Origin of the sequence: Streptomyces sp. CB02366 (assembly GCF_001905905.1) — a bacterium.
GTDB lineage: Bacteria > Actinomycetota > Actinomycetes > Streptomycetales > Streptomycetaceae > Streptomyces.
Genome location: NZ_LIVT01000006.1, coordinates 286,411 through 344,081 on the forward strand (window position 1 = coordinate 286,411; position 57,671 = coordinate 344,081).

A 57,671-nucleotide genomic window follows, 5' to 3' on the forward strand; every position below is an offset into this window, starting at 1 on the left:
GAGGTAGACCTCCTCGGGCAGGGCCGCCCGCAGCCGCCGCGCCTCCTCCAGATGGGCCTCGAACCCCACCACCCCCACGCTGTGGCGGACGCCGAGTGCGGACAGCTCCCGGCACTTCCCGAGGAACCGCTCGTACGGCGTCTGCCCCGGGTGGTACGTGCACCAGAGCGCGATCCGCTCCGGATCGGCCTCCGCCAGCCACGCCGTACGGCCGCTCAGATTCGTCTGGATCGCGACCCGCCCGATGTGCGGCAGCCGCGACAGCTCGGTCAGCGCCCGCCGGTACCAGGAGCGCACCAGCCCCTCGCCCCACGGGGTGAACAGCACGGACAGCCGGTCGCCGGTCTGCTCCGCGGCCCAGCCGGTGAACCGCTCCAGCGCCTCCCGGTCCGACGTCAGCTGCGCACGGCTGTCCCGCCGCTTGGCGAACGGGCAGTAAGGGCAGTCGTAGTCGCACGAGGCGAGCGGACCCCGGTAGAGGATCGTCAGGTCCACGGCCCGCTCACTTCCGCTCGTAGGCGGCCATCGCGGCCCGCACACCGGGGGAGAACAGCGCGGGGCCCAGCGCGTCGGAGTGGGCGAGGCCAGACGCGGACAGCCGCAGCAGGCCGTCCGGCGCCGAGGCGTCCAGCCACCCCCGCGCCGCGAACCCGGCCAGCTCGGCCGGGAAGTCCGCGCCCGGCTCCGTACCGAACCGGGCCCGGTACTCCGCCACCGGCAGCCCCGACGCCTGGAGCAGCGACTGCAGCAGATGCCTCCGCCGGGCCTCGTCCGCGTCGACGTACCGGCCGACCTCGGCCCGGGAGAAGTCCTCCGCGGCGGTGAAGCGGTCGATGATCGACCGGATCTCCCGCATGTCCACCGCGTAGTCGAAGGAGTAGTGCAGGGCCGAGGTGTACGAACGGGCCCCGCAGCCCAGGCCGATCATGCCGTCGGTCTGGCAGGCGTAGTCCTCGGGCCCCTCCTGCTCCCGGGGGGCGTCGAGGCGTCGGAACATCCGCATCGACACCTGCTCGTAGCCGTGTGCCAGCAGGTGGTCGCGTCCCACCGCGTACAGCCGCAGCCGCTGCTCGTCCCACGCGGCCTCCTCCCCGTCCCCGGCCGGAGCACCGGCCGCCGCGCCGCCCAGGCGGTGCAGCCCCGTGAGGGGACGGACGTAGAGCGGATACAGGTACAGCTCCTCCGGCCGCCAGGCCAGCGCGGCGTCCAGCGAGGTGAGCCAGGTGCGCTCGGTCTGCCCGTCGATGCCGTAGATGAGGTCGATGTTCAGCACCGGTATCCGGGCCTCGCGGATCCGGCCGAGCGCCGCTTCCACCTCGGCGCGGCGCTGCGGCCGGACGGCCGCCCGCGCCTCCTCGTCCACGAAGCTCTGCACGCCGATGCTGATCCGCGTCGTGCCCCGGTCGGCGAGCACCGCCAGCCGGTCCGTCGTCGCGGTGGACGGGGAGGTCTCCACCGACAGCGGAACCGAGCGCAGGTCCGCGCCCATCCGCCGCTCGGCCGTGTCGCAGAGCCGCTCCAGCTCCCCGGCGGTGAGGAACGTCGGCGTCCCCCCGCCGAACGCCGCCGCCGCGAACCGCACCGGCTCCTCGTCGCCCAGCGCCTCGCGCACCGCCAGGGCCTGGCGGTCCAGCGCGTCCAGATAGCGCGTCGTCAGCTCCTCCGGCGCGCCGATCCGGGTGAAGAGGTTGCAGAAGCCGCAGCGGACCTCGCAGAACGGTATGTGGAGGTAGAGGGAGAGCGCGTCCTTCGGCTCCGCCGCCCACAGCGTCCGCAGCCGAGGGCGGTCCTCCAGCGGGCGGTAGGCCGTCTTGTGCGGATAGGCGTAGACGTAGCTCTCGTACGGCCGGACGGCGGCGAGCGGGCCCGTGGCCGACGCGGCGGCGGTGGTGGTCGTGGTCATCGGGCGGCCCCCGGCTCGTGCGGTGCGGGTGGTGCGGAGGGTGCGGCCGGTCCGTGTGGTCCGGTCGGTTCTGCCGGTTCTGCCGGTTCTGCGGGTCCGGTCCGTCCGGTCGGCCCGGTCGGCCCGGTCGGTTCGAGGAAGAAGTGGGCGTACGGAACGGTCCACACGGCCGGGTGGCCGAGCCGGTGACCGGTGTAGCCGTCGTCGCCGTAGGCGGTGCCGTGGTCGGAGCAGACGATGGCGAAACACCGGCGGCGGCTGCTCGCCGCGGCGAAGAGGCGGCCGATGTGCCGGTCCACGTACTCCAGGGCCGCCGCGTGGGTGGCGCGCGAGTCACCCCCCTCGCCGGTCGCCCCGGGCAGATGGAACCAGTTCGGCTGATGCAGGGCGGAGACGTTGACGAAGAGGAACAACCGCTGCTCGCGGGGGAGCGCCGCGACGACCTCCTCCGCCCGGGCCACCTGCTCCTCGAACGAGGTGGGCGAGGCGACGCCGAACCCGGGCTCCCAGTGGCTCTCCTGGAACATCCCGGGCAGGACGGAACCGAGCGGCCCCCGGCGGTCGAAGAAGCCGACCCCGCCGATGCACACCGTGCGGTAGCCCTCGGCGGCCAGCCCCGACACCAGATCCGGCGTGTCGAACACGAACGTGCCGTCCGCCGTCGTCTCACTGCCCGCGAACCGCGCCGCGAACAGCCGCGGATGCGGACCGGGCGCGGCGGGCGTCGGCAGGAACCCCGCGAACATCGCCTGGTGCGAGGCATAGGTGAAGCTGCCCGGCGCGTGCCGCTCCTCCCAGACGCCCCCGGGCAGGTGCCGGGCGAGGTGGGGGATGCGCCCGGCGGCCGCCAGCTCGACGGCGACGTCGTGGCGCAACGTGTCCAGCGTGACCAGCAGCAGATCGTGACTGCCCACGACCTCGCCCATGTCGGGCCCTTCGGAACCCTCGGACGGACGGCCCGGGCCGGGGTCAGGAAGCGGTGACTGCACAGTGGTTCCTTGCTCGGTCCAGTACGGCGGCGACCTGCGCCGCGTAGGTGTTCAGGCCCTCGACGCCACTGCCCGGCAGACCGGTCAGTCCGGGCAGCAGATCGCCGAAGGCGTTGACCTCGCCGACGGCGAAGCGCCGCCAGCCGGCCGTGGGCAGCAGATCGACGCCCACGCAGGGCGTCCTCGGGAAGCAGGCCGCCGCCCGTTCGCACATCGCCAGCGCCTCACGCCAGCAGCCGCCGGCCGCCGCCACGGCGGCCCGGACCTCGTCGAGGTCGCCGCGCGCGCCGCCGAGATGCAGATTGGTCATGGGCCCCCTGCTGGTGCGCACCACGGCGTGCGTCGCCCGGCCGCCGACCACCACGATCCGCAGATCTGCGGCCCGCCCCCGCTGCGACGCCTTCGGCAGCCAGCGCTCGATGTGCAGTCCGTCCGGGGCCAGCGCGTCCACGACCGCGCCGACCTCTGCCTCCGAGGTGTAGCGCCGCACCCGCAGCGAGTTGAACAGCCGGCCCGACGCGTCCCGCTCCACCGACGTGCTCGCCCGGACCCGGCCGGGCCCCGCCGTCTCCACCGCCAGCACCCCCGAAGCGGAGGAGCCGTGCGTGAGTTTCACGAACGCCCGCGGCATCCGGTGCTCGCGCAGCGACTCCCGTACGTCGGACCAGCCCCGCACCGGGGCCGCCGCCGGGCCCGACGTCGGCGAGGCGGGCACGGGAACCCCCGCGCGGTCGAGCACACCGTGGCACAGCCGTTTGTCGAAGAGCACGGCGATGTCGGCGGGGGAGCCCAGCACCTCGGCGCCCGCCGCCGAGGCCGCACCCGCCACGGCCTCCACCGCGGCGGTGAAGCGCGCGTACCACCGGGCGGAACCCTCCACCCGGGTCGGGTCGTCGACTCCACGCAGCACCCGCTCCACCTCGGCGTCCTCACCGGGTGAATCGATCCGTACGCTCTCGCCGGGAAGGAACTCCGCCTCTTCGCTCAGCACCTGGAGCCAGGGCACGACCCGGGCCGGCGGCAGACCGGCGGCCCGCACGGCCTCCTCGAAGAAGGCGACCCGGCGGTTGTCCGGATTGCCGACCACCGCGAAGCGCGGCGCCGGACCGCTCCCGGCGCTACTCACTGACCGCGACATAGCGTTCCGGTTCGTCGTCCGGATCCCCGTACTCCTCCTCGGCCTCGCCGGCCTCGACGACGGCCGGGGCGCACGCCGTCCTGATCCGCTCCACCACCGGGGCGGTGAGGTAGTGGTGGCGCAGGTCGAGCAGGGCCAGGTGGTTCAACGGCTGCCCGTGGAGCAGGGCTTCGCCGCCCGCATCGCTCAGCGTGCCCATCGACAGCGCCAGGACCTCCAACCGGGCGACGACGGGCGCCGATCCCACGGCGGCGGCGATCTCGTCCTGGATCTCGCTGTTCTGCAACCCCAGGTGGCGCAGCCGGGGGAACAGGCCGCCCGCCAGGATCGGCCGGATGTCCTCGATCGTGGCGTCGCCCCCGTACCACGAACTGCCGAACCACAGCTCCAGCCGCTCCAGCGCGGGCAGTTCGCTCGCGGTGACCGCCCGTACCAGCCCGCCGGGCAGCCCGCCGGACTCGAAACGCAGCGACTTCAGCGCCGTGTGGCGCAGCGGACGCAGCGCGAGGCCCTCCCGGCCGCAGCCGCGCACGGCGAACTCCTCCAGCAGCGGGAACGCTTCGAGCGCCGGGGTGACGTCGCACATCCGCAGCCAGGAGACCTCGCACTCCTCACCCACCACGTCGGCGAGGAACAGCCCGCGCAGGGCCGGGAAGCGGTCCGCGTGGGCGACGATCAGCTCCATCACCGGGGCGAACGGCGTGTAGTCCTCCTCCCACCAGGGGCCGATGACCAGTGCCCGGACCCGGGTCGTGTCCACCGTCTCCAGGAACTGTTCCCACAGCGGGGCGAAGTCCTCGTCCTCGTCGCACGCCAGCCGCCAGGCGACGGAGTCGGCGGCGGGCAGGGCGGTGGACGACGGCTGCGGGGTGTGGACCGGCAGACCGTGGAAGCGGTCGAGATGGTGGATGTCGATATACGTCATGACGGTGCGCTCCTCACTCCGAGACGGCGGTGTAGCGGCCCGCGGCGCCCCGGTCGCCCCAGGGCTCGCACCTCTCGGAGAGGTCGACGCGCACCCCGTGCGGTTCCAGAGCGGTGCGGACCCGTTCCTCCATCGCCTGGGTGAGGAAGTGGTGGTGGAGATCGAGGAGTTCCAGGTGGGTCAGCGGCTGGCCCTCCAGCAGAGCGGCCGCCCCCTCGTCGCCCAGGGTCCCGTTCGACAGGTCGAGCACCCGCAGCCGGGCGACGACCGGAGCCGACGCGATGGCGGCGGCGATCTCGTTCTGGATCTCGCTGTTGCGCACGCCCAGGTGGTTCAGCCGGGGGAAACGCGTGCCTGAGAGCAGTGGCGCGAGGTCGGCGACACCGGTGTTCCCCTCGTAGGCGGACACCCCGAGCCAGAGGTCCAGCCGCTCCAACGCCGGCAGTTCGCTGTCCAGCACTCCGCGCACCACCTCGACGGGCAGTCCGCCCGCCTGGACGGTCAGCGACCGCAGCCGTTCGTGCTGGGTCGGCGGGAACACCAGGTCCGTGCCGCCGCGCACCCCGAGTTCGGTCAGTGCGGGGAAGGCGTGCAGCAGCGCCGTCACGTCCGACTGCTCGATCCAGGTGATCTCGGCCTCCTCCGCCTCCAGATCACCGACGAACACCGCCTCCAGCGCGGTCAGCCGTCCGGCGGCCGCGATCACCAGGTCGATCGGAACCGAGGACTTCTCCTCGTACGCCTCGCCCCACTGGCCGATGATCAGCGCCCGGACCCGGGCCGGGTCCACCGCCTCCAGGAACGCGGCGAACTCCTCCTCCCAGGGCCGGCTGTCGTCGTCGTACGGATTGACGGAGACGCGCCAGGCCGCGGCGTCCGCGGCGGGGCGGGCACCCGCCTCGGCCGTGTGCTGGAAGTCGACGGCCGGAAGGCCGCCGAACTCGTGCAGATGCTGCGCACCGTACATGGCCCTGAGCTCCTGATCCTGGGGACGGCTGATGTCCGCAAGGTTTATCAAGCCGCACTGACAGTGCCGCGACCGGGATCCGTCCCGGCAGTCGCGGCGGTCCGTTGTCAGACCCTGCCCCTAGCGTTTTTCCCATGGCCGGCACAGCGGGTGCCGTGACCGAGGGGAGACGTCTGTGTACCGGCAGGGCGATGTACTGATCATGGAGCTGGACGAATCGGCGGTGCCCGCGCCCTACCGGGAGGCGCCGGGCGAACTGCGCGACGCACGGGGTCGGTTGGTGCTCGCGCTGGGCGAGGTCACCGGACACGCCCACGCCGTGCAGGGCCCCGGCCGACTGATCCGGGAGGCCGGGCCGTTCGGCCCGATGCTGCTCCATCTCCCCGAGGGCGGGCGGGTGGTGCACGAGGAGCACGCGGTGATCCCGCTCCCCAAGGGCTGGTTCCGCGTCGTGCGCCAGCGCGAGTACGCGCCCGGCGCGGTCCGCATCGTGGCGGACTGACCGCCGCCGGCGCGGACGAACGCGCCCTTCCCACCGGCACAGCCACATCGAGCACGTACAGCCCACATCGAGCACCGTGCGGACGAGCACGGCGGGGAACAGCGGGGACGACGGATGAGCAATGACGTGAAAACCTGGCGGAGCGTGGCGGCCGCGACCGGCCGGGCGGACCGGGCGGCGGCCGAGGCGGGAGTGCGGCGCGCCTACCGCACCGCCGGACTGCCCGCTCCGGACCGGATCGTCTGGGCGGCGTCGCCCCGGGCCGCCGTCGAGACGGTGGAGAAGCTGACGGACGCCGGACGGTCCGTGCGGGAGGAGGTCCGCACCCACCCCTGGGCCGCGGAACGCCGCCGGATGTACGACGCGTTGGGTCCGGAGGGCTGGGCGGCGCTCTGGTCCGCCACCGGCGCCCAGCTCTGGGATACGACGGCCGCGCTCGCCGAGCGGATACGGAACGGGGTCGTCGCCGACCTGGCTTCCGGGCCCGAGGAGGAGGGGGCCGTACGCCTGGTGCTCCTGGACGCCGTGCTCGGTCAGCACGACGCCGCCTGGCTCGCGGCTTTCGACGGCAGCGGCGACCGCCTGGCGGGCCTGGCGGAGGTGGCACGCAACGCCGGCTGGTGGTGGCCCTACGAGAACGCCGTGGTCATCACCGAGCGGCCCGACGTCCTCCACCGCGACGAGGCGGGCCGGCTCGACCACGGCGAGGGACCGGCCCTCGCGTACGGGGACGGCTTCGCCCTGCACGCCTGGCGCGGCATGCCCGTGCCCGCCGCGTTCCTGGCCGAGCTGCCCTCCCTCGCCCCCGAGCGCATCCGGGCCGAGGAGAACGCGGAGCTGCGCCGCGTGATGCTGGAGTACTACGGCTACGACCGCTACCTCACCGAGTCCGGCGCCGAGCCCGTCCACCGCGACGAGACGGGCGTCCTCTGGCGCATCGCGCTCGACGGCGACGAGGACGTGGTGATGGTCGAGGTGGTCAACTCCACTCCCGAGCCGGACGGCACGTACCGCACGTACTGGCTGCGCGTGCCGCCCGCCACCCGGACCGCGAAGGACGGGGTCGCCTGGACGTTCGGACTGGAGGGGAGGGCCTACGCACCGCTGCGCCAGACCTGAGCCGCCGAGGCGGCGGTGCGCGGACGGTGCGGGGCGCGGAGGCGGCGCACGACGCGGAACCGGAGGGGGCCGGGGCGGGAGGGGGAGAGCGAGCGCTCGGGCTGCCGTCCCTGCCGGCAGCCCGGCCGTTCAGCCCGCGCCCGGGGCGTCCGCGACGGCGGAACCGGATGCCGGGGAGCCGGTCAGGGCCGCGAGGTCGATGCCCAGTTCGCGGGCGAGCGCCTCATCGGTCCACCGCAGCATCGTGGCCCGGGAGAGCGGGCCCGCGTACGAGGTCGTCTGCACCGCCATCCCGTCCAGCAGGGCGGTCAGCCGCCAGGCCGCCGACCGCGGGTCCTCGCACCGGAACTCGTCGGCGGCGGCGCCCTCCGCCATGACCTGGGCCAGCTCCGCCTTCCACCGCTGGTCGAGGTCGCCCGCGACCTCCCGCAGCGCGGGGTCGCGCAGGGACGCCGCCCACCCCTCGATCCACAGCCGCCAGCCCTTGGCCTGGCCCGTCGGCGCATACCACCGCACGGCCGCCCGCAGCCGTCGTACGGCCGAGGTGCGGCGGGCCAGCAGCTTGCGGAGATGGGCGAGGTCGGCCTCGGCCGCGTACGCGAACGCCGCCGCGACCAGCTTCTCCTTGGTCGAGAAGTGGTAGAGGACGAGCGCGTTGCTCACCCCCAGCGCGGAGGCCACATCGGCGATCCGCACGGACGAGACCCCGCGGAGCTCGATCTGCCCGACCGCCGCGCGCAGCATCTCCTCACGGCGCTCCGCCACGTTCAACCGGACTCTTGCCACCGGGCCACCCTAACGAATCGGCGGGACCGGCGACCCGGCCCCGCCCGCCGCGGCGCCACCTCCGAGCGGACCCCGCTGCCCCGTTCAGCACCTTCTGGTCGCCCTGTCGTACAGCACGACCATAATGAGACGACACCGACTCCCTCAGGAGATGTTGTGACCGGCGCTGACTACTTGCTTCCGCTCCGCACCCGGCTGCGCTCCCTGCGCACCGAGCCCTTCGGAGCCGACCCGGCCGGAGCGCGGATGGAGCGCATCCGCCGCTCGCCCCATTTCGTCGACGGGTCCTTCCAGAACCCGGTGGGAGCCCGTACCCGTCCCTCCGGGTCCACCGTCGAATTCGCCAAGATCTATTTCCAGAGGGAGCAGCGGGCCCGCAGAACGCCGAACGGCGCCGTGCCCGTCCATCCCACGACCCTCGCGGATCTGGCCGCGCCCCCCGTCTCGGGGCTCCGGCTGACCTGGATGGGCCATTCCAGCGTGCTGGCGGAGATCGACGGCAGCCGCGTCCTGTTCGACCCGGTCTGGGGTGAGCGCTGCTCCCCCTTCCCGTTCGCCGGGCCCAAGCGCCTGCACCCGACGCCGCTGCCGCTGACCGCGCTCGGACCCGTCGACGTGGTGGTGATCTCCCACGACCACTACGACCACCTCGACCTGCCGACGATCCGTGCCCTGGCCGCGACCGACACGGTCTTCGCCGTGCCGCTCGGGGTCGGGGCCCACCTGGAGCGCTGGGGCGTCCCCGCCGACCGGATGCGCGAGCTCGACTGGAACGAGACCACGACCGTGGGCGGGATCCGGCTCACCGCCACCCCCGCGCGCCACTTCTGCGGCCGTGGACTGCGCAACCAGCAGCACGCCCTGTGGGCGTCCTGGGCCGTCGCGGGCCCGGAGCACCGGATCTACCACAGCGGGGACACCGGCTACTTCCCCGGCTTCCGGGACATCGGCGCCGAGCACGGCCCCTTCGACGCCACCATGATCCAGATCGGGGCGTACTCGGAGTACTGGCCGGACATCCACATGACCCCCGCCGAAGGCATGCGCGCCCACCTGGACCTCCAGGGCGGCACCCCGCACGGGGTACTGCTGCCGATCCACTGGGGCACGTTCAACCTGGCCCCGCACGCGTGGGCGGAGCCCGCCGAGTGGACGAAGGACGTGGGCGACGAGGCGGACCAGCCGCTGGCGTTCCCCCGGCCGGGCGAACCGTTCGAGCCGGCCGGGATACTCCCCGTGGAGCCGTGGTGGCGGCCGCTGTCGCCCGCCCTCGCCCGGCCGTGGCCTCTCCCCGCCGACCAGGCCGGCCCCGCACCGGCGGCCAGGGGCGACCTCGACCTTGCCGGAGAGCGCTGACCACCGGGTGTCCGGTGCCCGCCCCGCGGCGGAGGGCCGCCGCCGAACGTTCCGGCGCCGGCCCTCGGCCCACGACGCGTGGAGCGGCCCCGGGACCGCCGGGGACGCAACGATCACCGCTCGGCGTGCGTCTTCCCGGACATGACGGATCTGCCTGAGAGCCCTGTCGGCTTCGACGACGATGACGATGACGATGACGTGGAGGTGCGGCCCGGTCCGTTCCGGCGCCACGCGCTGTGGGTCGTGGCCGTCACCGCGGCCGGAGTGGCGCTCGGCTGGGCAGGCGCGCTGTTCCGGATCGGGCCGGAGGAGTTCGGTCTGCCGCCCGCGGCTCCGGGCGCCCTCCCGCCCTACCTGCTCGCGTGGACGGTGATCGGCCTGGCGCTCGGCGGTGTCCTGCGGTTCGTGGCCGCCAGGGTGCCGGTGTACGAACCGGAGTCGGCCGCCATCGGCGTCGCCATGATCGGTACGCGTCTGTCACTCGGCTGGCGGCCGGAGCCCCTGGAACTCGCCGGTCTGGCCGCCGCCGGGCTGCTGCTGGTGGCCGCCTGGTGCGGCGTCGCGCTGCGCGGGGCGGCCGCCGTGCGACGTTCCGGCGAGGCTCCCCGCCCCACTCGGGACACGCCGACCACCTGCTGACGGTCGCGCCCGGCGAAGGCGGGCAGACTGGGCAGGCCCCCGAATCCCCGTACGAAGGAGCGCGCCGTGGCACTCACCCGTGAAGAACGCGAACAGTTCCTCGCCGAACCCCGTGTCGCCGCCCTGTCCGTGGCGTCGGGGGAGGAGGGCCGGGCCCCGCTGAGCGTGCCGATCTGGTACGCCTACGAACCGGGCGGCGACGCCCGCATCCTCACCGGGCGCACCTCGCGCAAGGCCGAACTGATCTCCGCGGCGGGCCGGTTCACGCTGCTGGTCGACCGGCTGGAGCCGACCATCCGGTACGTCTCCGTCGAGGGGCCCGTCGTCGACACCAGGCCCGCCACCCGCGCCGACCTGGAGCAGATGTCGGCCCGCTACCTCCCGGCCGAGAAGGTTGCCGGTTACGTGGACTTCGCCTGGGAGAACCACGGCGAACAGGTGGTGATCGCCCTGCGCCCCGAGCGGTGGGTCGCCTCGGACCTCGGCCAGGTCTGAGCCGGGGGTGACGAACCCGTACGTCACGACGGCGCGCGGCGCCCGGCAGGAGGTCTGCCGGGCGCCGCGCGCCGTCGCGGAAGGGCGTACCGGCGGTCAGACCGCCGGGGCCGGGTAGGTCGGGTACTCCACGCCGGAGACGTGCTGGACGACCCGGATGACCTGGCACGAGTAGCCGAACTCGTTGTCGTACCAGAGGTAGAGGATCGCGTTGTCGCCGTCGACCTTGGTGGCGCCCGCGTCGACGATCGAGGCGTGGCGCGAGCCGATGAAGTCGCTGGAGACCGCGTCGGGCGCGCTGATGAAGTCGATCTGGCGCTTGAGCGGCGAGGCCAGCGACACGTTGCGCAGGTAGTCGAGGACCTCCTCGCGGGTGGTCTCGCGCTCTAGCCGCAGGCTGAGGATGGCGATCGAGACGTCCGGCACCGGCACGCGGATCGAGCTGCCGGTGATCGGGGCCTTGAGGTCGGGCAGCGCCTTCGCCACGGCGGAGGCGGCGCCGGTCTCGGTGATGACCATGTTGAGCGCCGCCGAACGGCCACGACGGTCGGAGTCGTGGTAATTGTCCAGCAGGTTCTGGTCGTTGGTGTACGAGTGGACGGTCTCCACGTGTCCGCGCAGAACGCCGTACTCGTCCGCCATCGCCTTCAGCGGCGGGACGATCGCGTTGGTCGTGCAGGACGCGCAGGACAGGATCTGGTCGTCCGGCTTGATCGTGTCGTGGTTGACGCCGTGGACGATGTTGGGGACGTCGCCCTTGCCCGGCGCGGTGAGCACGACCTTGGCGATGCCCGGCCGGAGGTGCTTGGACAGCCCCTCGCGGTCGCGCCACCGGCCGGTGTTGTCGATCAGGATGGCGTCCTTGACGCCGTACGCCGTGTAGTCGACCGTCGTCGGGTCGTCCGAGTAGATCACCTGGATCTCGTTGCCGTTGGCGATGATCTTGCTGTTCGCCTCGTCGACGGTGATCGTGCCCTGGAACTGGCCGTGGATCGAGTCGCGCCGCAGCAGCGAGGCGCGCTTGACGATGTCCTGGCCCTTGCCCTTGCGGACGACGATCGCCCGCAGGCGCAGTCCGTTGCCCGAGCCGGCCTTCTCGATGAGCAGACGGGCCAGGAGGCGGCCGATGCGGCCGAAGCCGTACAGCACCACGTCGCGCGACGCGCGGCGCTCGATCTTGTTCTCGCCCGTCGCCCCGGCGACGGCCTGCGCGGTGAACTCCTCGACGGAGACCCCGTGGCCGTCGGCCCGGTAGGTGGCGGCCAGCATGCCGATGTCGATCTGGGACGGGCCGAGGTCGAGCGTCGTCAGCGCCCGCAGGAACGGCATCGTCTCGGTGACCGAGAGTTCCTCGCCGGCTATCTGGCGGGCGAAGCGGTGGGTCTTGAGGATGCTGACCACCGACTTGTTCACCAGGGAGCGGCTGTGCAGCAGGACGTTCACGTCCTGCTCACGGTGCAGCTTCCCGATGATCGGGATCATCGACTCCGCGATCTCCTCGCGGTGCATCCAGTTGGTGAACGAGTCGTCGTTGACAGTCACAAGTTTATCTTTCGAGCTAGGCGGCGCTCATATGGTAACCGGCCGCTTCCCGGACCCTTCAGGCGGTGCCCTACCTGCGGGTAGGGCGCGGAATGAGGCCCCAGGGGGCGGCCCCGCGGGCGCGTGATGTCCAGCATGCGGATGGCCGGGAGCGGCCGGGGGAGCGATGCGGGGCGGGGGCGGCGCAATCGGGCGCGCGTACGAGGGCTCATACCAGAGTGGGACGGATGGCGGGCAAGTTCGACAACTGCCCGTCGCGCATACGACATTGACGACTACCGTGTGTGCCCGGTGATCAGCGGTGGGCTCATGTCGTTCGGGCCTGCCCGACCGATGACCCGCGCCTGACCGACCACCGTAGGGGCCACCGCACGGACGCCGGCACGACCGCCGGATCCCGGTGCCCCCTGTACCGAGGACGCTGATGTCTCAACTTCGCGCACCCGACGCGCGACCGGACCGCCGCGACGGCGGGCGGCACGGCCGCCCCGGACCGCGCGCCCCATCGGCCCCGAGCGGCCCCCGTGCCGCAGGACCGCCCCCCGGCCTCCGCCTGCGCCCCCAACTGCTGCGGACCGCGCTGCTCCCGACCGTCGCCGCGGTGCTCAGCGGGGCCGCGGCCGTTCTCTTCACCGCGCGCGCCGGAGCCGTCGCCCCCTCGCCCGGCCTGTGGGCGGCGCTCGCCGGATCGGGCGCCCTCGCCGTCGCCGCGATCGCCGCCGCCTGCGTCGGCGCCAACCGGGTGGCGGGACAGGTGCTGGAGCGGACGCTCGCCCTCCGGAGGGCCGGCGCCCAGGGCCAGGCGGAACTGCGGCGGGTGGTGGAGCGGCTGCGCGACGGCGAGAGCGTCGCCCCGCGCCCGACCCGGCAGCCCCGGACGGCCGACGGCGACGCGTTCGACCTGCTCGGACAGGAGATGGCCCGGGGCCAGGAGGCGGCCGTCGCCGCCGTCGTCCAGGCGTCCCAGATGTTCAGCCGGGCCGGCAACGAACAGAAGGTCGAGGTCTTCGTCAACCTCGCGCGTCGGCTGCAATCCCTCGTCCACCGCGAGATCCAGATCCTCGACGAGCTCGAACACGAGGTCGAGGACCCCGATCTCCTCAAGGGCCTCTTCCACGTCGACCACCTCGCCACCCGGATCCGCCGCCACGCGGAGAACCTCGCCGTGCTCGGCGGCGCCGTGTCCCGCCGGCAGTGGAGCAACCCGGTCACCATGACCGAGGTGCTCCGCTCGGCCATCGCCGAGGTCGAGCAGTACCCCCGGGTCAAACTCGTCCCGCCGATGGAGGGCACCCTGCGGGGCCACGCCGTCGCCGACGTGATCCACCTGCTGGCCGAACTGGTCGAGAACGCCACGGTGTTCTCCGCCCCTCACACCCAGGTCCTCCTGCGCGTCCAGCACGTCACCGCCGGGCTCGCCCTGGAAGTGGAGGACCGCGGCCTCGGCATGCCGGAGCACGAGCAGAAGCGGATGAACGCCCTGCTCTCCGACCCCGACCAGGTCAACGTCGCCCACCTGCTCCAGGACGGCCGGATCGGCCTGTTCGTCGTCTCGGCGCTGGCCCGCCGCCACGGCATCGCGGTCCGCCTCCAGAGCAACATCTACGGCGGTACGCAGGCGGTGCTGGTCCTCCCGCAGGCACTGCTCGGGGACGATCCCGACGCCCGGCCGTTGCCCGACGCCGCGCCCGTGCCGCCCACCGGGGCCGTGCACCGTCCGCCCGTCGAGGCAGGGCCCCCCGCCGTCCCGCAGCAGAGCGGGCCGCCGCGGGCCGAGCCCCCGGCCCGTACCTCCCCGGGCAGCGCCCATCCGCCCGCCCCCGGGCAGAACGACCGTCCGCAACCGCCGACGGGACAGGCCCCGCCCCTCCCGCTGCGCGCCGAACGCGTCGACCGGCCCGCACCGGCCGCCGCCCCGGCCGGGGGCGCCGGCGGACCCGCGCCGGCGGAGGACCATGAGCGCGACGACCGCCGGGCCACGCCCCCCGCCCGCCCCGAGCTGCCCAAGCGGTCGCATCAGGAACACCTCGTACCGCAGTTGAGGGAAGCGCCCGTTCCGCGCGTCGAGGACGAGCACGCCCTGCACGACCCGGGGCTCATGGCCGCCTTCCGGCGCGGCATCGACCTCGCCGAGGCCCGGACCGCCCAAGAGGAGAGCCTGCACGGGGAGCGCGGGGAGCACGGGGGTTCCGGTATCGCGGGAGCCACCGGGCGGACCGCGCTCGACGCCCCCCTGGAATCCCTCTCGCCCCTCCCCGTACGCGGCGCCACCGCCCCGCACGAGCGGCCCAACCCCGCCAGGGGCCCCCGGCCGGATCAGGCGCTCTCCACGGCCGATCTGCCCGTACCGGCCGGCTACCCGCCCGACGCGTATCCGCACCCCGTCCCCCCGTACCTGCCGGACGGGGCCGTCCCGGAACCCCGGAAAGACACCACCTCCAAGGAGCAGACACCATGACGAGCGACATGCGGTCCGGGCAGGTCTCGGACCTGGACTGGCTGCTGAGCGGACTGGTCCAGCGCGTGCCCCACACGCGCAGCGCGGTCCTGCTCTCCGCCGACGGGCTGGTGAAATCCGTCCACGGCATGGACCCCGACAGCGCCGACCACATGGCGGCTCTGGCCGCCGGCCTGTACTCGCTGGGCCGCAGCGCCGGGGCCCGCTTCGGGGACAACGGGGACGTGCGGCAGGTGGTCGTCGAACTGGACTCCACGCTGCTGTTCGTCTCCACCGCCGGATCGGGCACCTGCCTCGCCGTCCTCGCCGGGCGCGAAGCGGACGCCGCCGTCCTCGGCTACGAGATGGCGATGCTGGTCAAGAGCGTCCGGCCCTATCTGGCGACCCCGCTGCGGCAGCCCGCCGGGCCGTTCACCCCGGGGATCTGAGGGTGCCGGTCCCGCAGGACGGGCCCCTGCTCGACGACGCGGCCGGCCGGCTGATCCGCCCGTACACGATCAGCAACGGCCGTACCCGGCCGTCCACTGCGTTCGATCTGCTGTCCCTGATCATGGCCACGGGCATCGAGCCGGACGTCCCGCTCGGCCCGGAACACACCATCGCCCTCGGTCTGTGCGAAGGGCCGATGTCCGTCGCGGAGATCGCCGCCCACCTCCGGCTGCCCGCGGTCGTCGCCAAGGTCATCCTCTCCGACCTGGTCGCCTGCGGCGCGGTCACCGCACACGCCCCCGCCTTCCACGACATGCCCACCGACCGATCTCTGCTGGAGGCAGTGCTCGATGGTTTACGACGACAGCTCTGACCGCACCGGAGCCCCCGGCTTCTTTCCCGTGGCCCTGAAGGTGCTGGTCGCCGGAGGGTTCGGCGTCGGCAAGACGACGTTCGTGGGCGCGGTCAGCGAGATCGCCCCGCTGTCCACCGAGGAGTTGCTGACCCAGAGCAGTGTGGGGACGGACAGTCTGGAGGGCGTCGAGTCCAAGACGGCCACCACCGTCGCCATGGACTTCGGCCGCATCACCCTGTCCGAAGAGCACGTCCTCTACCTGTTCGGCACCCCCGGCCAGGAACGCTTCTGGTTCATGTGGGACGAACTCTCCCAGGGCGCGCTCGGTGCGGTGGTGCTCGCCGACACCCGGCGCCTCGCCGAATGCTTCGCCGCCGTGGACTTCTTCGAGCGGCGCGGCATCGGATTCATCGTCGCCGTCAACGAGTTCGACGGCGCCTACCGCTACGAGCCCGACGAGGTCCGCGCCGCGCTCGACCTCGGGCCGGAGGTGCCCGTCGTCCTGTGCGACGCCCGGATCGCCAGTTCCGGCACGGGCGCCCTCGTCACCCTGGTCCAGCACCTCATCAACGCCACCTCCGCCCCCGCCCCACTCCAGACCTTCGGAGCCCATCCGTGACATCCTTCGCCCCCGGCAGGATGCTCCTGACGCCCACCGACCGGCACGGCCCGGCCCGCGCCGAGCGGCTGCGCACGCTGGACCTCGGCGAACGCCCCGACGCCTCCTACGACGACTTCGACGCCTTCGCCGACAAGGTGGCCGAAGTCACCGCCACCCCCTTCTCGATGGTCAACTTCATCGACGAGAACCGGCAGTTCTTCGCCGGACTGCACACCCCGGCCGGCGGCCACCGCGGACAGGAGCTCGGTTCGGCCGCGGCGGGCAGCGACCGCGGCAGCCGGTACATGGCCCGCGACCACGGCTACTGCCCGCACGTCCTCGTCCGGCGCAAGGCCCTCGTGCTGGACGACGTCTGCGACTATCCGCGGTTCGCGGGAAACCCCGTGGTGGACGACATAGGCATCCGCTCCTACCTCGGGGCTCCGCTGATCGACCGCACCGGCATCGCGCTGGGCACCGTCTGCGCCGTCGACACCGTGCCGCGTCCCTGGGGGCGGGCCGGACTCGACACCATCAAATCGCTCGCCCACGAACTCGTCCGCCAGATCGACGACCGGGAGGGCCACTGCTCCCCCTGACGCCCTTGACACCGCCCGCCCCGGGGAGACTCGCCGTTCAGGGGCGCAGGAACCCGGTGATCCGCTCCCGCAGGCCCGCCGGGTCCAGGCCGTGCGCCCGCAGGTGCTCGTCCATGCCGCCGTACCGGCGCAGCTCGGCGCGGCCCACCCCCAGTCCGAGCACCCGGTGGGGCAGGTCCACGAGCGCTTCGCCCGCGGCCGCGGCGGAGGTGCCCGCCAGGTACGGTTCCACGATCACCACGTCCGCCGCCGTCGTCGCGCCGACCGCCCGGCGTACCCCCGCCGCGTCGAACGGCCGCACGGTCGTCGCGTACAGCACCGTCACGTCCAGCCCCTCGGTGGCCGCGAGGACGTTGTCGAGCAGGGGGCCGACCGCGATCACGGTTCCCTGCCGTCCCTCGCGCACCACGGCGAACCCGTCCGCGCCGCTCACCGGGCGTGCCCGGCGGTTCGCCTGGAGCGAGAGGCGTACGTAGACCCGGTCGTCTCCGGCGACCGCGTCCCGCAGCAGGGCCTCGGCCTCGTCCGGGTGGCCCGGCACGTGCACGGTCCAGCCGTCGAGCGTGTCCAGGAGGGCCACGTCGCCGGGCGCCATGTGCGTGAAACCCCCGGCCGGCCAGTCGTACGAGCCGCCCGCACTGACCAGGACACCGCCGACGCCCTGGTGCCCGAAGTCGAGCTTGACCTGCTCGAAGGGGCGCTCGACCAGGAAGCTGGCGAAGGTGTGCACGAGCGGTCGCATGCCCGCCAGCGCCATGCCCGCGCCGGCCCCGACGAGCAGCTGCTCCCGGATGCCGACGTTGATCACGCGATCGGGGTGGGCGCGCCGGGCCGGGGCGAAGCCGTCGGCGCTGATGTCGGCGAGCACGACGGCCAGCCGGGGCTCCTCGTCCAGGAGCCGCGAGGCGGTGCTGATGAATCGGTCACGCATGGTGTCCATGGGCCCTCCCGGGGCGTGTGACATACGGATCGGCGGTGGTGCGGTGGTGCGGTGGGGGTGAGGGGTGAAGGAGGCGGGCGCGGTCAGCTCTTGGGTTCGACGCGGGCGACGACGGCCAGGGGCCTGCCCGGGTGGGGCGCGGTGAACGCCGCGTGCAGGGCCTCGTGGTCGCGGCCGTCCACGGTTTCCGCGGCCCATCCGGCGGCGGTGAAGCGGGAGGCGATCCCGCCGGGCCAGCCGTGGGTGGCGGACGCGTTGTCGATCACCAGCGTGTGCAGCTGATCGAGCCCGGCCGGGCCGGCGTGGGCGATGGCTTCGTGGTTGCTGCCCTCGTCCAGCTCGGCATCGCCGATCAGGACCCACACCCGGGGGTCGGTGAGGCCCTGGGCGCGCAGCCCCAGCACGGTGCCGACGGCGATCGGCAGCCCGTGCCCCAGGGAGCCGCTGCCGATCTCCGCTCCCGGTACGAGCAGCCGGTCCGGGTGGTGGCCGAGCGGCGATACGTACGAGCCGAAGCCGGGAAGCAGTTCCTCGTCGAAGAAGCCGTGGGCGGCCAGAACGGCGTAGTAGGCCATCGGCCCGTGCCCCTTGGAGAGCAGGAAGCGGTCCCGCCCGGGGTCGTCGACCGTCGCCGGTGTGACCCGGAGCACCCGGTGGTAGAGGACCCAGAGGGCGTCGAGCGTGGAATGGGCGGCGGGGGCGTGCTTCTCGTCCCCGTTCATGAGGGCGATCAGCCGGGGCAGGTCCCGGAAGCCGGAGGCCGGGGCGGATGTGGCGCGGCGGTCGTGGGCCGGTGCGGCGGTGGTGTTCGTCATGGTGCCGAGCGTTCAACATCAACCAAGGTTGAGGTCAAGCGGAGAAGCTGTTGGTGATCACCCGCTGGAGTGCGGTATTGTTCTCATGCGCGTTCAGCCAGGGGGAAACCCCAGGTCAGGCGGGCATCGGGACGTGGCGCAGCTTGGTAGCGCACTTGACTGGGGGTCAAGGGGTCGCAGGTTCAAATCCTGTCGTCCCGACTGGAGACAGTCGCAGATCAGGGCCGGTTTCGGAGCAATCCGAAACCGGCCCTTGATCATTTTTGGGGACCGGTCGGGGACCCGTGGGGGGTCCGGCGGCCTTGACCGGGGCAACGGGTCAACGAGTCATGATGATGGGGCTCGGCGGTGAGCGCGGTGACCGCCGGGGGCCCGGCTCTGCGGGCCGCATGCGAGATCTTGAGGCCCCGAACAGCCCGTGGCAGGCTCCTGCCGCATGATCGATGAATTCGCGAAGGACAACCTGCACGGGAGACTGCGGCGGGACCGCGAGGCGCTGCTCTGGAAACTGGACGGCCTCTCCGCATACGACGCCCGCCGACCCTTGACGGTGACCGGGACCAACCTCCTCGGCCTGGTCAAGCACGTGGCCACCGTCGAGGCCAGATACTTCGGCGAGGTCTTCGACCGCCCTTCCCCGGAACCGCTGCCCCGGTGGCAGGAGTCCGACGGCAGCGATCTGTGGGCGACCGCGGACGAGACCCGCCACCAGATCATCGCTTTCTACCGGCGCGCATGGGAGCACTCCGACGCGACGATCGACGAGCTTCCCCTCGACGCTCCCGGACGCGTGCCGTGGTGGCCGGAGCCGTACTCCGTTACCAACCTGTTCGCCGTCATGGTCCACGTCCTCGGCGAGACCAACCGGCATGCCGGCCACGCCGACATCCTGCGCGAAAGCCTCGACGGCCGGACCGGGGCGCGTGCCGAACACGAGAAGCCGATCGACGAGCAGTCCCGCGCGGCCCACCGCGCGAAGGTCGAACGGGCCGCCGGACCGGCCGCACCGGTCGAGGCCGAGAAGCCGCCCTCCGCACGGTGATGTCCGTGCGGCGCGCGGCCGGTCCTCCGCGGTCGGGACCGGCTCCTCGATCCGGGGGAACCGGCTCCTCGAACCGGCGGGGCGACGGCGGACGGCCTCGCGCCGCCCGGGCGTACGGGAAGACCGCGCGGGCCCACTCGCCGTTCGCGGCGCGGCCGGGCTCCTCGTGGGCCTTCTGAGGAACGGCTCGCCGCCGCTGCCTCCGGGCGAACGGGCCCCGCGGGACGGAGCGCGGGCAGCGTGGGGCAGAGTGCCGGCATGTCCACCACGTACGAGCCCCTGCCGTTCCCGCTGGAGACCGAACGTCTGACGCTCCGGCCGTGGGCCGAGTCCGACGCCCCCGAGTTCTGCGCCCTCCTCTCCGAGCGCGGCGAGGGAACGCCCCCGGTCGAGCGCATCCGGAGGTCCATCGCGGGATTCCTCGCCGAGACGGAGCGCACGGGGATCGCCCTCCTGCCCGTCCAGCGCCGCGAGGAGGGCGACTTCATCGGCTACTGCGGACTGATCGTCGGCCGCGCCACCCTGGAGGAACCCGAGATCGCCTACGAGCTGTTCCGGCGCGTGCACGGGCGCGGTTATGCCACCGAGGCGGCCGGTGCGGTGGTCAGGGCCGCCGCGGCGACCGGGCGGAAGCGGCTCTGGTCGACCGTCGGCACCTGGAACACGCCGTCGCTCCGCGTGCTGGAGAAGCTCGGGTTCGCACGGGACCGCCTCTCCACGGAGGAGAACGGCGAAGTGGCTTGGCTGACGCGCTCGTTGCCCTGACCGAGGGGAAGCGCCGGCGCCCCGCATCCGTCACGGTCGCGGGCGGTCCCGCCCTCCCGCACCGGTTCGCCGACCGTGGCGGAGCGGGGAGCGGGGGAGGCCGGGCTCGGCGATTCCGGCGCCCGCCGACTGAGGGAGGGGCCGGCGGCTCCAGGAGACGGCGGGTGCGGAGCCGGTACGGTCCCCACCCGCCGTCCGGTGCTGCGCGGGGCGCGGCGGCGGGTGGGCCGACGTGGGGTCAGGCCGCTCCGCCGGCGTCTCCCGCACCCCCGGACGCGGCCTTGATCCCGCCGGTGATCTCGTCCAGAACGGACAGCTTCGGGGCGTCCTCGTTGATGTCGAACCCGGACCGGACCACGACGAGCATGTCCTTGGACGTGGGGGAGGGGAACACCAGCGATTCCACGTAGCCGTCGTCGCCCTTCTCCGTCACCACCTTCCAGCGCACGACATAGCCCTTGCCGTCCGCCACCGTGACGGTCTCGGACTTCAGGACCTCGTGCGAGGTGATCTTCCCGTAGCTCTTGCCGCCGTAGGACTCCTTGGCGTTCACGGCGATGTCCTTCCTCGCCGCCTCCTCCGGATTCTCGGCCGAGAGCCTCACGGCCGCCGCCGGAGCCGAGAACACCCCACCGCGGACACAGGTCTCGGCGGTGTCTCCGGGGCACGGGTGCTCGCCCGTCGTCAGCCCGGCGCCGACCATTCCGGACGTCCCCTTCCACCCCTTGGGCACCGGAAGGCTGATCCCGGCGGCCACGTCCGTGGCGAAGCCCGGCTCGGTCGGCGGTCGAGCGCCGCGCTCCTGGCCGTCGCCGTCCTGGCCGCCGCCCTCGTCACCGCCCCTTCCGCCGTCCTTCCCGCCACCGTCCGGGGCGCCGGGGAGTTCGGGGGCGCCGGACGGCGAGGAGGCCGCGGTTCCCGGCCGGCCGCCGTCGCCCTCGCCCAGCAGGTACACGCCGCCCCCGATGGCGGCGAGCACCACCGCGCCGGTCACCACGCCGACGCCGATACGCAGCCCGCGACGGCGTACGGCCCCGGGCGCCGCGCGGACATGGCCGGTCCACTGCCCGCCGTCCCACCAGCGTTCCTGGGCGGGGCCTTTGCCTGAGTGCCCGGGGTCTGGGTGCCAGCCGGGCGGGGTCATCTGGGTCACGGGGGCACCCTATGCGGATCAGCTGAGAATCACATGAAACGACCGGGGTGATCGTCCGTGCGCCTGGCGGGGCCCACGGGCCCCGGCGCGTCCCCCTCGCCCCCGCGGCCGGTCAGGGCTCGACCAGACCGGCCCGGATCGCGTAACGGGTCAGCTCCAGACGATCGCGCAGACCGAGCTTCTGGAGCAGGTTGGCGCGGTGCCGCTCCACGGTCTTGACGCTGATGACCAGCAGATCGGCGATCTCCTTGGAGGAATGGCCCTCCGCGACCAGTTTGAGGATCTCCTCCTCGCGCTCCGTGACGGCCCGCGCCGGCAGGTTCCCCCCGGCCTTGGCCCGCTCCAGGAAGTCGCGGATGAGCGCGGTCACCGCCCCAGGGTAGAGGAACGGTTCGTCGCGCATCGCCGCCCGGCACGCCTCCACCAGGTCCCGGTCCGCGACCGACTTGAGGACGTAACCGGACGCGCCCGCCTTCAACGCCTCGAAGAAATACTGCTCGTTGTCGTACATGGTGAGCATCAGGATGCGCAGGCCCGGCATGGTCCGGGAGAGTTCACGCGCGGCCTGGAGGCCGGTCAGCCGGGGCATCGCGATGTCCAGGACGGCCAGGTCGGGCTGTACGGCGCGGGCCATCTCGACGGCCTCGGCGCCGTCGCCGGCCTCGGCGACGACCGTCAGGTCCGGTTCGCCGTCGAGGATCAGCCGGACACCCCGCCGTACGAGGGCGTGGTCGTCCGCCAACAGGATGCGGGTCACAGCGGCTGCTCCTCCGGACGGCGTGGCGATGGACGGTGAGGTGGGCATGATCACTTGCTTCCGTTCGGTACGGGCACATGGAGCCGGACTTCGGTACCGCCCCGCGGGCCGGGGCCGAGGAAGAGCTCGGCTCCGACCAGCAGGGCGCGCTCGCGCATACCGCGCAGGCCGGCCCCCTCCGGGACATCGCCGAAGCCGCGGCCGTCGTCGCGGATGCGCAGTTCCACCCCGCCGGGGGTGTGCCGCAGCGAGAGGTCGAGCCGGGTGGCGCGGGCGTGCCGGACCGTGTTGGTGAGAGCTTCCTGCGCGATCCGGTAGACGACGAGCTCGGCCTCCTCGCCCAGCTCCGGCAGGTCCTTCTCCAACTGCCGGCGGATCGTCAGCCCGTCCGGCGCCGGCGTCTCGGTGGCCAGCGCCGTCAGCGCGCTCACCAGACCCAGTTCCTCCAACACCCCGGGCCGCAGCCGCCGGGCGATCCGGCGAATCTCGTCGAGCGACCCGCGGGTGATCTCCTGGACCTGCCGCAACTCCTCGCCCAGCGGCTCCGGGGCGTGGCCGGCGACCCGCTTGAGCTCCAGCAGGACCGCGGTCAACGTCTGCCCGACCTCGTCGTGCAGCTCCCGTGCGACCCGGCGGCGCTCGGCCTCCTGCGCGGAGAGCGCACGGGCGCTGCTGGCGGCCCGTTCGGCCTCCAGCCGGTCCAGCATCGTGTTGAACGTCTCGATCAGCGCGGCGATTTCCCCGTGCCCCGCCACCTCGGGGCGCGGGCTCGGCCGCAGCAGATCGGTGGTCGTCATCGTGCGTGCGACCCGCTGGAGGGGGGAGAGGCCGAGGCGGAGCAGCGCCGCGTTGGCCGCGAGCATGAAGGCGATGCCGCCGGTCAGGATCATGGCCTCGGTCAGCAGGACCGGGGCGGAGACGGTGACCGGCCCGAGCAGCAGCAGGGCGCCGGCCGCGACCAGCACGGCGGCGTTGAGCAGGAAGATCCGCCAGAACAGGGACAAGGTCGAACGGCTCCTTCGGAGGGTCGGGGTGTACGGGCCCGCTGACAGCCTCCCCCATCACCGCCGCGCCGGGCGACCGAAGGGAAGGCCGAGGCCGCCGTCCGTGCAGGAGGGCTCGGCCCTTCCGCCCCGTCGGGCCGCCGGGTCCGGGACGTCCCCGCCGTCCGGGCCGGGGCCGTCCCGGACGGCGGGGCCGGCCGCCCTGCCGGCGCCGCCCGGACCGGTGGCCGTGCGTCGGACGTCCCTCGCCGCCCGGTTCCGCTCCGGCGCTTCCTCGGCGAGCCTCGCGCCCCCTCGTCTGCAGGGTGCGCACCCCCGGATATGGGTGCTGCCCCTGATGGCGCCGGGGCTCCTCCCCGACGACGATGGGCCCCAGGGCCCTGCCCCGTGCCGGGTGCGGGCCAGGAGTCGCCGAGGCCGGGAGGGCGCCCGGCCGGGGAGGGAGACACGCCATGCCCACGTACGACGAGCGGCTGCGCGAGCTGGAGGAACAGCTGCGTCACGACGACCCCGGCTTCGCCGAGGCGATGTCCGGCGGGGTTCCGCGCCCACCGCGCGAGTACCGCCGACGCAACGCCTGGCTGTGGCTCCTCGTCGGCCTCGCCGCGCTGGGCGCCGGCATCGGCGCGGCCGACGGGCTCCTGATCGCCGCCGGTCTGGTGGTGTCCGGGGCGGCGGCCCACCTCTTCGACCCGCAGCGCGGACGGCCGCAGGGGCGGGACGTCCCCGGCGCCCGCTGACCGGGGCCCCTTCTCCGAACCGGAGCGGGGGAGGGCGTTCACGCCCCCGGGCGCCGACGGCGGCGATCGGAACGGACGCGTAGCCCGGTGAGGCGGCCGGGGCCCCTCGTCGGAGTGCGCCGGGCCGCGAGGGGGAACCCCGCCTACAAGGACTGGCCGTGATCGACCGTCACCGCGCCGCGGCCGAAGACGACGCGCGTCCGCGCCCCGTCCACCGCCCAGCGCACGGTGACCGTGTCGCCCGCCGCCTCCACCCGGTCCACCGCCCCCGCGGACGCACCGGCGTCCGAACCGGCCTCCGGATCCGCGGTGAGGGAGGCCAGAGCCGCCAGAACCACCGTGCCGCTCACCTCCGCGGCCAGCCGGGGCACGGTCGCCCACCGGGCGAACGCCGTTCCCCGCGGGGCCCGTACCTCCTCGGGAGCGTTCCAGCCGTGCAGCCCCCACAGCTCCGAACGCACCGAGCCGCCCGGGTCCACCGCCCAGCCCGTCAGCTCGGCCCGCGCCCCGTCCGGCGCGCCCAGCACCCGGTGCACCCGCAGTTCGTGGCGGCCCCGCACCACGGTCACGCTCTCCACCCGCAGGCCGGGAACGGTGGAGGGGGCCGCCGGGAACACCGGCAGGTGCCAGGAGGCCGCCCAGCCCCAGCCGTCGCCGTGCCCGGACCCGAGGGGGTGGATGCGCCGGCGTGCGCTGCGCGCACCGCCCACCGTCACCGACAGATGGTTGTCCGCCGTGTTGTCCGTCGAGGTCGGGCCGGTCACCGTGGAGTACGCCAGCCTCGCGTAGTGCGGGTCCTCGTCGGCCGCCGACTCGCCCTCGTCCGGGCGGACATGGTCGCTGCCGTGGTTGTGCAGGCGCACCACGCCGTCCGCGCGGGTCGACTGCACCAGGAAGCCCGCCGCCGGTACGGACACCACCCGGTCGGGGCCCTCGCTCGGGGCGGCCTCCTCGGGCGCCGTCCACAGCGGGTGCTCGGCGGGAACCAGCAGGGCCACGAACGCCTTCGACGCCCAGTAGGGGGAGGCGGGGCCGGAGTAGGTCTGCAGCGTCGCGGAGTGCGGCCCGTGCCAACCGAGGCTCAGCAACCCGTCGTCCCCGGCCGCTCCGCGCTCCAGGAAGTACCGCAACGACCCGCTCGCCACCCTGCGCGATGCGCCGGGCGCGAGGGGAGTGTGCCCGGTCACCGCCCCCAGGCCGACGGCCGCGCTCGCGGCGAAGCGGTAGGCCAGCGAGCGCCCGAAGTACAGCGGGGAGCCGTCGCCGCCGAACATCAGCGCATAGCTCTCCAGGTGCTCGCGCAACCGGGCCCCGTGGCGCGCCGATGCGCCTTCGTCGCCCGCCAGGTGGGCGTCGAGCAGCGGATACAGGTGCAGCGCCCACCCGTTGTAGTGGTCGAAGGAACGCCCGTCCCCGTCGGCGTACCAGCCGTCGCCCCGGTACCAGTGCTCCAGCAGCTCCAGCGCCCGTTCCCGGGCCCGTGCCGTCTCGGCGTCGCCCCGCCCCACCGACTCCAGGAACCCGGCGACGGTGTACGGGAAGAGGTACCAGTTGTTGCCCGCGGGAACGTGCCGCAGCGCACCGCGCAGCCAGTGCTCCACCCGGTCCCGTACGTCGGACGCCAGCCGGTCCCAGAGCCAGGGCCGGGTGAGCCGGAGGCCGAGCGCCACCGACGCGGACTCCACCATGGGCTGCCCCTGCACGTGGTGGTCCAGGATCAGCGGCCAGGACTCCGCGTCGTCCCGTCCCGGCGTCCGCGTACCGGCGTCGAGTCCGGCCGCGTACCGCTCCAGAAGACCGTTCGGATCCTTGCCGCCCGCCCCCGCGACCCGGAAACCGGCCGCCAGGAAGGTACGCGCGTACCCCTCCAGTCCGTCCGAGCGGACGCCCGAGTGCGACGGGGGCCCGGGCAGGTCGAGCCGGGCGCCGCCGGGTGTCGCCCACTTCCACGCCGCGTCCAGCAGCCCGTCGGCGGCCGCCTCCCAGTGGGCGCGGGTGTAACCGGTGTACGGGCTCGACGTGCGGTCTTCCGGGGGGAGACCGAAGAGGGCGGCAGCGGAGGCGGTCATGGAGAAAGCATGATCGACCGATCGAAGAGGGTCAATGAATCGATCAGAAGTGAGGGTGGATCGATCAAACGATCACTACGAAGTGTCCCCGCTCATCCTGATCGCCCTCGGGCCGCCCGCCTCAGGGAAGGAGCAGCCAGTCCGCTCCCACGGCGGCCGACAGCCCGACACCCAACAGCCAACTGGCCAACCTGGTACGGCCGTTCCGGCTCAGCTCGATCACCACGCCGCACAGGATGAGCGCGAGTCCGTAGACGCCGACCACGAGCACCGACGACCGGCTCGCGATGCGCAGCGCGAGTACGGCGGCCATCGCCGCCATGCCCACGGCCGAGAGCAGGATCCGCAGCCGCCGTGCCTGGCGCGGAGTCAGCCTCTTCCCGGCTCGCCCGCCCTCGTCCTGCGGGTGGGCCGGTTCGGCGGAAGCGGACGGGGCGGCAGGCTCGTCCCGCCCGCCCTCGGCAGCGGGACCGCCGTGATCGGCCGGGCCGGCGGCGTCCGGTCCCCCCGCGGCGGCCGGTCCGTCCGGACCCTCCGCGGCGGCCGGACCGCCCAGGCCGCCCCCGGCAGCGGGTCCGTCCGGCTCCTTCTGCCCGTGGCGCTCGTCCCGAGCACCGGGACCGCCCCCGTTCCCCTCCCGGCCCCGGCCCTCTTCCCGGGGCCCGTCCGCGTCGGCCGCCCGCTCGGCCGCTCCCGTCTCCTCCCGCGTCTTCGGGGCGGCCTCGGCTATGAGGGTGTCGGTGTCCCCGTCCGGCTCGGTCCGCTCGTCGCTCGATCCGTTCTCGCGCTGGTCCCGGTGCTGGTCCCGGTCAGAAGTGCTCATGGAGCCGGATCGTAGTAGCTGGGGACGGTCCCGCTTCCCGGACCCGGCGCCTCCGATCCGACCGGACCCGGCGCGGCGATCCGGGTCACCTTCGCAGCCGGGGCGCCTCGGCCGCCGCGTCCACCACCGGGCCCGACTCCACCCGGCCCGCCAACTCCCGCGCCCACTCAGACAGTCCGGCGACCGCGATCCCGTGCGGTGCGGACCCGGCGAACGGGGCGAGCGCCCCCGCGCCCCGGCGCAGCAACCGCGCCCCGCCGGTGGTGTTGCCCCGTGCGGAGTGGGTCAGCCCGACCGCGAGCTGGGCCAGCCCCCGCCACAGCTCCCGTTCGTCCTGCGGCCCGGACTTCCAGGCGTCCTCGAAGACCTCGTGGGCGTGGAACGGCATCCCCGCGTCCAGCAGCCGCTGCGCCTCCGCCAGTGTTTCCGCAGGCGTGCGCACGACCCCCTCCGGCTGGCGTGCGACGCCGGGCGACCCGTACGGGAGGGGGCGCCCCAGCCCGTCGCGGGGGCGCGCGTTGTGCGCCCGGCCTTCGGCGTCACGGTCCCTGCGCATCTCGTCCACTACTCGATTGTGCCCCGTACCTGCAGGGAATCGCGCGAACTCTGTCGGTGAGCACCCGCGCACGACTAGGCTCGACCGTCGAGAAGACTGCCTCTGTGGGAAGGGTGGGCATGAAGCCGTCCCGGCCGTTGTACGAACGTGAACCGGAACTCGCCGCCGCTGCCGAGGCGGTGGACGCCCTGTGCGGTGCGCAGGCCGTCGGAGGGCTCCTGGTCTTCAGCGGAGAGGGAGGGATCGGCAAGACCGCACTGCTCCAAGAGATCCAGTCGATGGCCGCCGACCGCTGCACGGTGTGGTCCGCCCGGGGCGGAGAGACCGTCACCTCCGTACCGTTCCACGTCGTACGGCAGTTGCTGCACCCCGCACTCGACCAGTTCCCGCCGGACGAGACCCGGGCGCTGTTCGGCGACTGGTACGAGACCACCGCTCCGGCCCTGGGGCTGGCCGAGCCGAGCGGACCGCAGCCCGACCCCCAAGGCGTGCGCGACGGCCTGGACTTCGTCGTCGGCCGGCTCGCCTCCCGGCTCAGCCACCGCCCCTTGCTGCTCATCGTGGACGACGCCCACTGGGCGGACGGCGAATCCCTCGCCTGGCTGGCCTCGTTCACCGCCCGCCTCGGTGAACTGCCGGTCCTGGTGGTGCAGGCGCACCGCCCGCAGGAACTGGCCGAACGCGACGCCAACTACATCGCGGACCGTGCCGCCGAGCGTGAGCCGGGCGGCCAGGGCAGGGTGACCCGCGTCGCCCTGCGCGCCCTCACCCCGGACGCCACCGCCGTGCTGGTCCGGGCGGCGCTGGGCGAGCACGCCGACGACCCGTTCTGCCGCGAGGTGTGGGCCGTCACCGGAGGCAACCCGTACGAGGCGGTCGAACTGGTCGCCAAGGTCCAGGACCACGAACTGCCGCCGGTGGAGGAATCCGCGGGCGAACTGCGGGCGCTCGGCGCCTCCGCCAGGGGCAGCGGGCTGGTCGCCCGACTGGAGCGGCTCGGCACGAACGCCAACCGGTTCGCGTGGGCGGCGGCCGTCCTGGGCACCGACATCTCGCAGGAACTGGCCGCCACCCTCGCCGGGATGAGTTCGGCGGAGGCCGCCGACTGCACGGCCCGGCTGCGCGACGCCCGTATCGTCAGCGGCTTCGATCCGCTGGAGTTCGTCCACCCGCTCATCGCCTCCGCCGTCTACCGCTCGATCCCTCCGGCCACCCGCACCGCCATGCACGGGCGTGCCGCCTGGGCGATCACCCGGGCCGGCCTCGGCGCCGCCGCGGCCTCCCGGCACCTGCTGGAGGTCCACCCGGACGACGACCAGGAGTTGGTCGCCCAGCTGCGGGAAGCCGCCGGCCAGCACCTCGCCGTCGGCGCGCCCGAAGCGGCCCGCCGCTGCCTGGAGCGGGCGCTGGAGGAACCGCCGCGACCCAAGGACCGGGCCGTCCTGCTGTACGAGCTGGGCTGCGCGACGCTGCTCAGCTCCCCGCCCACCACGGTCCAGCACCTGCGCGCCGCCCTGGACATGCCGGGGCTCGACGACGGTCTGCGGATCGACGCCACCTTCCGGCTCGCCGCCGCGCTCGCCCACAACAACCAGCTCAAGGAAGCGGCGATCTCGCTGGCCGCCGAGGCGGCGCGCACCGCGCCCGGCCCCGGGCTGATGCGGTTGCAGGCAGCCCACTTCATGTGGGAGGGCATGCAGGCCGTCGAGGAGGACGGCCCGACCCGCTCCCGGCGCCTCACCCGCAACGCCGACCACCTCAAGGGCCGCGACAACGCCGAGCGGGCACTGCTCACCCTGCGGGCCTTCGACGGCATGCTGCGCGGCGAGAACGCCCAGCTCATCGTGGACCTCTGCGAACGCGCCCTGATCGACGGAAGTCCCGCCCGCGGGCTCGGCTGGACCGACACCGAGTGGGGCTTCGAGTTCCCCACCATGGTCGGCATCACCTACACCTTCGTCGATCAGCTCGACCGCGCCGAAAGCCTCTTCGGCGAAGCGGTCCGGGCCTTCGAGATCTCCGGCTGGAGCGGGGCCCACCTGGCGTTCGCCCACACCCTGCTCGGTATGGTCCACCGCCGTCGCGGGCGTCTCGCGGAGGCCGAGGGCTTTCTGCGCGAGGGACTGCGCCTCGCCGACCGTGTCGGTTCGGGGCTGCCCGTCCACTGGGACGCGACGTGTCTGCTCATCGACACCCTGCTGGCCCGGGGACGCACCGAGGAGGCCCGCGGCATCGCCGACCGCTACCACTTCGGACCGCCCTACCCCAGCGCCATGGTGCTGCCGGACGGACCGTGCATCCGGGGCCGGCTGCTGCTTGCGGAGGGTCGGACGAAGGAGGCGATCGCCGAGCTCGAAGCGGCGGGCGCCGCCCTGGAGGCGAGGGAACGCTTCAACGGCGTCTGGGCTCCCTGGGCCGGCGACCTGGCGCGGGCGCTGGCCCAGGAGGACCCGGCCCGCGCGGCCCATCTCGCCGCCCGTAACCGGGTGCACGCCGAACGGTTCGGCACCCCCACCGCCATGGGCGAGGCCCTGCGCTGTGTCGCCCTGTTCGCACCGCCGGAGCGGTCCGCGCAGCTGCTCGCCGAGGCGGTGGGCCACCTGGAGAGGTCCACCTCCGCCTACGAGCACGCCCTCGCCCGGGTCGAGTACGGCATCGCGATCGGTTCGCACCGGGAGCTGGCCCGTGCGCAGAAGCAGGCGATGGCCTGCGGAGCCGAGGGCCTGGCCGCCCGCGCCCAACAGGCGCGTGCGTCGATCCGGCCCTCCGAGTGAGGTAATGTTTGTCCTGCGCGGCCACCCGGGAGACCCGGGGGAAACGCGGCGGGACGTGGCGCAGCTTGGTAGCGCACTTGACTGGGGGTCAAGGGGTCGCAGGTTCAAATCCTGTCGTCCCGACTCGAGAGAGTCGCAGATCAGGGCCGGTTTCGGAGCAATCCGAAACCGGCCCTTGACCATTTTTGGGGACCGGTGGGGGCCGGTCGGGGATGAGCTGGAGGTCCGGCGTCCTTGACCGGGTCTGCGGCTCAGCGGGTCATGACGGTGGGGCTCGGCGGTGAGCGGGGTGCGCGCAGCAGGTTGAAGTGGGCCGGGAGCGCTGCCCCGGCGGCCGTGATCCTGTGGACGTCGGGGTGCAGGTAGTGCTGGGTGGTGGTCAGTGGACCATGACCGGTGATCCTGCGGCTGTCATTACCTGCCGGGTGGTCCGCCGGGCGGTCTCCCGGCCGGGACAGGAGGCGGGACGGGTCAGCGTGGGGGCGTCCTCTCCCATCGCCTCGTCAGGAGCCGAGCTTCTGCAGGTGGCCGGCGGTTCAGCAGTCGGCGAAGTTCCAGAACATGCCCACCCCGGTGCCCGAGACGACGATCAGGCCGTAGTCCTCCGAGTGCATACTCGGCGGGCTGTACGGCCGGCCCGATGATGTGAAGTCGAGCGTGCCGGTCACGTCGCCGGGCTTGTCGACGTTGGTGGGGAAACGGGCGGAGTCCCCGGAGCGCCGGAGGAGCATGTGCGCCATCGCCTTCGACTCCGCCTCGCTTTCGGCCAAGCGACTCAAGGCCGGACAGGGTGCAGCCGTCGTCCGTGAGGGCCGGGGGGGGGGGCAGGTTCTCGGGGCTGCCCCGATCGATCTCCTGGAGGCGGCTTGCGATGTACTCCGGCGGGTGGACGGCCAAGGGGTGGGTGGGGGGCGTCTCGTGCTCCGGGTTCTGAGCCGCGTCATCGAGACCGGTCCATCCGTGGGGCCCGGAGCCCGTGCCATCGGAGCGAGGACGTCGAGGACCCTGTTCTCGGGGCGACGCGGGCCCGCGATGTCGTACGGGCCCGCGTCCTCGTACGGGTACGCGTCCTCGTGCAAGCGGGGTACTGCTGCTTCCCGCACCCCCGGCGCACTGGTGGCTCCGGAAGACAGAGGTGTCGCCGAACATCGGCGTGGCGTGGGGCCGGGCCGCCTGACCACTGGTCACACGGGCGCCGCGTGACGCTCACCCTTACCGCGGCCGAGCCCCGGCGCGCCCGTCTCTTCCTCGCCAGGCGGGTGGTGGGCGTCGCGTCGAGGCGGCGGGCGGAGTCGGCGGGTCCCGGTGAACACCCGGTGAGAACTCACCGCACACGTTGCCGCTTGGTGAAGAACGAAAGGACACACCGGATCGCCCCATCGTTTCCGGGACTTGCGAAGGATAGGTGTGCAGGCCATGAGATTCGTGGCGCACCCTTTACTGCCGCTATACCTTCACCGGACGGCCATCTGTCTGGTCTTCAACTTCCGTGGGATCGCTCGTTCTTGGGCGGGGCGTCGGCGGAGACGGCGCATGACGGCTGTCCGAAAAAAGATGCGCCGACTTTCCGCCATTCGAGACGGAGTGCATCTTGTTCTCGCCGCCCGGAACGGTCCGTATCGAGCGATCGTTCCTTGCCCCACTGGCCGCACACGGCGTCCCACCTGCGCCGAAACGCTTCTGCCCGACGTTTTCCACCACCCGGGCGCGAGCGACGTGACAGGTGTATATCAGTCCTTCGCCGAGACGCTGTTGAACACGTAAACGCCACCGGTCACACTGAGGACCGGAGCCGCCGCGGGCACGGGCAGTGCCTGATTCGTCAGCTCCAGGGTCTACTGCACGCCGATATCCGCCGTTCCCTCTACGCCCATGCGGGGTATTACACGTGTGCCCTCTTCCTGGAAAGCGATGACGTGACCCGAGAACCACGGTCGGCCCCTGCCGGGAACCGGCCCTGGGGATATCTCCCCGACCCGTAAGGGGAATGGGCCGGCCTACGGGGCCGGCCCACGGAGCGGGTGGCGTGGCTCCGGTGCCACGACGGAGCGAGGACGACATATCCGGGACGGTCTTGTGGAGTGGGATACGGAGCCGGCCGCGTCCGGGCCGACGATGACACGGGCGCCGCGGGCATACCGGCGGACGACGGGCGCCGAGGGGCGCTTCTTCCGATGTCCGGGAACCCTCGCACGTTCCTGACCGGGTGAGCCGCCGGGCCGCGTCGCGCCCTCCGGCCCCCGGGTCGGGCGGCCATTCCGTCGAGGTCCACCGGCGCGCCTCTCCCGGCGCACCACCCGTTCTCATCGAACGCGGACCGGTGCGGTCTCCGTGCAGTCCCCGTATTTCTCTGCGAAAGGAAAGCAGCGTCATGGCTGTGGGAATCCACCACTTGAGGACGTTCCTCATGGCGGTCGACGAAGGCAGCATCTCGAAGGCGGCGGCCCGTCTGTACGAGGCCCAGTCCGCGGTGTCGCGCAGACTCGCGGAGTTGGAGCGCCACGTGAAGCAGACCCTGTTGGAACGCTCCGCGGAGGGGGTGCAGCCCACCGTGGCGGGAAAGATGTTCTGCGCCAAGGCGGATGCCGCCGTCACCGCCTTCGACGACGCCATGCACGTGGACCTGCACCGGGTGCGGGCCCTGCGGGTGGGGCACGCCTGGTCGGCGATCGGCGTGTACACCAGCGAGATACTGCGCCAGTGGAAGGAGGCGAACCCGGAGGTCCTGGTACGCCTGAAGCGGGTCGACGACCCGGCGGGCGGGCTCACCACCGGCCAGTCGGACGTGGCGATCATGCGCACGCACACCGGGCGGCGCAGTCTGCACGAGGAGTTGCTCGTCATGGAGCCCCGGGTCGTCGCGGTGCCCTCGCACTGCCCGCTGATCGATCTGGACGAGGTGTCGCTGCGTGACCTGGCCGACTACCCGCTGGTGATCAACTCCTTCTCCGGAACCACCAACCTCGACCTGTGGGAGAAGGGCGGGCAGCCCGTGGTGGCGGTGGAGGTGGACACGATCGACGACTGGCAGAGCTACATCGCCGCCGGTGTCGGGATCGGCGTGACCCCGGCCTCCACCGCCTGGATGCACCCGCATGCCGAGATCAGCTACCTCCCCCTGCGGGACGCGCCCGCGGTGCCGGTGTACCTGGTCTGGGCTTCCAACAATCGCCATCCGGCGCTGAGCTCCTTCATCCAGTTGGCGCGGGACGTGGTCGCGGAGGGAACCGAGTAGGCCTGTGCGCGCGCCGCCCCGCCGCCCCCGCGAACGGGTGCGGCGGGTGCGGGCCGCGGCCGGTCAGGCCCGCGACTTCGCCGGCTCCGCCTGCGGGGCGGCCTCCGACGCGGCCTCCGGTTCGTTGCTGATGGCTCCGACGTGCCGCAGGACGACGGCGGACAGGATCGACAGGACCACCGTGCACACCGCGGCCACGACCATGGCCGTGTTCATGCCGGAGGTGGCGGCCTCCTTGGCGAGGTCGAGCCAGCCGGCGGGCATCTGCTGGGCCGAGGAGACGGCGCCGGCGAGGCTGTCGCCCGCGGCGTCGGCCACGTCCGCCGGCGTGCCGGCGGGGATCTCGTCGTCGATCCGGCTGCGGTAGATCGCGGTCGCCAGGCTGCCCAGGATCGCCACGCCCAGCGCGAGGCCCAGTTCCTGCACGGTCTCCGACATCGCCGAGGCCGAGCCCGCCTTCTCCGGCGGCGCCGCCCCGACCACCAGGTCCGTACCCAGGGCCGCGATCGCCCCGAGCCCGAGGTAGACGAGGCCGAACCCGACGACCATCAGGGCGATGCCGCCCGAGGAACCCACCAGGGCGAGCAGGACGTATCCGACCGTGGACAGCATCAGGGTGGCCGCCACCACGAGGCCCGGCGGCACCCGCCGCGCGACCAGGGGCGAGCCGATCGCGGCCAGGAACATCAACAAGGCGGGCGGGCCCATCCACAGCCCGGCCTCGACCGGCTGCAGCCCCTCCACGAACTGGAGCTGCTGGGTGATCAGCAGCATCGAGCCGCCGACGCCGACGAGACCGACGAGCAGCACGCTCAGCGCGGAGCTGAACGTCCGGTCGGCGAAGAGGCGCACATCCAGCAGCGGGCTCTCCAGCTTGCCCTGCCTGCGGACGAACAGCACCGCGAAGACCACGCCGATCACCGCGGCGGCGATCATCGGCAGATCGAAGCCGTCCTTGGCGAAGCGCTTCACCGCGTAGACCACCGGCAGGATCGCCAGCAGCGACAGCGCCACGCTGGTCAGGTCGAACCTGCCGCTCTGCGGCGCCGAGTACTCGGGGATCAGGAGCGGCGCGGACACCAGCAGCACGATCGCGACCGGCACCGCCAGGAGGAACACCGAACCCCACCAGAAGTGGTCCAGCATCACTCCGCCGACCACCGGGCCGAGCGCCATGCCGAGCGCGAAGCTCGTGGCCCAGACACCGATCGCCAGGGAGCGCTGCCGCTGGTCGGAGAACATATTGCTGATCAGAGCCAGGGTGGACGGCATCAGCGTGGCGCCGGCGACCCCGAGGGCCGCTCGCGCGGCGATGAGCATGTCGGCACTGGTGGCGTAGGCCGCCAGCACCGAGACGATCCCGAAGGCCGCCGCCCCGATCATCAACAGCCGACGGCGGCCGATCCGGTCACCCAGCGTGCCCATGGTGAGCAGGAAGCCGGCGATCAGGAACCCGTAGGCGTCCATGATCCACAGCTCTTGGGTACCGGACGGGCGCAGGTCCTCTGCCAGCGAGGGAAGGGTCAGGTACAGCACGGTGACGTCGAGGCCCAGTAGCACGGTGGGCAACGAAAGGACGGCCAGCCCTCCCCACTCCCGGGCTCCCGCTCTGCCTGTGGTCGTTGTGCTCATGGCACTCCCTGCCTTTTTCTCGGATCGTCGACATGCGATCGCCACTGTGCCGCCCCTCGCGCACGGTTTCCTGAGGGTCGTTCGGCGATAGACTGCGGCCATGCGTTACGGGGTGCTCGGTCCGCTGGCCGTCTGGGACGCCGAGGGGCGGCCGGTCAGGGTTCCCGAAGCGAAGGTGCGTGCCCTGCTGGCGAACCTGCTCGTCCACCAGGGCGGGCCGGTGCCGGCGGACCGCCTCATCGAGGACCTGTGGGCGAGCAACCCGCCGGGCGGGTCGGCCAACACCCTGCAGACCAAGGTCTCCCAGCTGCGGCGGGTGCTGGGCCGGGAGCGGGTGGTCCGCGAGCCCGCCGGCTACCGGCTGCTGCTCGCGGACGCCGTGGTCGACGCGCTGAGGTTCCAGGAGCTCGCCGACCGCGCCCGCGCCCACCGGGAGCCGGCGGTGAAGGCGGATCTGTTCGCGGACGCGCTCGCCCTGTGGCGGGGCCCGGCCTACGCGGACGTGGCCGAGTCCCTGTTCGCCCGCAGTGAGATCGCACGGTTGGAGGAGCTGCGCCTGGCCGTCGTCGAGGACCACGCCGACGTCCGGCTGACCCTGGGCGAGCACACGGCGCTCGCGGCGGAACTGGGGGCCGTGGTGGCACGGCACCCGCTGCGCGAGCGGCTGCGCATGGCCCACATGCGCGCCCTGTACCGCTCCGGGCGGCAGGGCGACGCGCTGCAGAGCTTCCAGGAGCTGCGCCGGGAGCTGGCCGAGGAGCTGGGCGCCTCGCCCGGTCCGGATGCCGCCGCGCTGCACGAGGCGATCCTGCGCCAGGAGCCGGAGCTGGCCACCCCGGCGATCGGGTCGCGGTCGTGCCGGACGAACCTGCCCGCTCCGCTGACCCCGCTGATCGGCCGGCGTGAGGCGGCCGCACAGGTGCTGTCCCGGCTGGACCCCGGCGCGAGCATCCGTCTCGTCACCCTCACCGGCCTCGGCGGGGTGGGCAAGACGCGGCTGGCGATCGCTGCGGCGGGTGACGCGGCCGACCGGTACGCCGACGGGGTGTGGCTGGTCGAGCTGGCCGGCCTGGGCGCCGCGTCCGACCCGGACGACATCGCCGAACGCGTCATCACGACGCTGGGCCTGTGCGACACGGCCGCGACCGAACCGGACCTGGACGACCTGGTGGGCTGGCTGTGCCAGGCGGTGGCCGACAAGCGGCTGCTGATCCTGCTGGACAACTGCGAGCACCTCGTCGAGCCGGTGGCGGTGCTCGCCAAGTCCCTGCTGTCGGCCGTGCCGGCGGCCCATCTCCTGCTCACCAGCCAGGAAGCCCTGGACATCCCCGGGGAGGTGGTGCACCCGGTGCCGCCGCTGGCGCTGCCGGAGCACACCGATCCGCGGGCGGTCGCCCGGTCCAGCGCCGTCGAGCTGTTCGTGCAGCGAGCCGCCGCGGCGGCGCCCGGCTTCGTCCTGGACGCGGACAACGCGGAGGCCGTCGCCACCATCTGCCGCCGCCTCGACGGGATTCCGCTCGCCCTCGAACTGGTCGCGTCCCGGCTGCGGACGCTGAGCCCGCGGGAGCTCGCCGCTCGGCTGGACGACCGGTTCGCCCGGCCCGACGTACGGGTGCGCGGGCTCCCGGACCGTCAGCAGACGCTGCGGGGCATGCTCGACTGGAGCTGGCAGCTGCTGCCGCCGGACGAGCGCACCGTGCTGCGCCGCCTGGTCGTGCACGCCGACGGCTGCGTCATGTCCTCCGCCCAGGCGGTCTGCGCCGACGGGGAGCTGCCCGCCGAGCGGATCCCCGACCTGCTCGCCCGGCTGGTGGACCGCTCGCTGGTGGTCCGTGAGGGCGACCGGTTCCGGCTGCTCGAATCGGTGGCCGCCTACTGCGCCGAGCGGCTGGCGGAGGCGGAGGAGGAGAGCGCCGTACGCGCGCGCTTCGTGCGGTACTGCACCGAGTCGGCCGAGCGGGAGAGCGAGCGGCTGCGCGGCCCGGACCAGCGGTGCTCCCTGGAACGCCTCAACGCGGAGACCGTCAATCTGCGCCGTGCGCTGGACCTCGCGGTCGCCCAGGGCCCCGCCGGGTGCGCGGTGCGGCTGGTGAACGCGCTTGCCTGGTACTGGTTCCTGCGCGGACGGTTCCCCGAGGCCCGCAGGTCGCTGCGGGCGGCGTTGACGGCCGACGCCGGCGCCGAGACGGCCGCGCGCGTGACGGCACGGGTCTGGCTGGCCGGAGTCGAGCTGCGCACCTCGCAGGCCGACGCCGTGCCCGGCCCGGCGGGCGAGGACCCCACCGCCGGGATCGAGGACCCGGTGCTGAAGGCCCGGCTCCAGTGGTTCGTCGGCACCGGACTGACCGGCCGCGGCCACCACCGCGAGGGGCTGCGGCTGGTGGAGGCCAGCCTGGCCGGCGCCCGCGCCGCCCGGGACCGCTGGGGTCAGGCCGCGGCGCTGGTGGAGCTGGCGAGCCACGCCCCGGACCGGGACGGGTCGGCGGAGCTGGGCGCCGCGCTGTTCCGCGAGGTCGACGACCGCTGGGGTCAGCTCCGGGCCACCCGGGCCCTGGCGCTCGCGGCCGAACGCGAGGGCGACCGCGTACGGACCGAACGGCTGCACCGCGAGGGGCTCCTGATGGCGGAGGAGCTCGGCCTGTGGACCGAGGTCGTCGAGACGCTGACCTTCCTCGGCCGGGCCGCGCTGACGAGCGGCTTCACCGAGCGGGCGACGGAGCTGTACGAGCGCGCGCTGTCCGTGTCGGCCGAACGCGCCTACCACCGGGGCGAGATCCGTGCCGAGATCGGCCTCGGGCACGCCGCGCGGCTCCGCGGCGACCGGGAGGCCGCCACGTCCCACCTGAACCGGGCCCTGGCCAAGAGCCAGTCCTCGGAACACGCCACGCACACCGCGGCGGCGCTGGCGGAACTGGACCTCCTCACCCGGGCGTGACCGAACCCGCCGGGGGCGAGGCCGGCGCGTCTTCCGGGGGCGGGAGGGCCCCGTGCTCCGGCGGTCCGTCCCGCTCCGGCGGCGCGCGTCAAAGCGCGGGCGCATTCGTTCGTGCTCCCTACTCGAATACGCCCTACTCGATTACGCAGTAGCCGCACCGACCCCTCCACCCTAGCCTGATTCGAGCCGTTATTTATTCGCGTACGAATGGCAGGCGAAGGAGTGGCTTTCCGTGGGGATAGCAGCTGAATTAGGGGCCCTCGGATTAACCGGCTACCAGCGCGACATCTGGGCGGCCGAAGCAAGGACACCGGGGAACTGCCAATTCAACGTACTGGTCCACGAGCGGCTGTCGGGAGCCGTGGACCGGGAGCTGCTCGGCGCCTGCCTGGCCCGTGCGGTGCGGGAGCACGACGCCTTCCGGCTGCGGTTCGGCGAGGACGACGAAGGCGTCCCCCGGGTCCGGCGGATCACGGAGGAGCCGGACGCCGGGGCGCCGCCCTTCGAGCACATCGACCTCTCCGGTGGGCCGGACCCCGCCGGGGCCGTGCGGATCTGGTGCGAGCAGGAGCTGGGCCGGCCGCTGGACCTCGGGGGCGGCCCGCTGTTCCGGGCCGCCGTGGTCGACGAGGGGCCACAGGCCGTCCACCTGGTGCTGACCTCGCACCACATCGTGACCGATGCCTGGGCCCTGAACGCGCTGACCCTGCGGATTCTCTCCGACTACCGCTCGCGCCTGTCCGGGGAAAACTTTCCGGCCGCCGATGAAAAAGCAGCCGAGCCGGCAGGACGGACCGGATCCGCCTCGTACTGGGATTCCATCCGGAAAGGCGATTCCGCCTTCGGAGAGACGGATCGCGAGAATGACCGCGCGTTCTACCGAGAATATCTGACGGGCGTGGAGCCCGCTCTCTTCACACGTTCCGGCGCAACCCGGCCCGGCCGCGGTCGGCACTCCTTCCCGGTCGGCGAGGAGCTGGTGGGGCGCATCCTCGACGCGGGCGCGTCCCCCTTCCCCTACCTGCTCTCGGCGTTCGCGGTGTGCCTGGGGCGTATCCACCAGGCCGACGAGGTCGTGTTCGGGGTGCCCTTCCTCAACCGCCGCACCGAGGGCGAACGCTCGATCGTGGGCCAGTTCGCCAACAATCTGCCGGTGCGCATCCCGGTGGCGGAGGACCTGCCGCTGGTCGAACTCGCCGAGCGGGTCCGCCGACAGATCGACCGGCTCAGACAGCACGAGCGGCTGCCCTACGGCGACATCCTCCGCGAGGCCCCCGTACAGGGCGCCGACGGCCGCCGACTGTTCGACGTCACCGCTTCTTACCTGCGCTTCCCCCGCCCGCAGGGGATCCCGGGAGTGGAGCGGACCACCACGATCATGGCCCCGGTCCACGCCGCCGACGCGCTCTCCGTCATGGTGCAGGCGTTCGACGACGAGCCGGGCCTGCGCGTCGACCTGGACTACGCCGACGACGTGTTCGACGGGCACCTCACGGCCGCGGCCCTCGCCGGGCACGTCGGGGAACTCCTCCGCCGCGGACTGGACTCCCGGGAGCTGCCGCTCGCGGAGCTGCCCATGCTGACCGATGACGAGTACGAGGACGTCGTCCGCCGCCGCCAAGGCGCTCTCGCCCCCTACCCGCGTGAGAAGACGCTCCACCAGCTGTTCGCCGAACAGGCGGTGCGCACCCCCGATCTGACGGCCGTGGTGGACGGCGCCTCCGGCGCCACCCTGACCTTCGCCGAGCTGGACCGCAGGTCCAGCCAGGTGGCGCGGGTGCTGCGCGAGCGGGGCGCCGGCCCCGGCGACCGGGTGGCGATCCTCGCGGAGCGCGGCCCGGAGCTGCTGCCCGGCCTGCTCGGCATCCTCAAGGCGGGCGCCGCCTACGTACCCGTCGATCCCGGCTACCCGCCCTCCCGCGTCCGGCTGCTCCTGGAGGACTGCGGGGCGAAGCTGGTCCTGCGCGGTGCGCACGCGGTCGAGGACCTGCCCACCGGCGCCCCGGTGCTCCGGATATCCGAGCTGTACCGGGGCTCCAGCCGGCCCCTCGGGCGCGGCGCGGGCCCCAAGGACGTCGCGTACACCATCTACACCTCCGGCTCCACCGGGCGTCCCAAGGGCGTGATGGTCGAGCACCACGCGGTGGGCAACAGGCTGACGTGGATGCAGCGCCGCTACCCCATCGGTCCGGGCGACACGCTCCTGCAGAAGACGCCCATCTCCTTCGACGTCTCGGTGTGGGAGCTGCTGTGGTGGGCCGTCCAGGGCGCTCGGGTGGTGCTGCTGCCCCCGGGAGCGGAGAAGGACCCGGAGCGGATCGCGCGCACGATACGCGACCACCGGGTGAGCGTGGTCCACTTCGTGCCCTCGATGCTCGGCCCGTTCCTGGACCTGCTGGAGGACCACCCGGAACAGGCCGCCGGGGCCGGTTCGCTGCGCTTCGTCTTCTGCAGCGGGGAGGCCCTGCCCCCCGAGCGGGTCGCCCAGTTCAACCGGATCTTCGACGGCGGTGAGGGGCCCCGCCTGGTCAACCTCTACGGCCCCACCGAGGCCGCGGTCGACGTGACCTACTTCGACTGCCCGCCCGCGTCCGAGGGCCCCGTCACACGGGTGCCCATCGGACGCCCCGTGGAGAACACCACGCTCTACGTGCTCGACCGGCACGGCCGCCCGCAGCCGGTCGGCGTTCCCGGCGAGCTGCACATCGGCGGCGTCCAGGTCGCCCGCGGCTACCTCGGCCGGCCCGAACTCACCGCCGAGCGCTTCGTCGAGGACCCCTTCGTCCCCGGCGGCCGCCTCTACCGGACCGGGGACCTGGCCCGGCTGCTGAACGACGGCAATCTGGAGTACCTCGGCCGGAACGACGACCAGGTGAAGATCCGCGGCAACCGGGTCGAGCTGGGCGAGGTGCAGAACGCGCTGGTCGCCCTGGACGCGATCCGCGACGCCGTGGTCGTCGACCACCGGCCCGGCGGCGGCCGGGGCCCGGTCCTCGTCGCCTACTGCACGGCCGACCGGGACCTCGACCCGGGCCTCCTGAGGTCGGCCCTCGGGAGCGTTCTGCCCGCCTACATGATCCCGTCGTCCTTCGAACGCCTCGACAGCCTCCCGCTCACGCCCAACGGCAAGGTGGACCGCAGGGCCCTTCCCGCCCCGTCCGCCGACGCGGCCGAGGCCGCGGACAGCGCGCCGAGCACCCGCCGTGAGTCGGTGCTCGCCGGGATCTGGGCCCAGGTGCTCGGCGTCGACCGGGTCGGCGTCCACACGGACTACTTCGTGATCGGCGGCGACTCGATCAGCATGCTCCGGGTGCGGGCGCTCGCCGAGAAGGCGGGCATCCGGTTCACCACCGACGACTTCGTGCGCAACCCCACCGTGGCGGGGCTGGCCGCGTGCGCCCAGGACGCCGGTACCGCCGTCCCGGCCGGGGCCCCGGCCCCGGCCCCGTTCGCCCTGGTCTCCCCGGTGGACCGGGCCCGCCTGGAGACGTACGAGGACGCCTACCCGATCACCCGCCTCCAGCTCGGCCTGCTGTTCCACAGCCGGGAGAAGGAGGACTCCGCGACGTACAAGGACGTCTTCCGCTACAGCCTGGCCATGCCGTGGCGGGAGCGGGAGTTCCGGACGGCCTTCGACCGGCTCGTCGCACGCCATCCGGTGCTGCGGTCGTCGTTCGCCCTGGCCGGTCATGCCGAGCCGCTCCAGATCGTCCGCTCCTCCGCCGAGGGCGGGTTGAGCGTCCGCGATCTGAGGGAGGCCCCGACCGCGGACGCCGAGGCGGCCATCGACGAGCACATCACCGCCCGGCGCCGGTACGACTACCGGTTCGACCGCGCGCCGCTGTACCACTTCCGGGCGTTCGCCCTGCCCGACACGGTGGAGCTGGTCCTCAGCTTCCACCACGCCATCCTCGACGGCGGCAGCGTCGCCAACCTCGTCTCCGAACTCCTCCAGGACTACGGCCACCTGCTGGGACTGGACCTGGAGCCGGTGCCGGACACCGCGCCGCCCTCGGCCGCGCTGCACGTCGCCCAGGAGCGCGCGGCCATCGACGACAAGGCGGGCCGCGCCTACTGGCGGAACCTGCTGACCGACGCGACGCAGCCCCACCTGGAGAGCTTCCGTCCGCACGAGGAGCCGGGGACGGAGGAGCGCGTGGAGTGCGACCTGCGGCTGCCCGCCGATCTCGTCGACACCCTGCGCGCCACCGCCGGTGACCGGCGGGCGCCGGTCAAATCGGTCCTGTTCGCGGCGCACGTCCTGATGCTGCGGGCCTTCTCCGGCGAACGTGACGTCATGACCGGTCTGGTGACCCACAGCCGGCCGGACGCCGAGGGAGCGGAGCGCACCTGCGGCCTCTTCCTCAACACCCTGCCCGTGCGGGTGGACGTGGAGCAGGCCACCTGGTTCGACGTCGTGGCGCGCGCCCTGGACCGGGAGCGGGAGAGCTACCCCCACCGGCGGGTGCCGCTGGCGGTCATCCAGGAGGACCTCGGCCGGACGTCGCTGATCGACACCCTGTTCAACTTCATCCACTTCCGCCAGCTCGGAGAGGTCTTCCGGACCCCCGGGATCGCCAGCCGCGGCTTCGCGGTCCGGGAGGAGACGAACTTCTCCCTGGTCGTCAACGCCATGGTCGACCCGGTGGACGAGGGCATCCGGCTCCGTCTCGACTTCTCGGGGCAGTCGTTCACCCCCGCGCAGGCGCGGCTGTACACCGACACGTACGTGCGCATCCTGCGCAGGCTCGCCGAGGAGCCGGACGGCGCCGTGGAGTTCGGCTTCCTCGCTCCGGCGCCGGAGCCGCCGCGGACCGGGCGGCAGCCGGTCAACGCGGTCCGCGCCTTCGAGGAGCGGGCACGCCGTGCCCCCGGGGCACAGGCCGTGGTCTCCGAGGACCTGACGTGGACGTACGAGGAGCTGGACCGGGTCGCCGCCCGGTTCGCCACGGGTCTGCTGGAGTCGGGAGTGCGCCCGGGCGACCGCGTCGGCCTCGCCATGGGCCGGGCGGCCGGGACCGTCGCCGCGTTCCTGGGCACCGCGAAGGCGGGGTGCTCGGCGATGCCGCTGGACACCGCCTATCCGGTGGACCGGCTGCGCGCCATGATCGAGCAGGGCCGCCCTGCCCGCGTGGTCGTGGACGCGGAGCACCGGGGCCTCGTGGAGGCCCTGGAGACCCCCGTACCCGTCCTCCCGTACGAGGAGCTGGCCGCCACCGGGCACGCCGTCGAGCTGCCGGAGATCTCCGAGGACGACGAGGTCTACCTGCTGTTCACCTCGGGCTCGACGGGCCGCCCCAAGGGGGTCGCCGCGCCGCACCGGTCCCTGTCCAACCTGGTGGCCTGGCAGAACGGGATCGCCAGCACCGCCGAGGGCGCTCGCACGGCGCAGTACGCGCCGCTCAGCTTCGACGTCTCCTTCCAGGAGCTGTACGCCACGCTGGCAGGCGGCGGGACCCTGGTCGTCGTCACGGAGGCGCTGCGGCGCGACATGCCCGGTCTGCTGCGGCTGCTCGACCGGGAGCGCGTCGAGCGCATGCACCTGCCGTACGTGGCCCTCCAGCAGTTGGCGGAGGCGTCGGTGACGCTCGGTCTGGTGCCGCGGAGCCTGCGGGTGCTGTGCTCGTCGGGCGAGCAGTTCCGGACGACGGACGAGATCCGCCGGTTCTGCGCCTCGCTCGGCGGCGTGGTGCTCGACAACCATTACGGTCCCACCGAGACGCACGCCGCGGCCTTCCACGGGATGACCGGCGATCCCGCCGCGTTCCCCGCGCTGCCCCCGGTGGGGCAGCCCATCCACGGGGCCCGGCTGCTGGTCCTGGACGAGGAGATGCGCCGGGCGCCCGTCGGGAGCCGAGGTGAGATCTACATCGGCGGCGCCGGCCTGGCCGACGGGTACGCGGACCGGCCCGACCTGACCGAGGAGCGGTTCCTGCCCGCCCCGGACGGCGACGGGCTGGTCTACCGCACCGGGGACGTCGGCATGGTCCTGCCCGGCGGGGACGTGGTCTGCCTGGGCCGCGCCGACCGGCAGGTCAAGATCCGCGGCTACCGGGTCGAACCCGCGGAGATCGAACTGGTCGCCGCCGGGGCGGCGGCGGGCGGTCCCGACGCGATCACCGACATCGCCGTGATCGCCCGGCGCGACGAGGCGGGCGACACCTCCCTGGTCGCCTTCCTGGTCGGCGACGCCGAGCGCGCGGACCTGGACGAGCTGCGACGCCACCTGCGTGCGAAGCTGCCGGACTACATGGTGCCCGCCCACTTCGTCTGGCTGCCCGCCATCCCGCTCACCCCGAACGGCAAGCGCGACGAGGCCGCGCTCCAGCAGGTGCGGCCGCTCCGCACCGGGCCGGCCGGCCGGGTCGCCCCCCGGGACGACCACGAGCGGGTGCTGGCCGGGATGCTGGCCGACCTGCTGCACCTGCCGGACGTGGGGGTGCACGACAACCTGTTCGACCTCGGCGCCACGTCGATCACGGCGATGCGTCTGGTCGTCCTCATGGAGGAGAGGTTCGGCACCGCGATCCCCCTGTCGGACTTCATCGTGGCGCCGACCGTGGCCGAACTGGCCGAACGGCTCCGCTCGGCGGGCAGCGCGACCGCCGGCTTCGACCCGCTGGTGGCGATCCGGCCGGAGGGCGCCCGGCCGCCGCTGTTCTTCGCGCACCCCATGGGCGGCAACGTGCTCTGCTACGTACCGTTCGCCAAACAACTCCCCCCGGACCAGCCCTTCTACGCCTTCCAGGCCGCCGGGGCGGACGTCGGCACGGAGCCGGTGCGCGGCCTGGAACAGCTCGCGTCCGACTACATCGCGGCGATGCGCCGGGTCCAGCCGTCCGGCCCCTACCACCTCGGCGGCTGGTCCTTCGGCGGGTTCGTCGCCTTCGAGATGGCCCGCCAGCTGCACGCCGCCGGGGAGAGCGTCGCCTCCCTGGTCCTCCTGGACACGACGGCGCTCAACCCCGGCCGGCGGCCCTGGACCGACGACGAGGCCCTGCTCGGCTGGTTCTTCTGGGAACTGCTCTGGCTCCAGCACGGCAGCGCCACCGCCGGCGACCTCCTGCCGCCCGGACTGGCCACGCTGGACGAGAAGTTCGCGTTCATGACCCGGCTGGCCATCGACGAGGGCGTGCTGCCCGCGGGCAGCGGCGACGCCGTGGTGCGGAGGCTGTTCAAGGTGTACGAGGCGAACTGGCGCTCCGCCTTCGACTACCGGCCCGGGGTCGTGGACTACGACGTGGTCCTCCTCCGGGCCCGCGATCCGCTGCCGGGCGTGCTGCTGGAGATGCACACCGCCATCGACAGCATGCACGCGGACGAGACCAACGGGTGGCGGGAGCGCACCTCCGGCCGCCTCACCGTGATCGACACCGAGGGCGACCACCTCACGATCATGGAGGAACCACGCGTGGCCGACGTCGTCGGCCCGGTACTCAGGGCCATGGGACTCCTCACGGGCGAAAGCGGGCAGCACTGACATGAGCAGCACACGAACAGCCATCGTCGTCGGCGCCGGGATCGGCGGACTGACCACGGCCATCGCACTGCGGCGCGTCGGCTTCGAGGTGGAGGTGTTCGAGCGCGCGCCGGAGATGCGGGCGGCCGGCTTCGGGCTCTCCGTGATGAGCAACGCCACGGCGGCGCTCGCCACCCTGGACATCGACCTCGGCCTGGAGAAGCGCGGCCGGGTCATGGAGACCTACCACGTCAAGGACTGGAAGGGCAGGCTGATACGGGAGTTCCCGTTCCCCGAGATCACCCGGCGCATCGGCGTCCCGTGCGTCTGCATCAGCCGGTCCGACCTGCTCGCCGCGCTCCTGGACCAGACGGCGGACATCCCGATCCGGCTGAACGCCGCCGCCGACCGGTTCGAGGTGGAGGGCGAACGGGCGCGGGTGCGCTTCACCGACGGCCGGGAGGCGGAGGCCGACCTCCTGGTGGGCGCCGACGGGTTCAACTCGGCCGTGCGGCGCCAGCTGACCGGACCGGACGAACCCGTGCACGACAGCGGGTACATCGCGTGGCTCGGGATCACCGAGTACAGCCACCCCCGGTTCGCCCCCGGCTCCGTGGTCCACCTGTGGGGCGACGGGATGCGGTTCGGCCTGGTCGACATCGGCCGGGGCCGGCTCTACTGGTGGGGCACGAAGAACATGCGGTTCGAGGAGTCCAGCACCTGGGACGGCGGCAAGGCGGGGGTCCTCGACGCTTACTCCGGCTGGCCGGACGAGGTCCGGGAGGCGATCCGGGTGACCCCGGCGGAGGACCTGCTGACGCTGAACACCCGGGACCGGGCGTTCCTCCAGCCCTGGGGCACGGGGCCGGTGACCCTGCTGGGGGACGCCGCCCACCCCATGCTCACCAGCCTCGGCCAGGGCTCCGCCATGGCGATGGAGGACGCCGCGGTCCTGGCCCAGCACCTGCGGCACGCCCCGGACGTGCCCCGGGGGCTGCGCGGCTACGAGTCGGCGCGGTACGAACGCACCCGGACGATGGTGGAGGCCACCCGCGCCATCAGCGAGTTCGAGCAGTCGCAGGGCCCGGTACGCCGCCGGGTCCGGGACGGCTACTTCCGGTGGATGCCCCACCGGAAACTGGTGGGCAAGCTCGAACCGGCGCTGACCTTCCCGGGCGCCGGCCTTCCCGCGGGCGCCGGCGGGGAGGCGGGCCGATGAGCCGGAACACGGTACGCGGACCGCGCGGCGGGAGCGTCCCGCCGCACGGCGTGGTCGTCGTCACGGGCGCCTCCTCGGGGCTGGGCCGCGAGTGCGCCCTGGAGCTGGAGCACCGGGGCTTCCAGGTGCTCGCGGGGGTCCGCCGGGAGGAGGACGGCGAGAAGCTGCTCACCGAGTCGCAGCACGGCAGGCTCCGCTACGCCGTCATCGACATCACCGACGACGCCTCCGTACGGGCCTCGGCCGAACTCGTCGAACACCGCTACGGCGGGCTGCGGGGCCTGGTGAACAACGCCGGGATCTGCGTGCCGGGCCCGCTGGAGTGCATCGACGGCGACCAGTTCCGCCGGCAGCTCGACGTCAACGTGGTCGGGCACCTCGCGATGATCCGGGCTCATCTCCCGCTGCTGCGCCGGTCGAACGGCCGGATCGTCAACGTCACCTCCGGCCTCGGCAAGGCCGCGGTCCCCTTCCTCGGGGCCTACTCCGCCGCCCAGTTCGCCAAGGAAGCGCTCAGCGACGCCCTGCGGCGCGAGCTGGGGCCCACCGGCGTACGCGTCTCGGTGGTGGCGCCCGGAGCCATTCTCACGCCGATCTGGAGCAAGGTGTCGCAGGCGGGCGAACGGGCGCTGGCCGATGCCGCCCCCTCGGTCGCCGATCTCTACCGGTCCGCCCTCCAGGGGTTCCTGGAGGGCAACGCGCAGCAGGCGATGGCGAGCAGGACCACCCCGGAGGACTTCGCCCGCACGGTCCTGCGCGCCCTGACCGACGTACGTCCCCGGGCGCGCTACCGGGTGGGGACCGACGCCCGCCGGATGGCCCGGATGGCACGGCTGCTCCCCGACCCGCTGCTCGACCGCCGGTTCCGGGCGATCACCGCCCTGGTGGGCACGCCCGGCGGCAGCGACGCGGGCCGGTAACCGCGGCGGAGCCGGGGCGACTGCGTGTTCGCGTAGTACCGGGCGGACACGCCTGTACGCGCCCCGCGCCCCTGGCTAGCGTACGCAGCGTCACACGTCACGGAAGAAAAGTCCGGCCGGATTTCCGCACGGCCGGCGAACCCGCCGGAACGGCCCCGTGAAAACGCCTGGCCCATTCACGCTCTGGGGAGAAGGAATGGTTACGGAGCGAGATTTCAAGGATTTCATGGCCGATGTCTGCACCCCGGTGGCGGTGGTCACGGCGATGGCGGACGGGCTGCCCCACGGCACGACCGTCGGCTCGCTCACCTCGCTGTCGCTGCGGCCGCCCATGGTGACCGTCGCGCTGGAACAGCGCTCCCGGCTGCTGCCGAAGATCCTGCGGTCCGAGCGGTTCGGCGTGAACCTGCTCGGGGCCGGACAGGCGGACGTGGCCGGGGCGTTCGCCTCCTCGGCCGCCGACCGGTTCGACCGGGCCGACTGGTGCCCGGACGACGGCCTCCCGCGTCTGCGCCAGGCCCCGGGGTGGCTCGTGTGCGAGCTCCAGCGGCACGTCCCCGGCGGGGACCACCTGCTGCTGCTCGGCCTGGTGACCCGGGTCTCCGGAGTCCGGGGCGCAGCCCCGCTCGTCTACGGCCGCCGGACGTTCGGCACGCATTCCGCGGCAGCACCGACGCGTACCCGTTCCCTCACCGACCACATCGCGGCATTCGCCCACTGAGACGGAGATTTCCATGGCCGACACCCGGACCGAGAACGAACTCCCTTCCTCGGAATCGTCCGAGCTGCTCCGCACCGCGAGGGAACTCGTCCCGCTTCTCGCCCGCAACGCCGAGCAGGGGGAGCGCGACCGTCGGCTGACCGATGAATCCGTAAAATCCCTCACCGCCGGCGGCATGTTCCGGCTGGCCGTGCCGAAGCGGTACGGCGGCCACGAGGTGTCCCTGCGCACCCTGGCCGACGTGTCCGCGACCCTCGCCGAGGGGGACGGCAGCGCTTCGTGGGTGGTCGCGGTCGGCAGCTCGCTGGCCTGGGTCACCAGCCTCTTCCCGGAGCAGGCCCAGGACGAGGTGTTCGGGGCCGACCCCGACACCCGGATCTCCGGCGTGCTGACGCCCAGCGCGACCGCCGAGCGGGTCGACGGCGGCTACCGGGTCTCCGGCCGCTGGCACTACGCCTCGGGCTCCTGGCACGCCGGCTGGTCCTTGATCGGCTTCCCGGTCCCGGACTCCACCGGGCGGATCGTCGACCAGGGCATGGCCCTGATCCCCGCCGCCGACTACACGGTGGAGGACACCTGGTTCGTCGCCGGGATGCGCGCCACCGGCAGCAACTGCCTGGTGGCCCAGGACATCTTCGTACCGGACCACCGGGTGGTGTCGGTGCCGAAGGCGATGGCCGGCGACTACCCGGTGCAGCGGTCGGGCGGACCCCACCCCCGCTCCGCCTTCGTGCAGTTCCTCACCGCCGCCCCCCTGGCGGCCACCCAGCTCGGCCTGGGCCGTGCGGCGCTGGAGCTGGTCAGGAGCAAGTCCGCCGAGAAGGCCGTCACGTTCACCTACTTCGAGAAGCAGCGCGACTCGACGGCCTTCCAGCTGCGGGTCGCCGAGGCGGCGCAGAAGATCGACACCGCTCACCTCCACGTCCACCGCGCCACCGCCGACATCGACGGCGCGGCGCGGCGCGGCGAGGCCCTGGACCCGCTCCGGCGCATCCAGGCGCGGGCGGACCTCAGCGGGGCGATCGGGCACGTCACCGAGGCGATCGACATCCTGCTGACCGCGCACGGCGCGGCCAGCTTCGCCGACACCAACCCGCTTCAGCGGATCTGGCGGGACTCGGCCGTGAGCGCCCGGCACGCCATCCTCCAGCCCTCGATGATCAAGGAAATGTACGGCAAGGCCCTGCTGGGCGTGGAAGAGCAGATCTCTCCGCTGGTCTGACGCGGACAGCCCGCCGAGCGGAACACCTCGTGAAGGAGTCGGACATGGCCGCACGCACGTACGGAACGAAAGAGGCGAACTGGCAGCAGTTCGCGGACACCCGCATCTACATCGGCGACCTGGCCGACGACGGCGTCCCGAAGTCGATGGGGGCGGGCTTCGCCTGCCTGCATCCCGGCGACGTCATGGAATGGGTGCCCAGCTACGACGAGTTCATCGTCGTGCTGACCGGCCGGTTCGCCGTGGACTTCGAAGGCGGCTCGGTGAGCGCCGGCCCGCACGAGATGGTATGGGTGGAGCAGGGCGAGCCCGTCGCCTTCCGGGCCGACGGCGAGAAGGTCCTGATCGCCTTCGGCACCAACCCGCCCTGGCAGACCACCCCGGAGACCCGGGCGAGCGCGGGCATGTTCCGGCCGCTCTCCGCGTCGCCGGTCGACTGACCGGGGGACGCCCGTGTCCACGACCTCCGGGGCGGTCTGGCGGGAACTGAGCCCGCTGGAGCGCTGGTACTGGATAGCCGACCAGATCTCACCGCTGAACGTCGTCGGACGGGTCCGCCTGCACGGGCCCGTCTCCCGCGCCTCGCTGCGCACCGCCCTGGACGGACTCCAGGCCCGCCACCCCCTGCTGCGGGCGGCGGTCGAGGCCGACCCGACGGGCCGGCGCCCCCGCTTCGTCGCGGTGGACGACCGTCCCGTCCCGCTCGACCACCGGACCCTCGGCTCGCCGGAGGCCGTGGCGGACGGCTGGCGGCGCGTGGTGGACGAGGAACTCGTCAACGGCCGCATCGACCCGCGGGCCGGCCCGCTCGCCACGGCCGTCGTCCTCAGCGGCCCCGGGCCGGACGGCGAGGTGCACGACCTGATCCTGAGCCTGCTGCACGTCGTCGCGGACGGGACCACGCTCGTCTCGCTGCTGCGGCAGTGGGCGGAACTGGCCGTCGGCGGCACCGTGGAACCGCGTACGGCGCTGCCCCCGGCCGAGGAGATGTTCCCGCCCGAGCACCGCGGTGCCGCGGGGCGGGTACGGGCGAAGGCGAAGGCCGACCGCGACGAGGGCGACCTCGAACGGCTGCGCCCCCGCCGGGTGGACGCGGACCGGCCGGTGCCCTTCGAGGAGCGCCGCACCCGGTTCCTCCACCGGTCGTTGGAGGGCCCGGTGCTGGACCGGCTGGCCCGCGCCTGCCGGGCCCGCGGGGTCACCGTTCACGGGGTGCTCGCCGCCGCCATGGTGCGGGCGCTCGCCGTGGACGCCGGGGCCGACGAGGGCGCCTGGTACTCGATCGGCTCCCCGGTCGACTTCCGGGGCGACCTCGAACCCGCGGTGGGCCCCGACGACGTGGGCAGTTACGTGGCGACGATCCCCACCCTCGTCGAGCACCGGGCGGCCCGCCCGCTGTGGGAGACGGCCCGGGAGATCAGCGCCGACCTCAAGGCGCGCAAGGCGCGGGGCGAGCAGTTCTCCATGATCAACGGAATCGGCGCGGCCGGGCCGCGGAACCTGGCCGAGAGCCTGCCGTTCGTGCGGCACCTGGACGAGAAGGGGCCGATCAACTTCTGCCTCTCCAACATCGGCAGGTTCCCGTTCCCGGACACCATCGGACCGCTGCGGGCGTCCGGCGCCCAGTTCATCGCCTCGCTCTCGGTGGTGGGCGCGTTCGTCGCCACCGTCAACTCCACCCACCACCAGCTCGCCTGGAACTTCACCTACGCCCAGGGGATCGTCCGGGACGACCGCGCGAAGCGGCTCGCCGACAGCTGTGTGGAGCTCGTCCTCGCCCTCGTACCAGCGGGCGACTGAAGCCCGTCACGAACCGCAAGGGAGCACCTTCCGATGGAATCACCGCCCCACCCGCCCACCGAGTCCCCGGTCTTCCGACCCGCCTCCGAGCTGCGCGACCTGATCCGCGACAAGGAACTGTCCGCCCTGGAGGTCACCGAAGCGGTCCTCGGCCGCCTGGAGGAGGTGAACCCCCGGCTGAACGCCGTGACCGCCGTACGGGCGGAGGGCGCCCTCATGGACGCCCGTGCCGCGGACGCCCTGCCGCCGGAGGAGCGGGGCCCGCTGCACGGGATCCCGTTCACCGTCAAGGACGCCCACGAGTCGGCCCACCTGCCGACCGCCTACGGGTCGCGGCCCTTCACCGGCTACCGGCCCGGCTTCGACAGCGAGGTGGTCGCCCGGCTGCGGCGGGCGGGCGGCATCCTCGTCGGCACCACCAACATGCCGGAGTTCGGGCTGCGGATCACGACGGACAACCGGGCCTTCCCGCCCACCCGCAACCCGTGGAACACCGACCACAGCCCGGCGGGCTCCAGCGGCGGCGCGGCCGCCGCCGTGGCCGCCGGCATCGGCCCGCTCGCCCTGGCCGCCGACGGGGCCGGCTCCGTGCGGGCCCCCGCGTCCGCCTGCGGCGTCGTGGGGCTCAAACCCACCCGCGGCCGGATCCCGTGGGCGCCCGCCTCCCAGGAGCAGTGGGCGGGTTACGTCAGCAACGGCCCCATGGCCCGGACGGTCGGCGACACGGCTCTGATGCTCGACGTGATGGCGGGCCCCTCCGTCGGGGAGCCGTACGGGCTGCCCGCGCGCTCCACCCCCTTCCTCGCCCCCGGGGCGCGGCCCCCGGGGCGGTTGCGCGTGGCCCACACGTGCACACCGCCGCACGGCACGGTCGTACCCGCCGTACGGGAGGTGTTCGAGCGGGCGGTGTCGGCCTTCGGCGAGCTGGACGTCGAGCTGGTCGAGGACGCTCCCGACCTCGGTGGGCTCCTGGACCCGCTGCTGACGGTCATCGCCGCGAACGTGGCCACCATGGTCCGCGGCATACCGCCCGGGGAGCTGGCCGAGCTGGAGTCGACGAGCCTCGACACCGCCCTGCGCGGCGAACGGCTCGGCGCGGTCGACTACTGCGCCGCACTGGCGGCCGCCCAGCGGCGGGCGGCCGAGGTGCTGGGCTTCTGGACCCGGTACGACGTCCTGCTCACCCCCACGCTCACCGTGCTCCCGCCGGTCCTCGGGGCGGTTCCCGAGGGCACGGCGTTCGAGGAGCGGTGGCGCGAGTACGCCGACTGGCTGGCCTTCACCTACCCCTTCAACATCACCGGCCAGCCGGCGCTCTCGGTGCCCGCCGGGACGGCCGCGGGGGAGCTGCCGGTCGGCGTCCAGCTCGTCGGCGCCCCCGGGGCCGAGGACAGGCTGCTAGAGCTGGCCGCCGCATTCGAGAGCGCCCGGCCGTGGGCGCACGCGCGGCCCCGGCTCGGGTGACTCCTCGGAGGGGTCGCTCCAGCCGGTCTCCCGCAGCAGGGCGATGCGGGAGTTGACCCCGGTCTTCTGGAACAGCTTCTTGAGGTGGTAGTTGACGGTGTGGGGCGAGATCCCCAGCCGCCGGGCCATCTGCTTGTTGGTCAGCCCTTCGGCGACCAGCTGCACGATCCGGCTCTCCTGGTCGTTGAGGTCCGGCGGCCCGGCCGGCGCCGCCGGCCGGGCCGCCGGACGCGGGACCTGCCGGGAGTCGGCCGCCTGGCGGCGCAGCGCCTGCCTCAGCGGGACCGGCACCGAGTCGACGACGAGCCGCCACAGCAGCTCGTTGGGGAAGCGGACCTGGGTGCTGCCGACCGCCAGCATGCCGGTGCTGATCAGCCGGTCCAGGGCGAGCAGCAGGGCGGAGGGCGGCACCTGGAGGATCGGCAGCAGGTCGTCGACCGTGCTCTCCCTGCCGAGGACGGCAGCCACCCGCAGCAGCTGGCGGCACTCGTCCGGGAAGTCCAGGAGCAGGGACTGCAGGAGCACCCGCAGCCGGCGCGGGATGCGGTCCTCGACCAGCTGCGCCTCGTGGGCCCCCACCCGGAGCGACTGCTCCTCGCGCATCCCCTCCACCAGCTCCACCAGCAGTTTCGGATGCCCACCCGCGCCCAGCAGGATGCGGGCGAGTGGCGCGGAGGGCGCGACCCCCAGCAGGTCGGCGGCGACCTGGAGGGCGGCAGGCGGGCGCAGTGCGCCGAGGCGGATCCGCTCGTGGTGCCCGGCGGGACAGCCGGCCAGCGGGTCGGCGCCCCGGCGGCCCGCCACCAGCCGGACCAGCGCCCGGTCGCCGTACGAGGCGTGCCGCCGGGCGAACAGGGTCTCGCCCGGATCCTCCGCCGGGAAGTGCGGGTCGTCCAGAACGATCAGCCGGGGGCCGGCCCCCGGGCCGGGAAGCCCGGGCCGGGGGCCCGTCACATAGCCGAGCTGCCGTGCCAGGGCCGCGCACTCGTCGAGGAACCGGGTCCGGCCGGAGCCGGGCGGCCCCTCGACCGTCACGAGGGCGCAGCCGCCGTCGGCGCCGAACTCCAGGGCCTGCCGCGCGCGGGCCATCTCCTCCTCGCGCCCGCGCAGCGGCAGGCGCGGCGGGGCGGGGGAGAGGGGGGCGACCCGCGTGGCGGGCGGCGACGCCAGCTGCCAAGCGGTGGTTCCGGTCATCGGGCGGCGTCCTTTCCGGCGTGCTTCACGGGCCGCAGCGCGGGCGGGACCGGCTCGGGGTCGAGCGGGAAACGGCTCAGCAGGGGACCGGTCATCAGGGTGGTGAGCAGGGCCATCACGACCATCGCGGTGAACAGCCGGCTGTCGAGCGCGCCCAGGCTCAACCCCACGTTGAGGACGACGAGTTCGGTCAGCCCGCGGGCGTTGAGCAGGATGCCCAGCACGGTGGCCTCACGGCCGCCGGAGCCGGAGAGCCGGGCGGCGCCCATGGCGCCGAGGAACTTGCCCGCGCACGCCACCGCGACGGTCGCGACGACCATGACGAGCCCTTGAGCGCCGAGCCCGGCGAGGTCCACCGACAGCCCGGTGACGGTGAAGAACACCGGGAGCAGCAGCAGGCTCGTCTGGTCGATGCGTTCCGGCACCTCGGGGGCGGTCGCGTCGATGTGGCGGCGGGGCGCGACGGCCCCGAACAGGAAGGCGCCGAACACCGCGTGCAGGCCGATCTCTTCGGTGATCCACGCGCTGGCCAGCAGCCCGGAGCAGAGCACGACGTGGACGGTCGGCGTGTTGCCGGCCCAGGACCGCTGCGGGGCCAGCAGCCAGGCCAGGGCCGGCCGCACCAGGAGGATCAGCACGAGGCCGAAGGCCAGGGCGCCCCCGATGGTCCGGCCGAGCGACCACAGGCCGCTGACGCTGACGACGGTGACGACGGCGGCCAGCACGGTCCAGGCGATCACGTCCTGGATGGCGGCGCTGACCAGGGCCACCGCGCCCACCCGGTGTTTCTGCAGGCCCCGTTCGATGATGATCCTGGCGAGCACGGGGAAGGCCGTGATGGACATCGCGGCGCCGAGGAACAGCGCGGGGCCGAGCATCCCGTCCGTCTTCAGCTGCGACGTGTCGAGCCAGGGGTAGAGCAGGACGGCGAGCGCGGCGCCCATGGCGAACGGCAGCGCCACCGAGCTGAACGACACCAGGGCGATGTGCCGTCCGACGCCCTTCACGTGCGACAGGCTCAGTTGGTAGCCGACCCCGAACATGAAGAGCACCAGGCCCAGTTGGGCCAGGACGTCCAGATAGGGGCGGGCCGCCGGGGGGAACAGGAGTCCGGGCGGATCGCCGGGCAGGAGCCCGAGCAGACTCGGCCCCAGGGCTATTCCGGCGACGATCTCGCCCATCACCGCGGGCTGGCGGACCCGTTTGGCCGCGGTGGAGAACAGGAACGCGGCGATCAGCACCAGGGCCACGCCCACCAGGACGATCCCGGTGACGCCCGCGCCCTCTCCCGCGCTGAGGGCCGGACCGTGCGGGGCCGGACCGTGCGTCGACATGCTTGGCCTCTTCCTTCTCGAAAAAAGGGGAGCGGATGACGGTCAGAGACCCCGCGCCAGCGTCCTGCGGTCGACCTTGCCGCTGGAGGTGAGCGGCAGCGCGGGCAGGGGACGGACCGACGAGGGGATCATGTGGTCGGGCAGCCGTGCGGACAGACTGCGCCGGACCGCGGAGGCCACCACCTCGGCGCCGCGTGCCGGGACGCAGAACGCCACCAGTTGCTTGACGCCGCCGGGCCCCTCCCGCACGACCACCGCCGCGTCGGCGACCTCCGGCAGGGCCCGCAGGTGCGCCTCGACCTCTCCGGTCTCCACCCGGTGGCCCCGGATCTTCACCTGGTCGTCCAGTCGACCGAGGAACTGCAGGGCGCCGTCCGGCCGGAGTTCGACGAGGTCGCCCGTGCGGTAGATCCGCCCGCCGCCGGCCAGGCCGGGTACGGTCCGGAACCGCGCGGCGGTCGCCTCGGGCATCCCCAGGTAGCCCTCGGCGAGGACCGGGCCGCCGATGCACAGCTCTCCCGGTGTGCCGGGCTGCCGCGGGCGCAGCCGCTCGTCGAGGACGTACGCCTCGACGTGGGCGATGGGCCGGCCGATGCTGGGCTGGTCGGGCCACTCGTCCGGGTCGCCGCGGAGTTCGAGCGAGGTCACCACATGGGTCTCGGAGGGCCCGTACTGGTTGACCAGCACCGCCCCGTCCAGGCGCCGGAACAGGGCACGCACGGCGGGTGTCACCTGGAGCTGTTCGCCGGCGGTGACGACCTCGCGGAGGGAGGCGGGCCACACACCGACCGAGTCGGCGTGCGCGGCGATCGACTGGAGCGCCACGAACGGCAGGAACATGCGCCGCACCGAGGCGCTGTTCAGCAGGTCGATCAGGGCCTGCCAGCTCCGGCGGGTCGAGTCGTCGGCCACCACCAGGGCCCCGCCGGACGCCCAGGTGCTGAACATCTCCTGGAAGGAGACGTCGAAGCTGAGCGCGGAGAACTGGAGGGTACGGTCGCCGACGCCGCAGGCGGAGTGCGCGCACTGCCAGTCGATCAGGTTGGCGAGCGGACCGTGGGGCATGGCCACGCCCTTGGGCGTCCCGCTGGACCCGGACGTGTAGATGACGTACGCGAGGGTGTCCGGGCCGATCTCCGGCACCGTGGGCGGGGGCGCGTCCTCGACGGAGGACAGGGCGTCCTCCAGGAGGAGTGCACGGGTGCCGTCCGGCAGCGGGATGCGGTCCACGAGCCCCTTCTCGGTCAGCAGGACCCGCGTACCGCTGTCGCGCACCATGGCCGCGAGCCGCTCGTCGGGATAGGCGGGGTCGAGCGGCACGTAGGCGCAGCCGGCCTTGAGAACGCCGAGGACCGCGACGGCGATGGAGAAGCCCCGCTCGAAGAACACCCCGACGGGCTCCCCGGTGACTCCATCCCCTAGCAGCGCGTGGGCGAGCCGGTCCGCGTCGCGCCCCAGCTCCTCGTAACCGAGGGACCGCTCGCCCCACAGCACGGCGGGGCGGTCGGGGTGGGATCTGCGCCGTGCCTCGAACAGTTCGTGGGCGGGAGGGGGGTTGCCGTTGGAACTCACTGCCTCGTTCATTGGGGGCTCCCAGGCCGGATCAGGTTCGGGACTGCGCCGGTTCGCTCATGACCGAGGCGATCGCCGCCGCGAGCGGTTCGGCCCCGGCTTCCTCCAGGTAGAGGTGGCCGCCGGGAAACGTGAGGGTGGTGAGGGGCTGGACGCTGCGCCACTGCCACGGGTCGGTGTGCTCGTCGCCGAAGGCGTCCTGCTCTCCGCGGCAGACGACGATGCGGCTCTCGGTCACGGTCCCGGCCATGGTGCGGATGAAGGAGTCGCAGACGTCGAAGTCGCACCGCAGCAGGGCTACGGCGCGGTCGGCGATGTGGGGGTGGCCGAGCAGCCGTTCGTCCAGGGCCTCGAACCGGGCGGCGCAGGCCAGCACCTCCTCGTCGGACGCGGCGGCGACGCCGTCGGGGAACATCGGGGAGCCGAGCTGCGGCGCCCGGTTGGCGGAGGCGAAGAGGGTCTGGCAGCGCGGTCCGCCGCGCCGCTCCAGGGCCGCGGCCACGCCGAGCCCGAGGTAGGCGCCCATGCTGTGGCCGAAGATGGACAGTTCCTCGTCGGGTCGCACCTCCGCGGTGAGCAGGTCGACCAGATCCCGGACAGCCTCCTCCGCGGTGTGCGGGGCGGGCTCCCGCCAGCGGCGGCCCCGGCCGGGCAGCTCGGCCACCACGGGCCGGATGTCGTCGGGCAGCAGATGGAGCAGTCGGCGGAACACGGCCGCCGAGC

46 protein-coding genes and 2 tRNA genes (2 of these 48 only partly in view) are annotated in these 57,671 nt (G+C 73.3%); 26 read left to right on the forward strand and 22 right to left on the reverse strand.

The features are described 5' to 3' along the window. The 6 genes in view from AMK24_RS20280 to AMK24_RS20305 are tightly spaced (at most 43 nt apart) and all read right to left on the reverse strand, a layout consistent with a single transcriptional unit that may run on beyond the window. Positions 1 to 495, reverse strand: the 5' portion of a protein-coding gene (locus AMK24_RS20280; RefSeq protein ID WP_073770215.1) for an STM4011 family radical SAM protein. Its footprint begins 423 nt before the window's first position; the window shows 495 of its 918 coding nt (coding positions 1-495); its start codon is at positions 493 to 495; the stop codon falls past the left edge of the window. Between the two features lie 7 nt (positions 496 to 502). Next, the gene (locus AMK24_RS20285) at positions 503 to 1,903 is read right to left on the reverse strand and encodes an STM4012 family radical SAM protein (protein ID WP_073770216.1); all 1,401 of its coding nucleotides are present in this window, start codon (positions 1,901 to 1,903) and stop codon (positions 503 to 505) included. Continuing rightward, the gene (locus AMK24_RS20290; protein ID WP_242435196.1) at positions 1,900 to 2,829 is read right to left on the reverse strand and encodes an STM4013/SEN3800 family hydrolase; all 930 of its coding nucleotides are present in this window, start codon (positions 2,827 to 2,829) and stop codon (positions 1,900 to 1,902) included. The genes AMK24_RS20285 and AMK24_RS20290 overlap by 4 nt, the downstream gene beginning before the upstream one ends. Before the next feature lie 43 nt (positions 2,830 to 2,872). Further along, positions 2,873 to 4,030, reverse strand: a complete 1,158-nt coding sequence (locus tag AMK24_RS20295) for an STM4014 family protein (protein ID WP_073770217.1) — start codon at positions 4,028 to 4,030, stop codon at positions 2,873 to 2,875. Further along, complete coding sequence (locus AMK24_RS20300; RefSeq protein WP_073770218.1) at positions 4,011 to 4,955, reverse strand: STM4015 family protein; 945 nt, start codon at positions 4,953 to 4,955, stop codon at positions 4,011 to 4,013. Before AMK24_RS20300 ends, AMK24_RS20295 begins: the two co-directional genes overlap by 20 nt. 13 nt (positions 4,956 to 4,968) lie before the next feature. Then, on the reverse strand, positions 4,969 to 5,922 hold the full coding sequence (locus tag AMK24_RS20305) for an STM4015 family protein (protein WP_073770219.1): 954 nt from the start codon (positions 5,920 to 5,922) through the stop codon (positions 4,969 to 4,971). Positions 5,923 to 6,097: 175 nt separating this feature from the next. Here AMK24_RS20305 and AMK24_RS20310 point away from each other — a divergent pair, with 175 nt between their 5' ends. Together AMK24_RS20310 and AMK24_RS20315 are read left to right on the forward strand one after the other, a co-directional pair. After that, on the forward strand, positions 6,098 to 6,424 hold the full coding sequence (locus AMK24_RS20310; RefSeq protein WP_073770220.1) for a hypothetical protein: 327 nt from the start codon (positions 6,098 to 6,100) through the stop codon (positions 6,422 to 6,424). A 114-nt stretch (positions 6,425 to 6,538) separates the two neighbouring features. After that, positions 6,539 to 7,543, forward strand: coding sequence for a DUF6745 domain-containing protein (locus tag AMK24_RS20315; RefSeq protein ID WP_073770221.1), 1,005 nt, complete (start codon positions 6,539 to 6,541; stop codon positions 7,541 to 7,543). Positions 7,544 to 7,672: 129 nt separating this feature from the next. Here AMK24_RS20315 and AMK24_RS20320 read toward each other — a convergent pair whose 3' ends face one another. Continuing rightward, positions 7,673 to 8,329 carry a TetR family transcriptional regulator C-terminal domain-containing protein gene (locus AMK24_RS20320; RefSeq protein WP_073770222.1) on the reverse strand — a complete coding sequence of 219 codons (657 nt, stop codon included), beginning with the start codon at positions 8,327 to 8,329 and terminating at the stop codon, positions 7,673 to 7,675. 156 nt (positions 8,330 to 8,485) lie between these two features. On the opposite strand from AMK24_RS20320, the gene AMK24_RS20325 reads away from it, so the two are divergent. The 3 genes from AMK24_RS20325 to AMK24_RS20335 all read left to right on the forward strand — a co-directional run bounded on the left by AMK24_RS20325 (position 8,486) and on the right by AMK24_RS20335 (position 10,819). Then, the gene (locus tag AMK24_RS20325; RefSeq protein WP_073770223.1) at positions 8,486 to 9,685 is read left to right on the forward strand and encodes an MBL fold metallo-hydrolase; all 1,200 of its coding nucleotides are present in this window, start codon (positions 8,486 to 8,488) and stop codon (positions 9,683 to 9,685) included. A 141-nt stretch (positions 9,686 to 9,826) separates the two neighbouring features. Next, on the forward strand, positions 9,827 to 10,324 hold the full coding sequence (locus AMK24_RS20330) for a hypothetical protein (RefSeq protein ID WP_073770340.1): 498 nt from the start codon (positions 9,827 to 9,829) through the stop codon (positions 10,322 to 10,324). A gap of 66 nt (positions 10,325 to 10,390) precedes the next feature. After that, entirely contained in the window at positions 10,391 to 10,819 is a 429-nt protein-coding gene (locus AMK24_RS20335; protein ID WP_073770224.1) for a pyridoxamine 5'-phosphate oxidase family protein, read from the forward strand. 96 nt (positions 10,820 to 10,915) lie between these two features. On the opposite strand, the gene AMK24_RS20340 is transcribed toward AMK24_RS20335, so the two are convergent. Beyond that, positions 10,916 to 12,361 carry a glyceraldehyde-3-phosphate dehydrogenase gene (locus AMK24_RS20340; RefSeq protein WP_073770225.1) on the reverse strand — a complete coding sequence of 482 codons (1,446 nt, stop codon included), beginning with the start codon at positions 12,359 to 12,361 and terminating at the stop codon, positions 10,916 to 10,918. A 424-nt stretch (positions 12,362 to 12,785) separates the two neighbouring features. Here AMK24_RS20340 and AMK24_RS20345 point away from each other — a divergent pair, with 424 nt between their 5' ends. From AMK24_RS20345 to AMK24_RS20365, 5 genes are read left to right on the forward strand one after another with little or no spacing between them, the layout of a single operon-like run. Beyond that, positions 12,786 to 14,819 carry a sensor histidine kinase gene (locus AMK24_RS20345; protein ID WP_073770226.1) on the forward strand — a complete coding sequence of 678 codons (2,034 nt, stop codon included), beginning with the start codon at positions 12,786 to 12,788 and terminating at the stop codon, positions 14,817 to 14,819. After that, complete coding sequence (locus tag AMK24_RS20350) at positions 14,816 to 15,247, forward strand: roadblock/LC7 domain-containing protein (RefSeq protein ID WP_073770227.1); 432 nt, start codon at positions 14,816 to 14,818, stop codon at positions 15,245 to 15,247. The genes AMK24_RS20345 and AMK24_RS20350 overlap by 4 nt, the downstream gene beginning before the upstream one ends. A 2-nt stretch (positions 15,248 to 15,249) precedes the next feature. Beyond that, on the forward strand, positions 15,250 to 15,621 hold the full coding sequence (locus AMK24_RS20355) for a DUF742 domain-containing protein (protein WP_073770228.1): 372 nt from the start codon (positions 15,250 to 15,252) through the stop codon (positions 15,619 to 15,621). Continuing rightward, positions 15,599 to 16,222, forward strand: a complete 624-nt coding sequence (locus tag AMK24_RS20360; RefSeq protein WP_073770229.1) for a GTP-binding protein — start codon at positions 15,599 to 15,601, stop codon at positions 16,220 to 16,222. The genes AMK24_RS20355 and AMK24_RS20360 overlap by 23 nt, the downstream gene beginning before the upstream one ends. Continuing rightward, positions 16,219 to 16,803: a GAF domain-containing protein gene (locus AMK24_RS20365; RefSeq protein WP_073770230.1), complete on the forward strand. Its 585-nt coding sequence runs from the start codon at positions 16,219 to 16,221 to the stop codon at positions 16,801 to 16,803. Before AMK24_RS20360 ends, AMK24_RS20365 begins: the two co-directional genes overlap by 4 nt. Positions 16,804 to 16,840: 37 nt before the next feature. On the opposite strand, the gene AMK24_RS20370 is transcribed toward AMK24_RS20365, so the two are convergent. Beyond that, on the reverse strand, positions 16,841 to 17,743 hold the full coding sequence (locus AMK24_RS20370; RefSeq protein WP_073770231.1) for a transketolase family protein: 903 nt from the start codon (positions 17,741 to 17,743) through the stop codon (positions 16,841 to 16,843). An 83-nt stretch (positions 17,744 to 17,826) separates the two neighbouring features. Then, a complete protein-coding gene (locus AMK24_RS20375; protein ID WP_073770232.1) occupies positions 17,827 to 18,558 on the reverse strand; it encodes a transketolase in 732 nt (243 codons plus the stop codon). 127 nt (positions 18,559 to 18,685) lie between these two features. On the opposite strand from AMK24_RS20375, the gene AMK24_RS20380 reads away from it, so the two are divergent. The 3 genes from AMK24_RS20380 (at position 18,686) to AMK24_RS20390 (ending at position 20,365) form a co-directional block, all read left to right on the forward strand. Continuing rightward, positions 18,686 to 18,759, forward strand: a tRNA-Pro gene (locus tag AMK24_RS20380). A gap of 235 nt (positions 18,760 to 18,994) precedes the next feature. After that, on the forward strand, positions 18,995 to 19,600 hold the full coding sequence (locus AMK24_RS20385; RefSeq protein WP_073770233.1) for a DinB family protein: 606 nt from the start codon (positions 18,995 to 18,997) through the stop codon (positions 19,598 to 19,600). Positions 19,601 to 19,858: 258 nt separating this feature from the next. Further along, positions 19,859 to 20,365, forward strand: coding sequence for a GNAT family N-acetyltransferase (locus AMK24_RS20390; protein WP_073770234.1), 507 nt, complete (start codon positions 19,859 to 19,861; stop codon positions 20,363 to 20,365). Positions 20,366 to 20,603: 238 nt separating this feature from the next. Here the strand turns inward: AMK24_RS20390 and AMK24_RS20395 are convergent, their stop codons facing one another. The 3 genes from AMK24_RS20395 to AMK24_RS20405 all read right to left on the reverse strand — a co-directional run bounded on the left by AMK24_RS20395 (position 20,604) and on the right by AMK24_RS20405 (position 23,279). Next, positions 20,604 to 21,509 (reverse strand): DUF2510 domain-containing protein, encoded by a 906-nt coding sequence (locus tag AMK24_RS20395; protein WP_073770341.1) that lies wholly within the window; start codon positions 21,507 to 21,509, stop codon positions 20,604 to 20,606. A 121-nt stretch (positions 21,510 to 21,630) separates the two neighbouring features. Next, on the reverse strand, positions 21,631 to 22,323 hold the full coding sequence (locus AMK24_RS20400; RefSeq protein WP_073770235.1) for a response regulator: 693 nt from the start codon (positions 22,321 to 22,323) through the stop codon (positions 21,631 to 21,633). A gap of 2 nt (positions 22,324 to 22,325) precedes the next feature. Beyond that, positions 22,326 to 23,279: a HAMP domain-containing sensor histidine kinase gene (locus AMK24_RS20405; RefSeq protein WP_073770236.1), complete on the reverse strand. Its 954-nt coding sequence runs from the start codon at positions 23,277 to 23,279 to the stop codon at positions 22,326 to 22,328. Between the two features lie 452 nt (positions 23,280 to 23,731). Between AMK24_RS20405 and AMK24_RS20410 the strand changes: the two genes are divergently transcribed. Next, a complete protein-coding gene (locus tag AMK24_RS20410; protein ID WP_073770237.1) occupies positions 23,732 to 24,019 on the forward strand; it encodes a DUF3040 domain-containing protein in 288 nt (95 codons plus the stop codon). A 143-nt stretch (positions 24,020 to 24,162) separates the two neighbouring features. Here AMK24_RS20410 and AMK24_RS20415 read toward each other — a convergent pair whose 3' ends face one another. From AMK24_RS20415 to AMK24_RS20425, 3 genes are all read right to left on the reverse strand, one after another. Then, positions 24,163 to 26,088 (reverse strand): DUF2264 domain-containing protein, encoded by a 1,926-nt coding sequence (locus AMK24_RS20415; protein WP_073770238.1) that lies wholly within the window; start codon positions 26,086 to 26,088, stop codon positions 24,163 to 24,165. Positions 26,089 to 26,209: 121 nt separating this feature from the next. After that, positions 26,210 to 26,644 carry a hypothetical protein gene (locus AMK24_RS34795; protein WP_242435209.1) on the reverse strand — a complete coding sequence of 145 codons (435 nt, stop codon included), beginning with the start codon at positions 26,642 to 26,644 and terminating at the stop codon, positions 26,210 to 26,212. Between the two features lie 352 nt (positions 26,645 to 26,996). Then, on the reverse strand, positions 26,997 to 27,476 hold the full coding sequence (locus AMK24_RS20425) for a DUF309 domain-containing protein (RefSeq protein WP_073770240.1): 480 nt from the start codon (positions 27,474 to 27,476) through the stop codon (positions 26,997 to 26,999). Positions 27,477 to 27,586: 110 nt separating this feature from the next. On the opposite strand from AMK24_RS20425, the gene AMK24_RS20430 reads away from it, so the two are divergent. Further along, complete coding sequence (locus tag AMK24_RS20430) at positions 27,587 to 30,241, forward strand: ATP-binding protein (RefSeq protein ID WP_073770241.1); 2,655 nt, start codon at positions 27,587 to 27,589, stop codon at positions 30,239 to 30,241. A 49-nt stretch (positions 30,242 to 30,290) separates the two neighbouring features. After that, positions 30,291 to 30,364, forward strand: a tRNA-Pro gene (locus AMK24_RS20435). Positions 30,365 to 30,777: 413 nt separating this feature from the next. On the opposite strand, the gene AMK24_RS34800 is transcribed toward AMK24_RS20435, so the two are convergent. Further along, a complete protein-coding gene (locus tag AMK24_RS34800; protein WP_242435198.1) occupies positions 30,778 to 31,020 on the reverse strand; it encodes a hypothetical protein in 243 nt (80 codons plus the stop codon). A 1,592-nt stretch (positions 31,021 to 32,612) separates the two neighbouring features. On the opposite strand from AMK24_RS34800, the gene AMK24_RS20450 reads away from it, so the two are divergent. Further along, positions 32,613 to 33,476, forward strand: coding sequence for a LysR family transcriptional regulator (locus AMK24_RS20450; protein ID WP_073770242.1), 864 nt, complete (start codon positions 32,613 to 32,615; stop codon positions 33,474 to 33,476). Between the two features lie 63 nt (positions 33,477 to 33,539). On the opposite strand, the gene AMK24_RS20455 is transcribed toward AMK24_RS20450, so the two are convergent. Then, positions 33,540 to 35,108 (reverse strand): MFS transporter, encoded by a 1,569-nt coding sequence (locus AMK24_RS20455; protein WP_079190559.1) that lies wholly within the window; start codon positions 35,106 to 35,108, stop codon positions 33,540 to 33,542. Between the two features lie 100 nt (positions 35,109 to 35,208). Between AMK24_RS20455 and AMK24_RS35210 the strand changes: the two genes are divergently transcribed. The 9 genes from AMK24_RS35210 to AMK24_RS20500 all read left to right on the forward strand — a co-directional run bounded on the left by AMK24_RS35210 (position 35,209) and on the right by AMK24_RS20500 (position 52,848). Beyond that, positions 35,209 to 38,043, forward strand: coding sequence for a BTAD domain-containing putative transcriptional regulator (locus AMK24_RS35210; RefSeq protein ID WP_073770243.1), 2,835 nt, complete (start codon positions 35,209 to 35,211; stop codon positions 38,041 to 38,043). 232 nt (positions 38,044 to 38,275) lie between these two features. Beyond that, a complete protein-coding gene (locus AMK24_RS20465) occupies positions 38,276 to 45,523 on the forward strand; it encodes a non-ribosomal peptide synthetase (RefSeq protein WP_242435199.1) in 7,248 nt (2,415 codons plus the stop codon). Between the two features lies 1 nt (position 45,524). Continuing rightward, positions 45,525 to 46,721: an FAD-dependent monooxygenase gene (locus tag AMK24_RS20470; protein ID WP_073770244.1), complete on the forward strand. Its 1,197-nt coding sequence runs from the start codon at positions 45,525 to 45,527 to the stop codon at positions 46,719 to 46,721. Next, positions 46,718 to 47,641: an SDR family oxidoreductase gene (locus tag AMK24_RS20475; protein WP_073770245.1), complete on the forward strand. Its 924-nt coding sequence runs from the start codon at positions 46,718 to 46,720 to the stop codon at positions 47,639 to 47,641. Before AMK24_RS20470 ends, AMK24_RS20475 begins: the two co-directional genes overlap by 4 nt. A 226-nt stretch (positions 47,642 to 47,867) precedes the next feature. Then, positions 47,868 to 48,362, forward strand: a complete 495-nt coding sequence (locus tag AMK24_RS20480; protein ID WP_079190560.1) for a flavin reductase family protein — start codon at positions 47,868 to 47,870, stop codon at positions 48,360 to 48,362. Between the two features lie 13 nt (positions 48,363 to 48,375). After that, positions 48,376 to 49,584 (forward strand): acyl-CoA dehydrogenase family protein, encoded by a 1,209-nt coding sequence (locus tag AMK24_RS20485; RefSeq protein ID WP_073770247.1) that lies wholly within the window; start codon positions 48,376 to 48,378, stop codon positions 49,582 to 49,584. 44 nt (positions 49,585 to 49,628) lie between these two features. Continuing rightward, entirely contained in the window at positions 49,629 to 50,024 is a 396-nt protein-coding gene (locus AMK24_RS20490; protein ID WP_143203720.1) for a hypothetical protein, read from the forward strand. Positions 50,025 to 50,037: 13 nt separating this feature from the next. Further along, on the forward strand, positions 50,038 to 51,384 hold the full coding sequence (locus AMK24_RS33235) for a phthiocerol/phthiodiolone dimycocerosyl transferase family protein (RefSeq protein WP_073770249.1): 1,347 nt from the start codon (positions 50,038 to 50,040) through the stop codon (positions 51,382 to 51,384). 33 nt (positions 51,385 to 51,417) lie between these two features. After that, complete coding sequence (locus AMK24_RS20500) at positions 51,418 to 52,848, forward strand: amidase (RefSeq protein WP_073770250.1); 1,431 nt, start codon at positions 51,418 to 51,420, stop codon at positions 52,846 to 52,848. Here AMK24_RS20500 and AMK24_RS20505 read toward each other — a convergent pair. The 4 genes in view from AMK24_RS20505 to AMK24_RS20520 are tightly spaced (at most 42 nt apart) and all read right to left on the reverse strand, a layout consistent with a single transcriptional unit that may run on beyond the window. Next, the gene (locus AMK24_RS20505) at positions 52,783 to 54,042 is read right to left on the reverse strand and encodes a helix-turn-helix transcriptional regulator (RefSeq protein ID WP_073770251.1); all 1,260 of its coding nucleotides are present in this window, start codon (positions 54,040 to 54,042) and stop codon (positions 52,783 to 52,785) included. The genes AMK24_RS20500 and AMK24_RS20505 overlap by 66 nt on opposite strands. Beyond that, a complete protein-coding gene (locus AMK24_RS20510) occupies positions 54,039 to 55,376 on the reverse strand; it encodes a cation:proton antiporter (RefSeq protein WP_073770252.1) in 1,338 nt (445 codons plus the stop codon). Before AMK24_RS20510 ends, AMK24_RS20505 begins: the two co-directional genes overlap by 4 nt. Positions 55,377 to 55,418: 42 nt before the next feature. Beyond that, positions 55,419 to 56,960: an amino acid adenylation domain-containing protein gene (locus tag AMK24_RS20515; protein WP_079190561.1), complete on the reverse strand. Its 1,542-nt coding sequence runs from the start codon at positions 56,958 to 56,960 to the stop codon at positions 55,419 to 55,421. Between the two features lie 19 nt (positions 56,961 to 56,979). Then, positions 56,980 to 57,671: the 3' portion of a thioesterase II family protein gene (locus AMK24_RS20520; RefSeq protein WP_073770254.1), read on the reverse strand. Its footprint extends 34 nt past the window's final position; 692 of the gene's 726 nt are visible here — the last part of the coding sequence; its start codon lies beyond the right edge, outside the window; its stop codon occupies positions 56,980 to 56,982.

Bases quoted from the DNA above. Each gene is read 5' to 3' on its own strand.
- AMK24_RS20285 (WP_073770216.1), bottom strand. From the start codon at position 1,903: ATGACCACGACCACCACCGCCGCCGCGTCGGCCACGGGCCCGCTCGCC.
- AMK24_RS20290 (WP_242435196.1), bottom strand. From the start codon at position 2,829: ATGGGCGAGGTCGTGGGCAGTCACGATCTGCTGCTGGTCACGCTGGAC.
- AMK24_RS20295 (WP_073770217.1), bottom strand. From the start codon at position 4,030: ATGTCGCGGTCAGTGAGTAGCGCCGGGAGCGGTCCGGCGCCGCGCTTC.
- AMK24_RS20300 (WP_073770218.1), bottom strand. From the start codon at position 4,955: ATGACGTATATCGACATCCACCATCTCGACCGCTTCCACGGTCTGCCG.
- AMK24_RS20305 (WP_073770219.1), bottom strand. From the start codon at position 5,922: ATGTACGGTGCGCAGCATCTGCACGAGTTCGGCGGCCTTCCGGCCGTC.
- AMK24_RS20315 (WP_073770221.1), top strand. From the start codon at position 6,539: ATGAGCAATGACGTGAAAACCTGGCGGAGCGTGGCGGCCGCGACCGGC.
- AMK24_RS20330 (WP_073770340.1), top strand. From the start codon at position 9,827: ATGACGGATCTGCCTGAGAGCCCTGTCGGCTTCGACGACGATGACGAT.
- AMK24_RS20345 (WP_073770226.1), top strand. From the start codon at position 12,786: ATGTCTCAACTTCGCGCACCCGACGCGCGACCGGACCGCCGCGACGGC.
- AMK24_RS20350 (WP_073770227.1), top strand. From the start codon at position 14,816: ATGACGAGCGACATGCGGTCCGGGCAGGTCTCGGACCTGGACTGGCTG.
- AMK24_RS20360 (WP_073770229.1), top strand. From the start codon at position 15,599: ATGGTTTACGACGACAGCTCTGACCGCACCGGAGCCCCCGGCTTCTTT.
- AMK24_RS20370 (WP_073770231.1), bottom strand. From the start codon at position 17,743: ATGGACACCATGCGTGACCGATTCATCAGCACCGCCTCGCGGCTCCTG.
- AMK24_RS20375 (WP_073770232.1), bottom strand. From the start codon at position 18,558: ATGACGAACACCACCGCCGCACCGGCCCACGACCGCCGCGCCACATCC.
- AMK24_RS20385 (WP_073770233.1), top strand. From the start codon at position 18,995: ATGATCGATGAATTCGCGAAGGACAACCTGCACGGGAGACTGCGGCGG.
- AMK24_RS20390 (WP_073770234.1), top strand. From the start codon at position 19,859: ATGTCCACCACGTACGAGCCCCTGCCGTTCCCGCTGGAGACCGAACGT.
- AMK24_RS20395 (WP_073770341.1), bottom strand. From the start codon at position 21,509: ATGACCCCGCCCGGCTGGCACCCAGACCCCGGGCACTCAGGCAAAGGC.
- AMK24_RS20400 (WP_073770235.1), bottom strand. From the start codon at position 22,323: ATGCCCACCTCACCGTCCATCGCCACGCCGTCCGGAGGAGCAGCCGCT.
- AMK24_RS20410 (WP_073770237.1), top strand. From the start codon at position 23,732: ATGCCCACGTACGACGAGCGGCTGCGCGAGCTGGAGGAACAGCTGCGT.
- AMK24_RS20415 (WP_073770238.1), bottom strand. From the start codon at position 26,088: ATGACCGCCTCCGCTGCCGCCCTCTTCGGTCTCCCCCCGGAAGACCGC.
- AMK24_RS20430 (WP_073770241.1), top strand. From the start codon at position 27,587: ATGAAGCCGTCCCGGCCGTTGTACGAACGTGAACCGGAACTCGCCGCC.
- AMK24_RS20450 (WP_073770242.1), top strand. From the start codon at position 32,613: ATGGCTGTGGGAATCCACCACTTGAGGACGTTCCTCATGGCGGTCGAC.
- AMK24_RS20455 (WP_079190559.1), bottom strand. From the start codon at position 35,108: ATGAGCACAACGACCACAGGCAGAGCGGGAGCCCGGGAGTGGGGAGGG.
- AMK24_RS35210 (WP_073770243.1), top strand. From the start codon at position 35,209: ATGCGTTACGGGGTGCTCGGTCCGCTGGCCGTCTGGGACGCCGAGGGG.
- AMK24_RS20470 (WP_073770244.1), top strand. From the start codon at position 45,525: ATGAGCAGCACACGAACAGCCATCGTCGTCGGCGCCGGGATCGGCGGA.
- AMK24_RS20475 (WP_073770245.1), top strand. From the start codon at position 46,718: ATGAGCCGGAACACGGTACGCGGACCGCGCGGCGGGAGCGTCCCGCCG.
- AMK24_RS20480 (WP_079190560.1), top strand. From the start codon at position 47,868: ATGGCCGATGTCTGCACCCCGGTGGCGGTGGTCACGGCGATGGCGGAC.
- AMK24_RS20485 (WP_073770247.1), top strand. From the start codon at position 48,376: ATGGCCGACACCCGGACCGAGAACGAACTCCCTTCCTCGGAATCGTCC.
- AMK24_RS20490 (WP_143203720.1), top strand. From the start codon at position 49,629: ATGGCCGCACGCACGTACGGAACGAAAGAGGCGAACTGGCAGCAGTTC.
- AMK24_RS20500 (WP_073770250.1), top strand. From the start codon at position 51,418: ATGGAATCACCGCCCCACCCGCCCACCGAGTCCCCGGTCTTCCGACCC.
- AMK24_RS20505 (WP_073770251.1), bottom strand. From the start codon at position 54,042: ATGACCGGAACCACCGCTTGGCAGCTGGCGTCGCCGCCCGCCACGCGG.
- AMK24_RS20510 (WP_073770252.1), bottom strand. From the start codon at position 55,376: ATGTCGACGCACGGTCCGGCCCCGCACGGTCCGGCCCTCAGCGCGGGA.
- AMK24_RS20515 (WP_079190561.1), bottom strand. From the start codon at position 56,960: ATGAACGAGGCAGTGAGTTCCAACGGCAACCCCCCTCCCGCCCACGAA.